The sequence below is a fragment of the Streptomyces sp. NPDC038707 genome (genome assembly GCF_040636485.1).
GTDB lineage: Bacteria > Actinomycetota > Actinomycetes > Streptomycetales > Streptomycetaceae > Streptomyces.
On the sequence record NZ_JBEZUP010000004.1, the window covers coordinates 1 to 55259 of the forward strand.

At 70.3% G+C, this 55259-nt stretch carries 62 protein-coding genes, 1 tRNA gene and 1 pseudogene (1 of these 64 running past the window's edge); 36 read left to right on the forward strand and 28 right to left on the reverse strand.

Annotated elements, in window-relative coordinates; all coding sequences use genetic code 11:
* Positions 1-725: 725 nt before the first annotated feature.
* From AB0E62_RS06900 to AB0E62_RS06915, 4 genes are all read left to right on the forward strand, one after another.
* Positions 726-1109 carry a hypothetical protein gene (locus tag AB0E62_RS06900; RefSeq protein ID WP_362189207.1) on the forward strand — a complete coding sequence of 128 codons (384 nt, stop codon included), beginning with the start codon at positions 726-728 and terminating at the stop codon, positions 1107-1109.
* Positions 1110-1681: 572 nt separating this feature from the next.
* Positions 1682-2428 carry a peptidase inhibitor family I36 protein gene (locus tag AB0E62_RS06905; RefSeq protein WP_362189210.1) on the forward strand — a complete coding sequence of 249 codons (747 nt, stop codon included), beginning with the start codon at positions 1682-1684 and terminating at the stop codon, positions 2426-2428.
* A gap of 91 nt (positions 2429-2519) precedes the next feature.
* Complete coding sequence (locus AB0E62_RS06910) at positions 2520-2954, forward strand: hypothetical protein (RefSeq protein ID WP_362189213.1); 435 nt, start codon at positions 2520-2522, stop codon at positions 2952-2954.
* A 443-nt stretch (positions 2955-3397) separates the two neighbouring features.
* Positions 3398-6865 carry a glycosyltransferase gene (locus tag AB0E62_RS06915; RefSeq protein WP_362189216.1) on the forward strand — a complete coding sequence of 1156 codons (3468 nt, stop codon included), beginning with the start codon at positions 3398-3400 and terminating at the stop codon, positions 6863-6865.
* Between the two features lie 6 nt (positions 6866-6871).
* Here AB0E62_RS06915 and AB0E62_RS06920 read toward each other — a convergent pair whose 3' ends face one another.
* Positions 6872-7576, reverse strand: coding sequence for a hypothetical protein (locus tag AB0E62_RS06920; protein WP_362189219.1), 705 nt, complete (start codon positions 7574-7576; stop codon positions 6872-6874).
* Between the two features lie 118 nt (positions 7577-7694).
* The gene (locus tag AB0E62_RS06925; RefSeq protein WP_362189222.1) at positions 7695-8384 is read right to left on the reverse strand and encodes a hypothetical protein; all 690 of its coding nucleotides are present in this window, start codon (positions 8382-8384) and stop codon (positions 7695-7697) included.
* A 78-nt stretch (positions 8385-8462) separates the two neighbouring features.
* Here AB0E62_RS06925 and AB0E62_RS06930 point away from each other — a divergent pair.
* Both AB0E62_RS06930 and AB0E62_RS06935 read left to right on the forward strand, forming a co-directional pair.
* Positions 8463-8589 (forward strand): annotated as a pseudogene (locus AB0E62_RS06930) (DUF4265 domain-containing protein); the annotation flags it as partial.
* Between the two features lie 220 nt (positions 8590-8809).
* Complete coding sequence (locus AB0E62_RS06935; protein ID WP_362189225.1) at positions 8810-9262, forward strand: nuclear transport factor 2 family protein; 453 nt, start codon at positions 8810-8812, stop codon at positions 9260-9262.
* A gap of 10 nt (positions 9263-9272) precedes the next feature.
* Here AB0E62_RS06935 and AB0E62_RS06940 read toward each other — a convergent pair whose 3' ends face one another.
* The 3 genes from AB0E62_RS06940 to phoU all read right to left on the reverse strand — a co-directional run bounded on the left by AB0E62_RS06940 (position 9273) and on the right by phoU (position 10689).
* On the reverse strand, positions 9273-9521 hold the full coding sequence (locus tag AB0E62_RS06940; protein ID WP_362189228.1) for an SCO4226 family nickel-binding protein: 249 nt from the start codon (positions 9519-9521) through the stop codon (positions 9273-9275).
* 124 nt (positions 9522-9645) lie between these two features.
* Entirely contained in the window at positions 9646-9804 is a 159-nt protein-coding gene (locus AB0E62_RS06945) for a hypothetical protein (protein WP_362189231.1), read from the reverse strand.
* Positions 9805-9999: 195 nt separating this feature from the next.
* Entirely contained in the window at positions 10000-10689 is a 690-nt protein-coding gene (gene phoU, locus AB0E62_RS06950) for a phosphate signaling complex protein PhoU (RefSeq protein WP_362189234.1), read from the reverse strand.
* 238 nt (positions 10690-10927) lie between these two features.
* Between phoU and AB0E62_RS06955 the strand changes: the two genes are divergently transcribed.
* Positions 10928-12223 (forward strand): ATP-binding protein, encoded by a 1296-nt coding sequence (locus tag AB0E62_RS06955; RefSeq protein WP_362189237.1) that lies wholly within the window; start codon positions 10928-10930, stop codon positions 12221-12223.
* The gene (locus AB0E62_RS06960) at positions 12220-12900 is read left to right on the forward strand and encodes a response regulator transcription factor (RefSeq protein WP_030612283.1); all 681 of its coding nucleotides are present in this window, start codon (positions 12220-12222) and stop codon (positions 12898-12900) included. The genes AB0E62_RS06955 and AB0E62_RS06960 overlap by 4 nt, the downstream gene beginning before the upstream one ends.
* A 741-nt stretch (positions 12901-13641) precedes the next feature.
* Here AB0E62_RS06960 and AB0E62_RS06965 read toward each other — a convergent pair.
* Positions 13642-14346: a DUF461 domain-containing protein gene (locus AB0E62_RS06965; protein ID WP_362189240.1), complete on the reverse strand. Its 705-nt coding sequence runs from the start codon at positions 14344-14346 to the stop codon at positions 13642-13644.
* A gap of 615 nt (positions 14347-14961) precedes the next feature.
* On the opposite strand from AB0E62_RS06965, the gene AB0E62_RS06970 reads away from it, so the two are divergent.
* The 7 genes from AB0E62_RS06970 to AB0E62_RS07000 all read left to right on the forward strand — a co-directional run bounded on the left by AB0E62_RS06970 (position 14962) and on the right by AB0E62_RS07000 (position 21758).
* Positions 14962-15444, forward strand: a complete 483-nt coding sequence (locus AB0E62_RS06970; protein WP_003953493.1) for a CarD family transcriptional regulator — start codon at positions 14962-14964, stop codon at positions 15442-15444.
* 279 nt (positions 15445-15723) lie between these two features.
* Positions 15724-16476 carry a 2-C-methyl-D-erythritol 4-phosphate cytidylyltransferase gene (gene ispD, locus AB0E62_RS06975; RefSeq protein ID WP_362189243.1) on the forward strand — a complete coding sequence of 251 codons (753 nt, stop codon included), beginning with the start codon at positions 15724-15726 and terminating at the stop codon, positions 16474-16476.
* Positions 16466-16960 carry a 2-C-methyl-D-erythritol 2,4-cyclodiphosphate synthase gene (gene ispF / locus AB0E62_RS06980; RefSeq protein WP_362189246.1) on the forward strand — a complete coding sequence of 165 codons (495 nt, stop codon included), beginning with the start codon at positions 16466-16468 and terminating at the stop codon, positions 16958-16960. The genes ispD and ispF overlap by 11 nt, the downstream gene beginning before the upstream one ends.
* Positions 16961-17014: 54 nt before the next feature.
* A complete protein-coding gene (locus tag AB0E62_RS06985; protein ID WP_362189249.1) occupies positions 17015-17419 on the forward strand; it encodes a PPOX class F420-dependent oxidoreductase in 405 nt (134 codons plus the stop codon).
* A gap of 58 nt (positions 17420-17477) precedes the next feature.
* A complete protein-coding gene (gene cysS / locus AB0E62_RS06990; protein WP_362189252.1) occupies positions 17478-18878 on the forward strand; it encodes a cysteine--tRNA ligase in 1401 nt (466 codons plus the stop codon).
* A gap of 88 nt (positions 18879-18966) precedes the next feature.
* Positions 18967-19908, forward strand: a complete 942-nt coding sequence (rlmB, locus tag AB0E62_RS06995) for a 23S rRNA (guanosine(2251)-2'-O)-methyltransferase RlmB (RefSeq protein WP_362189255.1) — start codon at positions 18967-18969, stop codon at positions 19906-19908.
* A gap of 149 nt (positions 19909-20057) precedes the next feature.
* Complete coding sequence (locus AB0E62_RS07000) at positions 20058-21758, forward strand: DoxX family protein (RefSeq protein ID WP_362189257.1); 1701 nt, start codon at positions 20058-20060, stop codon at positions 21756-21758.
* Positions 21759-21825: 67 nt separating this feature from the next.
* Here AB0E62_RS07000 and AB0E62_RS07005 read toward each other — a convergent pair whose 3' ends face one another.
* From AB0E62_RS07005 to ugpC, 3 genes are all read right to left on the reverse strand, one after another.
* A complete protein-coding gene (locus AB0E62_RS07005) occupies positions 21826-22557 on the reverse strand; it encodes a nucleotidyltransferase family protein (RefSeq protein ID WP_362189260.1) in 732 nt (243 codons plus the stop codon).
* Positions 22558-22656: 99 nt separating this feature from the next.
* Entirely contained in the window at positions 22657-23118 is a 462-nt protein-coding gene (locus AB0E62_RS07010) for a hypothetical protein (RefSeq protein WP_362189263.1), read from the reverse strand.
* 185 nt (positions 23119-23303) lie between these two features.
* Positions 23304-24440, reverse strand: a complete 1137-nt coding sequence (ugpC, locus tag AB0E62_RS07015; protein ID WP_362189266.1) for a sn-glycerol-3-phosphate ABC transporter ATP-binding protein UgpC — start codon at positions 24438-24440, stop codon at positions 23304-23306.
* A 207-nt stretch (positions 24441-24647) separates the two neighbouring features.
* On the opposite strand from ugpC, the gene AB0E62_RS07020 reads away from it, so the two are divergent.
* A tRNA-Thr gene (locus AB0E62_RS07020) sits at positions 24648-24721 on the forward strand.
* An 81-nt stretch (positions 24722-24802) separates the two neighbouring features.
* Here AB0E62_RS07020 and AB0E62_RS07025 read toward each other — a convergent pair.
* The 10 genes from AB0E62_RS07025 to AB0E62_RS07070 form a co-directional block, all read right to left on the reverse strand.
* The gene (locus AB0E62_RS07025) at positions 24803-25954 is read right to left on the reverse strand and encodes a site-specific integrase (RefSeq protein WP_362189269.1); all 1152 of its coding nucleotides are present in this window, start codon (positions 25952-25954) and stop codon (positions 24803-24805) included.
* Complete coding sequence (locus AB0E62_RS07030; RefSeq protein ID WP_074992639.1) at positions 25954-26136, reverse strand: helix-turn-helix domain-containing protein; 183 nt, start codon at positions 26134-26136, stop codon at positions 25954-25956. The genes AB0E62_RS07025 and AB0E62_RS07030 overlap by 1 nt, the downstream gene beginning before the upstream one ends.
* Positions 26129-27430 carry a replication initiator gene (locus AB0E62_RS07035; protein WP_362190109.1) on the reverse strand — a complete coding sequence of 434 codons (1302 nt, stop codon included), beginning with the start codon at positions 27428-27430 and terminating at the stop codon, positions 26129-26131. The genes AB0E62_RS07030 and AB0E62_RS07035 overlap by 8 nt, the downstream gene beginning before the upstream one ends.
* Before the next feature lie 141 nt (positions 27431-27571).
* Positions 27572-27817, reverse strand: coding sequence for a SpdD protein (locus AB0E62_RS07040; protein ID WP_362189272.1), 246 nt, complete (start codon positions 27815-27817; stop codon positions 27572-27574).
* 25 nt (positions 27818-27842) lie between these two features.
* Positions 27843-28037 (reverse strand): hypothetical protein, encoded by a 195-nt coding sequence (locus AB0E62_RS07045; RefSeq protein WP_362189275.1) that lies wholly within the window; start codon positions 28035-28037, stop codon positions 27843-27845.
* Between the two features lie 16 nt (positions 28038-28053).
* Positions 28054-28245 carry a mobile element transfer protein gene (locus AB0E62_RS07050; RefSeq protein ID WP_362189278.1) on the reverse strand — a complete coding sequence of 64 codons (192 nt, stop codon included), beginning with the start codon at positions 28243-28245 and terminating at the stop codon, positions 28054-28056.
* Positions 28246-28256: 11 nt separating this feature from the next.
* Entirely contained in the window at positions 28257-28868 is a 612-nt protein-coding gene (locus AB0E62_RS07055) for a DUF2637 domain-containing protein (RefSeq protein WP_362189281.1), read from the reverse strand.
* 34 nt (positions 28869-28902) lie between these two features.
* Complete coding sequence (locus AB0E62_RS07060; RefSeq protein WP_362189284.1) at positions 28903-30279, reverse strand: FtsK/SpoIIIE domain-containing protein; 1377 nt, start codon at positions 30277-30279, stop codon at positions 28903-28905.
* Positions 30279-30635 (reverse strand): hypothetical protein, encoded by a 357-nt coding sequence (locus tag AB0E62_RS07065; RefSeq protein WP_362189287.1) that lies wholly within the window; start codon positions 30633-30635, stop codon positions 30279-30281. Before AB0E62_RS07065 ends, AB0E62_RS07060 begins: the two co-directional genes overlap by 1 nt.
* Positions 30636-30802: 167 nt before the next feature.
* Entirely contained in the window at positions 30803-31591 is a 789-nt protein-coding gene (locus AB0E62_RS07070) for a GntR family transcriptional regulator (protein WP_086696535.1), read from the reverse strand.
* A 109-nt stretch (positions 31592-31700) separates the two neighbouring features.
* Here AB0E62_RS07070 and AB0E62_RS07075 point away from each other — a divergent pair, with 109 nt between their 5' ends.
* The 10 genes from AB0E62_RS07075 (at position 31701) to AB0E62_RS07120 (ending at position 42117) form a co-directional block, all read left to right on the forward strand.
* Positions 31701-32108 (forward strand): NUDIX hydrolase, encoded by a 408-nt coding sequence (locus AB0E62_RS07075; protein ID WP_362190111.1) that lies wholly within the window; start codon positions 31701-31703, stop codon positions 32106-32108.
* A gap of 46 nt (positions 32109-32154) precedes the next feature.
* Complete coding sequence (locus AB0E62_RS07080; protein ID WP_362189290.1) at positions 32155-32583, forward strand: ATP-binding protein; 429 nt, start codon at positions 32155-32157, stop codon at positions 32581-32583.
* The gene (locus AB0E62_RS07085; protein WP_362189293.1) at positions 32577-32960 is read left to right on the forward strand and encodes a hypothetical protein; all 384 of its coding nucleotides are present in this window, start codon (positions 32577-32579) and stop codon (positions 32958-32960) included. The genes AB0E62_RS07080 and AB0E62_RS07085 overlap by 7 nt, the downstream gene beginning before the upstream one ends.
* A gap of 449 nt (positions 32961-33409) precedes the next feature.
* Positions 33410-35155 (forward strand): RNA-binding domain-containing protein, encoded by a 1746-nt coding sequence (locus AB0E62_RS07090; RefSeq protein WP_362189296.1) that lies wholly within the window; start codon positions 33410-33412, stop codon positions 35153-35155.
* Positions 35156-36240: 1085 nt separating this feature from the next.
* Positions 36241-36414, forward strand: coding sequence for a CsbD family protein (locus AB0E62_RS07095; protein ID WP_078637455.1), 174 nt, complete (start codon positions 36241-36243; stop codon positions 36412-36414).
* Positions 36415-36680: 266 nt separating this feature from the next.
* Positions 36681-37757, forward strand: coding sequence for an acyl-CoA desaturase (locus AB0E62_RS07100; protein WP_362189299.1), 1077 nt, complete (start codon positions 36681-36683; stop codon positions 37755-37757).
* Between the two features lie 265 nt (positions 37758-38022).
* Positions 38023-39309: an ice-binding family protein gene (locus AB0E62_RS07105; protein ID WP_362189302.1), complete on the forward strand. Its 1287-nt coding sequence runs from the start codon at positions 38023-38025 to the stop codon at positions 39307-39309.
* A 158-nt stretch (positions 39310-39467) separates the two neighbouring features.
* A complete protein-coding gene (locus AB0E62_RS07110) occupies positions 39468-40160 on the forward strand; it encodes a DUF5819 family protein (protein ID WP_362189305.1) in 693 nt (230 codons plus the stop codon).
* Positions 40150-41355 carry an HTTM domain-containing protein gene (locus AB0E62_RS07115; RefSeq protein ID WP_362189308.1) on the forward strand — a complete coding sequence of 402 codons (1206 nt, stop codon included), beginning with the start codon at positions 40150-40152 and terminating at the stop codon, positions 41353-41355. Before AB0E62_RS07110 ends, AB0E62_RS07115 begins: the two co-directional genes overlap by 11 nt.
* Before the next feature lie 78 nt (positions 41356-41433).
* On the forward strand, positions 41434-42117 hold the full coding sequence (locus tag AB0E62_RS07120; RefSeq protein ID WP_362189311.1) for a DUF5994 family protein: 684 nt from the start codon (positions 41434-41436) through the stop codon (positions 42115-42117).
* A gap of 340 nt (positions 42118-42457) precedes the next feature.
* Here AB0E62_RS07120 and AB0E62_RS07125 read toward each other — a convergent pair whose 3' ends face one another.
* Positions 42458-43369, reverse strand: a complete 912-nt coding sequence (locus AB0E62_RS07125) for an aminoglycoside phosphotransferase family protein (RefSeq protein ID WP_362189313.1) — start codon at positions 43367-43369, stop codon at positions 42458-42460.
* Here AB0E62_RS07125 and AB0E62_RS07130 point away from each other — a divergent pair.
* From AB0E62_RS07130 to AB0E62_RS07140, 3 genes are read left to right on the forward strand one after another with little or no spacing between them, the layout of a single operon-like run.
* Positions 43368-44021, forward strand: coding sequence for a rhomboid-like protein (locus AB0E62_RS07130; protein WP_362189316.1), 654 nt, complete (start codon positions 43368-43370; stop codon positions 44019-44021). The genes AB0E62_RS07125 and AB0E62_RS07130 overlap by 2 nt on opposite strands.
* A 10-nt stretch (positions 44022-44031) precedes the next feature.
* Positions 44032-45438 (forward strand): FAD-dependent oxidoreductase, encoded by a 1407-nt coding sequence (locus AB0E62_RS07135; RefSeq protein WP_362189319.1) that lies wholly within the window; start codon positions 44032-44034, stop codon positions 45436-45438.
* Positions 45439-45495: 57 nt separating this feature from the next.
* On the forward strand, positions 45496-46188 hold the full coding sequence (locus tag AB0E62_RS07140) for a pentapeptide repeat-containing protein (RefSeq protein ID WP_362189322.1): 693 nt from the start codon (positions 45496-45498) through the stop codon (positions 46186-46188).
* Between the two features lie 46 nt (positions 46189-46234).
* Here AB0E62_RS07140 and AB0E62_RS07145 read toward each other — a convergent pair whose 3' ends face one another.
* Complete coding sequence (locus tag AB0E62_RS07145) at positions 46235-47629, reverse strand: M1 family metallopeptidase (RefSeq protein WP_362189325.1); 1395 nt, start codon at positions 47627-47629, stop codon at positions 46235-46237.
* A gap of 99 nt (positions 47630-47728) precedes the next feature.
* Between AB0E62_RS07145 and AB0E62_RS07150 the strand changes: the two genes are divergently transcribed.
* Positions 47729-48229: a hypothetical protein gene (locus AB0E62_RS07150; RefSeq protein WP_362189328.1), complete on the forward strand. Its 501-nt coding sequence runs from the start codon at positions 47729-47731 to the stop codon at positions 48227-48229.
* A gap of 71 nt (positions 48230-48300) precedes the next feature.
* The gene (locus AB0E62_RS07155; RefSeq protein ID WP_362189331.1) at positions 48301-49077 is read left to right on the forward strand and encodes an alpha/beta hydrolase; all 777 of its coding nucleotides are present in this window, start codon (positions 48301-48303) and stop codon (positions 49075-49077) included.
* 22 nt (positions 49078-49099) lie between these two features.
* Here the strand turns inward: AB0E62_RS07155 and AB0E62_RS07160 are convergent, their stop codons facing one another.
* The 3 genes from AB0E62_RS07160 to AB0E62_RS07170 form a co-directional block, all read right to left on the reverse strand.
* Positions 49100-49300: a DUF397 domain-containing protein gene (locus AB0E62_RS07160; RefSeq protein ID WP_362189334.1), complete on the reverse strand. Its 201-nt coding sequence runs from the start codon at positions 49298-49300 to the stop codon at positions 49100-49102.
* A gap of 82 nt (positions 49301-49382) precedes the next feature.
* Positions 49383-49583 (reverse strand): DUF397 domain-containing protein, encoded by a 201-nt coding sequence (locus tag AB0E62_RS07165; RefSeq protein ID WP_362189337.1) that lies wholly within the window; start codon positions 49581-49583, stop codon positions 49383-49385.
* Positions 49580-50452, reverse strand: a complete 873-nt coding sequence (locus AB0E62_RS07170) for a helix-turn-helix transcriptional regulator (RefSeq protein WP_362189340.1) — start codon at positions 50450-50452, stop codon at positions 49580-49582. The genes AB0E62_RS07165 and AB0E62_RS07170 overlap by 4 nt, the downstream gene beginning before the upstream one ends.
* 71 nt (positions 50453-50523) lie before the next feature.
* On the opposite strand from AB0E62_RS07170, the gene AB0E62_RS07175 reads away from it, so the two are divergent.
* Genes AB0E62_RS07175 through AB0E62_RS07185 form a run of 3 tightly spaced genes read left to right on the forward strand, consistent with a single transcriptional unit; the run spans position 50524 to position 51452 of the window.
* A complete protein-coding gene (locus AB0E62_RS07175) occupies positions 50524-50847 on the forward strand; it encodes a hypothetical protein (RefSeq protein WP_362189343.1) in 324 nt (107 codons plus the stop codon).
* Positions 50848-50875: 28 nt separating this feature from the next.
* Complete coding sequence (locus AB0E62_RS07180) at positions 50876-51016, forward strand: hypothetical protein (RefSeq protein WP_362189346.1); 141 nt, start codon at positions 50876-50878, stop codon at positions 51014-51016.
* A gap of 52 nt (positions 51017-51068) precedes the next feature.
* Positions 51069-51452, forward strand: coding sequence for a hypothetical protein (locus tag AB0E62_RS07185; protein WP_362189349.1), 384 nt, complete (start codon positions 51069-51071; stop codon positions 51450-51452).
* A 56-nt stretch (positions 51453-51508) separates the two neighbouring features.
* Here the strand turns inward: AB0E62_RS07185 and AB0E62_RS07190 are convergent, their stop codons facing one another.
* From AB0E62_RS07190 to AB0E62_RS07200, 3 genes are all read right to left on the reverse strand, one after another.
* The gene (locus AB0E62_RS07190; RefSeq protein ID WP_362189352.1) at positions 51509-52249 is read right to left on the reverse strand and encodes a methyltransferase domain-containing protein; all 741 of its coding nucleotides are present in this window, start codon (positions 52247-52249) and stop codon (positions 51509-51511) included.
* A 45-nt stretch (positions 52250-52294) separates the two neighbouring features.
* Complete coding sequence (locus tag AB0E62_RS07195; protein ID WP_362189355.1) at positions 52295-52588, reverse strand: DUF1330 domain-containing protein; 294 nt, start codon at positions 52586-52588, stop codon at positions 52295-52297.
* Positions 52589-52690: 102 nt separating this feature from the next.
* On the reverse strand, positions 52691-53266 hold the full coding sequence (locus AB0E62_RS07200) for a TerD family protein (RefSeq protein ID WP_362189358.1): 576 nt from the start codon (positions 53264-53266) through the stop codon (positions 52691-52693).
* 228 nt (positions 53267-53494) lie between these two features.
* On the opposite strand from AB0E62_RS07200, the gene arfB reads away from it, so the two are divergent.
* Positions 53495-53923 carry an alternative ribosome rescue aminoacyl-tRNA hydrolase ArfB gene (arfB, locus tag AB0E62_RS07205; RefSeq protein ID WP_362189361.1) on the forward strand — a complete coding sequence of 143 codons (429 nt, stop codon included), beginning with the start codon at positions 53495-53497 and terminating at the stop codon, positions 53921-53923.
* Positions 53924-54038: 115 nt separating this feature from the next.
* Positions 54039-54878, forward strand: coding sequence for a sigma-70 family RNA polymerase sigma factor (locus AB0E62_RS07210; RefSeq protein ID WP_362189364.1), 840 nt, complete (start codon positions 54039-54041; stop codon positions 54876-54878).
* A 16-nt stretch (positions 54879-54894) separates the two neighbouring features.
* Here the strand turns inward: AB0E62_RS07210 and AB0E62_RS07215 are convergent, their stop codons facing one another.
* A protein-coding gene (locus AB0E62_RS07215) for a GNAT family N-acetyltransferase (protein WP_362189367.1) crosses the window boundary here: on the reverse strand, positions 54895-55259 show its 3' portion. It continues 94 nt past the right edge of the window; the window shows 365 of its 459 coding nt (coding positions 95-459); its start codon lies beyond the right edge, outside the window; the stop codon is at positions 54895-54897.

Genomic DNA, 55259 nt, shown 5'->3' on the forward strand with positions numbered 1-55259 from the left:
CCTGACGACACGACCAGGGCACTCGGCGGCCAACAACATGGGGGGTCAGTTTTCAGAGACTCGCCGGGGGTCAGATTTCAGAGAGCGTTGACAGGAACCGACTTCCGGTGGGATCGTAGGCGCGATCAAGCCTCTTACGAAGCCGGGAACGAGTGTATTCCCGCCTCGGTAACCCCCGCCGGTCATACCGCACTTGACGTTGCCCCGGAACGCTTGGTGCACACCCCGGACCTCATCGGCGACCGCTCGCTCGCAGGTTCCGGCAGTTTCCCCAGGCGGACGGAGACAGCCATGACCACGTACCACTCGCCCCGGCACTCTTGGCCCCACGCGCGCTGGACCCAGTACCTGAACGAGCCGACGCTCCTCCCCGCCGGCCGGGACTGGGACGCCATCCGGATCACGTCCGCCGTGGGCACACGAGCAATGCGTTACCTAGAACTCTGCGACGTCCCTGTGGGGCCAGTCCTGCTCGACCGGGGCAACGACCAGCTGTACTTCCTCACTCCACCCGGCACCGCACGCGCATGGCAACGGGAGCACACACGCGCGCTCGGGCCCGGATCCTGGGTGGTGCTGGCCCCGCCAGGCTGGACCGGCGGCCTCTTGCACTGGCTGGCCGACCCGGCCGACGGCCCCGCGCACACGGCACCAGACCATCTCGCCCGAGCCCTCACCATCGTCACTGCGCAGCCGTCCACGGACGCTCAGCCGGGAAGCCCTCAATGCTGATGAAGCCCCCGCAGAGGGGTTTCTGGTGCGAGTGCTGGACGGCACCCCTGACCGAGCAGGGGCCGCCGGCCCTGGTGGCATCGTTCGACGCCTACTCCGCTCCACAGGCGGACCGCTGGGTAACGGTCGCCCTCCAAACGATCTCCCCGGCACTGGACTCCGACGCCTCCACCGCAGCATGGGAATGGATGTATGACGGCCGCGTCGACACCCGACGAGCCCTACTGCGGGCGGAACCGTGCACGGTGTCATTGACCCACGGCAGCACCCGTATCACCTGGACAATCCGGCCCGTACTCTTCCTGCCCCTCGCCCACCGGCAGAGCGCCGAACTCCCGGCATGCGCACACGACTTCACGCCCCGCCCGGGGGAGTGAGATGCAACTTCCTCTACTGGTTCAAGGCGACTCGCTCCGCTCCCCGCGCGAGGCCCGGCCCCCGGCCGGGCCTATGCTCCTGTCTCCGCCCTGCTCCAGCCAGGCCGACGCCCGCCCCGCGCACAGCAAACAGCCGCCTGATGTCAGAGAAGGGGCACGTCGTGGCTGGGGTGGTCGGCTTCGCGATTTTAGCCAGACCGGTTAGCCAGAGATTTTAGCCAGACGCTTTCGCTCGATGACCGAAAACATCTGTTCGCTATTGCCGATCGTGTGCTACATTCTGCTGCGTTCCGGTCAGTCGTGCTTCGTGCTCAGTCGACGTCAGAGCAAGCGAAGCGGACTGGGTTACTCCGACCAAGTAACTCAGTACTGATCGGACATAAACAGGGGGATAGTGGGTCTGACGGTGAATTCATGGCTCGCCACTCGGCGCGAAGAATGCTGGATTCTGCTGTCACGTCAGCATGCAACGACGCTTATTGTTTGCCGCTCGACCATCGGTCTCCGGCCGGCACTCTGATACGTCGCCCTGACGCCCACTTTTTCACGCACCGGAAGAATAGGGGATCTTCGTGCGTATACGCACCATGCTGACCATTGCGGCTGTCGGGTCGATGGCACTGACCGGCATCGCCGTCGTTCCGTCTCTGGCTGCCGACGAACCGGGCTCGGTGCCTGAAGTTCTGTCGGACGTCCTCACGCCTGAGGAAGAGGCGCAGGTCCACGCGGATGCGGACCCCACCGACAAGGTGGACATGTACTACAACAGCGAGAAGGTCGACCCGGCATCCGACTGGAACGGCGCGGACATCTGCGCCGAAGTGTCGGAGGACGGCACGATGCAGTGCTTCGACAGCAACACCGAGGCCAACAAGTTCCTCGCCGTTCACGCTCCCACAGCGGAGGCCCGGGCCGGAGCGAAGCGGGCACTGGCGGCGAAGCCGGCGGCATCGGCGACACAGGGGGTGACCATGATGTCGACGCAAGAGGTGACCATCCAGAAGTACCAGGACTGCCCCAGCAACTGGGTCTGCCTCTGGCAGGATTCGAACTATTCGGGCCGACGCCTGCAATGGCCGACCTACGACACGGCCAAGACTCGCCATCTCGACCAGTACTCGCCGTCGTTCCGGGACAAGGCCACGTCTGCCTTCATCAATCGACCTCAGCGGGGCGTCGAGTTGTACGACTTCCGTACTGCGATGCCTGACCCCCATCTGTTCCTGGGTGCCGGGTACAGCCTGTACTCGAACTTCAAGAACATCGACTATCCCTACGGGGGCAGCTGGAACGACAGGGCTGACGCCATCAAGTTCTGATTCAGCCATTTGACCAGTACCGGCACGCCTGGCTCGGCGTGCCGGTACTCTGACATATCGCATCTGACACGAGCATGCGATGGAGACACCTGTGAAGCGCACTCCCCACACCACTGCCGTTCTCGCGCTCAGCGCTGTCCTGATCGCCGGAGCTTCCGCGTGCAGCACCGAGAGCTCTGCGAAACCTGACAAGATCGGAGTCGTGGAAAAACTGCCCTCGGACCCGGACGAGGCGAAGTCGAAGGAGAATGCCCAGGAGTTCCGCTCCTGGGTCAATGCGCACGGAACCGACCAGGAGAAGGGCGCGGTCGGACGTGTGCAGCGCATCATCGGCGAGTGGAACGAAAAGAGCGGAAACGCTTACATCTCCACTGACATCAATGGCGGGAAGACCCAAGTGGAGGACCCCCAGGCGGCTGCCACCGCGGTCGTCAAGGCTTTCGCCGAATGGAAAGACTCAGATCAGGGGTACGCGTCGGTCTACGACGTCTTCGGCAACGCGATGATCACAAATTACAAGTTCTGAGGATGCGTTGGCCTCCGGCCGCCCAGAGCGTACGAGGCCTGGTCAGGACAAGGGTCAAGGACCTTGCCAAGCTGAGGGCTCGTCCAGCCCCCTTCGCCAAGCGCTGGTCATCGGCGCTCGCTCTGGCCGACGGCACTGTCGACACGGCTGAGGCCGGCGGCGGAGCGTGGCACCGGCGGGCCCTGATCAGTCGGCACACGGACCGTCGTGACTGACGTCGTTGGCTGAGCCTCACTGCCCGGTCCGCAACCGACAGCGGCAGGGCGGCGGTAACCGTCATCGGCGCGCCCTCGTCGGACTTGTGACCCAACGCTGTCGCGTTCGGGGGCGTTCGGCAGTCGAGGTGCTCTCCGCTGCCGCGCAGCGGCCCGCCCCGAATGCCCGCGGACAAGCCCCCCGCCCCGCCCCCCAGATCGTACGATTGCCCCGAGGTGAGGGGACCCGTGGACATCTCCCAGGTGCGCAATCCGTACGACTACCGGCATCCGGTCCGCGACGCCGCGCTCTTTGCCGGGCGGAGCCAGGAAGCCGCGGTCATCGCGAGTGAGTTGGACCAGGTGGCCGTCGACGAGCCGTCGGTCTGTGTCGTGTTGCACGGCAAGCGGGCGAGCGGGAAGACGAGCCTGCTCTACGCCACCGAGCGGATGGCGGCCGAACGCGGGCTGACGACGGTCCGGGTGGAGCTGATCGAGGGTGACGGGGAACCGGTCGCCTTCTTCCGCAAGGTCTATGACGAGTTGGTGCCGGTGGTGCTGGACGCGGCGGCGCGGAGCGGCAAGGGCGTCGCCTTCGACGCGGCGGCCGTGCGCCGGGTGACGGCGGGGGCCGCCGAGGCGTCGACCGTGGCGCCGCTGCAGTTCCCGGAGGCGCTGGCCCTGACCGGTGCCGAGCCCCGGGTGCCGGAAGCCGCCCTGCGGCATGATCTGTCGTTCTTCGTGCGGCTCCTCGGGCATCCGATCGCGCTGCTCGTCGACGAGGCGCAGTTGATCACCGAGGACGAGCGCGCGCTGTCGATCCTGCGGTTCCTCACCACCCGGGTCGACGGGCTCGTCCTGGTGCTCGCCGGTACCTCGGAGCTGATCCAGCGGATCAAGGACGTGCACTCGCCGATCCTCCGGCAGTTCAGGGAGATCGAGGTCCGGGGTTTCGTCGAGCAAGTGGACGTCGAGGACTGCGTGATGCGTCCGCTGCGCAGTGCCGGGGTCTACGGCCTGGTCTCCGAGTCGCTGGTGTCCGCCCTGAGGCGGATCACCGACGGCAATCCCTACGCGATCCAGCTGTACTGCCACGAGATGTTCGCCCGGGTGAAGAGCGGCCTCGCGGACTACATGCAGCTCAGCCCCGAGGTGCTCGAAGGCATCAGGTCGCGCATGGAGAAGGGGGACCGCAACGTGCTCGACCGGCCGCTGATCCGCGCGGTCCGTGCCATGAGCCGGGACGAGCTGATCGCCTTCAACGTCCTGACGTCGGCGCTCGACCACGCGACGCCGGACGAGGCCTGGTTCGCCTACTGCATGGGCGGACCGCCGGAGATCACGCGGGAGCAGTACGACCGCTGTCGGGAGTCGCTGCTCGCGGAGGGCATCCTCGCCTCGGACGCCCCGGTGCGCCTGGCGCCCGACGCGGAACTCTTCGACGAGGTCTACTGCCGGCTGTGGTCCGCCCGCACGCTCGGGTCCATGCCGCACACCCAGGCCATAAGCCGGACCAGCGTCCGGTCCATGCTGATCAACCGGCTGTTCTGCGTGCTGCACGACATGGCGCGGGAGCCCTTGCGGATCTATCCGACGTGCTGCTACCACATGGATGCCAAGCACGTGGCGGCCAGTCTCGACGCCCTGGAGAAACTTCCCGACGCCGGCCCGGACACCGCTCCGCATGTGGACTACCTGCACTACGCGGTCCTCAGCGCCGGTGAGCCCCGGGCACTCGACATCACCACGGTCACCTGCGCCTACCAGGAGCACGAGGTCGAGCGGTGGCTGTTCGCGGCGGACACGGACGACGTGTCCCTGGCCGACTCCCCCGCCTTCAGGGCGGCCGCGGAGCGCATCGAGGCCCTCGGCGGCCGCCTCACCGCCGAGCGCGTGCGTGTACCGCTGCGGACCTGGCCGGCCGACGACTGGTTCCTGAAGGCCACCGGACGGCTGCGCGACGAGCTGGCCGTCAACCATCGGACGGCCGCGTTCGCCGCGTACGCGGCCGGCGACACGACCCGGGCACGCGCCCGCTTCCAGTCCGCCTTCGACCTGGACCCGGACTGGTCGGCGGCCAACTGCCTCATGTACCTGAACCTGGCCACGGGCCGCGAGGACGACGCGCTCGTGTGGTCCCGGCGCGCGCTGAAGCTCGCCGACAACGCGTACGGCCGCGTGCTGTGCCACTACAACGCTGCCATGGCGCACCTGATCGGCGGTCACCGGGACCGTGCCGCCGAGGAGATCCGGCTGGCCGCGGATGAGCTGGCGTCCATCTCCGTGCAGAACAGCCTGCTGGACTACCTGCTGCTCCCCGACCCCGGTGGCGCGGCGGTCCTGCACGAGGAGACCCAGGTCGACCTGGCCGACGCGGTGAAGCGGGCAAGCGCCGTACTGCGCGTCACGACCGATGGGCCAGCAGGTCCACGGCAGGCCGGGACCGGCACACACCAGGCCAGCGGGTGGGACGAGGAGCCGGAGAAGGAAGCCGCGGGGGAGCGGGCCGGTCGTGGGCCCGTCGTCCTTTCCGTGGCCACCGAATGGTCCTCCTCCCAGGGCGGCCTGAGTACGTTCAACCGGCAGCTGTGCCGAGCCCTGGCCGCCGCCGGGGCCCGGGTCTTCTGTGTCGTCCTGGACGCGAGCACCGCGGAGGCGGAGGCCGCTGGGGAGGCCGGTGTCTCGCTGCTTCCCGCTCCCGTCCGGCCCGGAGCGTCCGAGGACATGCGCCTGACCAGCCGGCCCGGACTGCCCGAGGGAGTGACGCCCGACCTGGTGCTGGGGCACGGCCGGATCACCGGTCCCGCGGCGCAGAAACTGGCCGACGACTTCTATCCCGGAGCCCGTCGCCTGCACATCCTGCACATGGCCCCGGACGAGATCGAGTGGTACAAACCCGACCGGTCCCATGACGCCGGACTGCGAGCCGAGAACCGCACCGGGATCGAGCGGGCCCTGGGCCGGAGCGCTCATCGTGTGGTGGCGGTGGGTCCCCGGCTGCACCAGGAGTTCCTCGGCGACTTCAGGACCGGATCCGGGCTGCCGCCGCTCCGCCTCGATCCCGGGTTCGACAGCACGGTGTCCGAGGCCGACCGTATGCCGCCCGAGGGAGGCCCGGCTCGGGTACTGCTGCTGGGGCGGGTCGAAGACGCGCAGCTCAAGGGGTTGGACCTCGCCGCGGCGGCCTGCGGCAAGGTGGAGAAGCGGCTGCGTGAGGCCGGTATCCGGCGCGGTGTACGGCTCCTGGTGCGCGGCGCGCCGGTGACCGACGTGGACGCGGCACGCGACGAGATCGTCAAGCAGGCCGCGAACCCGCGCCTGGATGTCGTGGTGCGCGTCTACACCGCGGAGCAGGACCGCATCGAGGACGATCTGAACACCGCGTGGCTGGTGATCATGCCGTCCCGCAGGGAGGGGTTCGGCCTGACCGGACTCGAAGCGATCATCCGGGGCATCCCGGTCCTGGTCAGTTCGACGAGCGGACTGGGCGAGCTGCTGCGCGAGAAGCTGGGGGACGAGCGGGCCAGTTCGTTCGTCGTCGAGGTGTCGGGCGACGACGAGGCGGACGCGGAGACCTGGGCCCGTGACATCGAGCGCAAGCTGCGCGACCGGGAGGGCGCGTTCCAGCAGGCCGCGGCGCTCCGCGGGGAACTGGCCCGGCGGGTGCGCTGGGACCAGGCCGCCGCCGCGGTCCTCGGCGAGGTCCCGGGGAGGTGAGCCGGCTCACCGTGTGAACGCGGCGGCGGACACGTCCCGTTCCAGTGCCGCGCGGTGATGCTGGTAGGTGCCGATGTCGGACACCTTGATCAGAACGCAGAACCGGTCGACGGCGGTCAGCCGCTTGGCCACCTGGGCGAACTCGCGCCGCAGGAAGTGGATGGCGGCCAGGTTCGCGGTGGAGGACTGCCCGCAGACGACGAACACCGGCTTGCTCGACTCGGCGGGGGTGAACTTGGCGACGAGTACGTGCTCCTCGTTCCCCCGGTCGAACAGGTACTTCTCACCACCGACTTCGATGGCGACCGAGTCCGGGTTCGTGCTGTCGTAGGGGTGGAGGGTGACGCCGGGGAGATGGGCGGCCAGGTGTCCCCCCGTGCGCAGGTTGGCGCCTCCGAGCGGGCCGCCCACGCAGAATTCGGTACGGTCGCCGTTGCTGCCGCGGAAGGCTCCCGTCTCGACGAGGACGTCACACCCCAACTCGCCCGCGAGCACGGCCAGTTCCATGGCGGCCCGGGCGTCCCGATGGGTCGTGGTCCCGGGCGAGTTGTACTTGCTGCCCAGCACCACGAGGCACGCCTGGCCGGGCCGGACACCGAAGAACTCCGCTCTCCTGTTCACTTCCCGGGTCCGCTTGGCCCGCTCCCACACCCACACGAACGCACCGCCGAGCAGGCTGGTCACCAGGCCGATGACTATGTTCTCCAGCACCGATTGAATCGGGTCCCCCCTCCACGTCGTGTCAGCGCTCCTCCATTGTCGCGGGTGGGCCAGCGGGCGGAAAGGCCGAACCGCTCCGGGGACGAAGCGGCCGCTGCGGTGGGGGCGCTCAGGCCGCGTCCACGTCACCGTTCAGATGGAAGAGGAGCCACTCGAGCCAGTCGGCCGTGACTCCCGTGGCCGAGGCCCAGTCGTGCATGGTGCTGACGTAGGCGGCGTACCGGGTGGGCCAGTGGCGCGTGCCGGCCGCCTGCCAACTGGTCCAGCCGAGCGCGTTCAGCGAGCGGAAGACCCGGTCGTCGAGGATCAGGGCCCGCTCGCTCGGGGCCTCCCGGTCGTCCACGGCGGCGAACCACTTGGTGAAGAACGAGCGTCCCACTCCCTTGAGGACGAACCGCTGGTACGCCCCGCTCAGGTCGCCTTCCCGGACCGCTTCCCGGGTGGCCCGCAGGACGGTGGTCCGGTCCGGGTCGGACAGGGCCGCTCCGGTGTACCGCGGTCCACGCCCGTTGGTGGTGCCCGATCCCCAGATCATGACGGCCACGAACAGGTCGCGCAGGCTGTCGGGATCGTCTCCGTCCACGCGGTCCCGGAGGCGGGCCAGGTCGCCCCGGCCGATGAGCCGGTCACCGCTCGCCCCGCCCGTACACTCCACGCCGGCGTCGAGGACGTGCGTCGCTCCGTACGGCTCCAGCCACCGGCGCCACGTCTCCGGACGGAAGCGCACGGGCTTCTGCTCGCGGTCACCGTAGCGGGCGACGAGCTTTTGGAGCTGCTCCACCATGTTCCCCCTGCCCATGTTCCCCCTGACCATGTGGCGGCGCGCCGAGAGCGTCAGCGTACGGGAGGGGGTGCCAGGGCCGCCCGCCCGTCTCCGATGACGGACGTACCAGGCGGGCCTCCGGCGTCCGTGGAGAGCCTCTGGGCCGTCGACCTGGGGGACGGGCACCGCACGGGTCGACGACACGCCCTGGTTCGTCAGGGGAATCGACTACGGGGACGTCGTGGCCAAGGAGTGGTGGCACATGGAAGAGGGGAGCGTCACCGCCCGGTGCCGGGCAGGGTGCGTCACCGCCCGGTGGCGGGCTGCCTCCGCCGGCTGAGATCGTGCGCGCGCGCCCGTTACCTCCTGGGTAATCGATCCCCCCGCTCCTCCCTGGCAGGGTCGAGTTCGACGACGGGACCCCGCCGGGGACCCGGCCCCGCAGCTCCCAGGAGAACCTCATGTCCGACAAGCCCGGTTCCAGCACGACGAGTTCAGTCGCCGTCGCCGAGGACACCCGAGCCGTGGTGCAGGAGTTCCTCGCCGCCCGGCTGGCCGGGGACACCGAGCGGCTCGTGGAACTCTTCGCCGGGGAAGTGGACTGGATGCTCGCCGAGAACCCGGGCGTTCCCTGGATCCGGCCGCGGCGCACCGGTGCCGAGTGCGCCGCCCAGTTCACGGAGTTGACGGAGCACACCGTGCCGGAGGAGGCGCGTGCCTCCGTGGACGCCTTCCTCGTCGACGGAACGGACGCCGTGCTGATGGGGCACGTGTCGGGGACCGTACGCGCTACGGGCAAGTCCTTCGCGGGGCCGTTCGCGCTGCGGCTCACCGTCGAGGACGGCCGGATCGTCCGGCACCACCTCTACGAGGACAGCCTGTCGATCGCCGAGGCCTGCGCCCCCGGTCAGTGAGACGCCGGGGTCAGACCTCGAAGGGAACCGGGTGCACCTCGTCCGCCCGGTGCCCCGCGCGTTCGTGGACGCGTTGCACCGCCTCTGCCGAGGGGGCCTCGGAGAGGCAGTAGACCGTGCCGGACTCGGGGTCCGCCCAGGCGTGTTCGAAGTGGACCGACTCCTCCTGCTCGACGGCGAGGTCGGCCTGGTGCGCCGCCATCAGCTGGTCGGCCGTGATGCCCCGCATGCCGCGGTGGATGTCCATGAACCTGGCCATGGTCCCCGCCTCCTTACGACCCTGCGCTTCCCGCACCTCCATGCTGCGCCCCGTCGGCGGGGAGGGCACCCGGAGCGGCGGAAGGCCGGTGTGAAGGGTGTTCACACCGGCCCGGCATCGTCGTTCAGCCGCACTGGCAGGGGTTGCCCGCCTGGCACCCGCAGCCGCAGCCGGAGCCGCAGCCGCACGCGGCGACCAGCGGAAGGCTCCTGATCTCGGCGGGCTGCTCGGTCTCGCGCTCCTGCGTGGGGTCGGGCGTGGTGCTGCCAAGGGATTCGGCCATGGGTCCCCTCCTAATACCTCGGGGCAGGGATGCCCTCACCCATTGCATGCCCGTTCGGCCGGGCGCATCAACGGCGCACGGAGGCGTCCGGCGGCCAGAGGCGACCAGGACGGCCGCGCCGAGTCGCCGCCCCCGGCGAGCGACGGCGGAGCACCCGAAGCCCCTGCCCCCTGCTCCCTGTGGGGCCCCGGAGGGCTACGCCCCCTCCACCCCCGTGACCCCCTGGATGTCCGGCTGCAGCTCGTCCGCGTGCTCGCCCGTCACCAGGTACACCACCCGCTTGGCCACGGCCACCGCGTGGTCCGCGTACCGCTCGTAGTAGCGGCCCAGCAGGGTGACGTCGACGGCCGTCTCGATGCCGTGCTTCCAGCGGTCGTCGATCAGGTGCTGGAAGAGGGTGCGGTGCAGCAGGTCCATCTCGTCGTCGTCCTGCTCCAGCTGGAGCGCGAGGTCGACGTCCTTGGTCACGATGACCTCGGCGGCCTTCGCCATCAGGCGCTGCGCGAGCTGGCCCATCTCCAGGATGGTGGCGTGCAGGTCCTGCGGCACCGCCCGCTCCGGGAAGCGCAGGCGGGCCAGCTTCGCCACGTGCTGGGCGAGGTCGCCGGAGCGCTCCAGGTCGGCGGACATCCTGAGCGACGTGACGACTATCCGCAGGTCGGTGGCCACCGGCTGCTGCCGGGCCAGCAGGGCTATCGCCCGGGCCTCCAGGTCGTGCTGGAGCTCGTCCACCTTCTGGTCGGCCTCGATCACGTTCTCGGCCAGCTTCAGGTCCGCGTCGAGCATCGCGGTCGTGGCGCGCCCGATGGCCGACCCGACCAGCCGGGCCATCTCCACCAGTCCGTCGCCGATCGAGTCCAGTTCCTCGTGGTACGCGTCCCGCATTGTGGGTTCCCTCTCGTGCGTGGTCGTCCGGGGATCTCGGGGGCCGTCACATCACGCGTGCGCCCCCTGGCGAAACCGGCGGTACGTGCCCCACGTTCCACGCTGTGCCCCCTACGCGTCCTTTTCCGCCACCCCAAATGAACCAGTGCTGGCTCCAAGGTGAACTCTGGGCGACGAGTGTTCGAGGTCGCACCCGGACGGCTGTGGGCATGTCGTACCCCATGCCTAACCTGGAGCCATGGACGTGAACGCGGCGGTCGCCGCAGCGGCAGCGATCGCCGGGGTGCTCACCGGCGTCATCGCCATGCTGGCGTTCCGCTGGAGCGAACGCGACCAGAAGCGACCGACCAGGACTTCTTTGCATACCGATCCCGTACTCCCGCCCGGAGTGGACACCGTGCTGTCGGTGCTGCGCTCCTCCGCCGTCGTCCTCGACGAGGCCGACGCCGTCGTCAAGGCCAGCTCCGCCGCCTACGCCCTCGGGCTGGTGCGCGGCGGCACGCTCTCCGTGGAGCCCATGCTCCAGATGGCCCGCGACACCCGCAGGGACGGGGAGATACGCCAGGTCGAACTGGATCTCCCCCGGCGCGGCACCGGACGCGGCGAGGCCCTCGCGGTCTCGGCGCGCGTGGCCCCGCTCGGCTCCCGCCTGGTCCTGCTGCTGGTCGAGGATCTGACGGAAGCCCGCAGGATCGAGGCGGTACGACGTGACTTCGTGGCGAACGTCAGCCATGAGCTGAAGACGCCCGTCGGCGCGCTGTCCCTGCTCTCCGAGGCCGTCATGGACGCCTCCGACGACCCCGAGGCCGTGCAGCGCTTCGCCGGCCGGATGCAGATCGAGGCGACCCGCCTGACCAACCTGGTCCAGGAGCTGATCGACCTCTCCCGGGTGCAGAACGACGACCCGCTGGAGGACGCCGAGCCGGTCCGGGTGGACGAGCTGGTCGCCGAGGCCATCGACCGCTGCCGCCACCAGGCGGGCACCAAGCAGATCACCATGGCCTCGAACGTGTGGTCGCCCGACGGGACCGACCAGGGCGGGCGACGCGAGGGCGACGCCGCCGATCTGCACGTGTGGGGCAACCGCGGACAGCTCGCCGCCGCCCTCGGCAACCTGGTCGAGAACGCCGTCAACTACTCCCCGGCCCGCACCCGCGTCGGCATCGCCGCCCGCCGGGTCTCCGCGCCCGGTGGTGACATGATCGAACTGGCCGTCACCGATCAGGGCATCGGCATCTCCGACAAGGACAAGGAGCGCATCTTCGAGCGCTTCTACCGCGTCGACCCGGCCCGCTCCCGCGCCACCGGCGGCACCGGTCTCGGTCTCGCGATCGTCAAGCACGTGGTCGCCTCGCACGGCGGGGAGGTCACGGTCTGGAGCGCCGAGGGCCAGGGCTCCACCTTCACCCTCAGGCTGCCGGAGGCGGGCGCGGCCCGCGACCGCGCACAGCAGCACCCCGGCCTCGACGACGAGGCCGGCCCCCCCGACTCATCCCCGTACGCTTCGCTTCCCGCCCCGGAGGTCCTTCCGTGACCCGTGTGCTCGTCGTCGAGGACGAGGAGTCCTTCTCCGACGCCCTGTCGTACATGCTCCGCAAGGAGGGCTTCGAGGTCGCCGTCGCGGCGACCGGTCCCGACGGTCTGGACGAGTTCGAGCGCAACGGCGCCGATCTGGTCCTCCTCGACCTGATGCTGCCGGGCCTGCCCGGTACCGAGGTCTGCCGCCAGCTGCGCGGCCGCTCCAACGTCCCCGTGATCATGGTGACCGCGAAGGACAGCGAGATCGACAAGGTCGTCGGTCTCGAAATAGGAGCCGACGACTACGTCACCAAGCCGTTCTCCTCCCGGGAGCTGGTCGCCCGCATCCGCGCGGTGCTGCGCCGGCGCGGCGAGCCGGAGGAGGTCGCCCCGGCCGCGCTGGAGGCGGGACCGGTCCGCATGGACGTCGACCGCCATGTGGTCACCGTCGCCGGCTCCAAGGTCGACCTGCCGCTGAAGGAGTTCGACCTGCTGGAGATGCTGCTGCGCAACGCGGGCCGGGTGCTCACCCGCATGCAGCTCATCGACCGCGTCTGGGGCGCCGACTACGTGGGCGACACCAAGACCCTGGACGTCCACGTCAAGCGTCTGCGCGCCAAGATCGAGCCGGACCCGGGCGCGCCGCGCTACCTGGTGACGGTGCGCGGGCTGGGCTACAAGTTCGAGCCGTAGGCCGCGGCAGGCCACGCATACGCCGAAGGGCGGCACCCGGGATACAGGGTGCCGCCCTCCGGCGTCCATGGCCCACGTGAACCGGGCCGGGCCCGACTCGCGTGCCCGGTGCCGGACGGCCATCGGGGGCGGGGCTGGGTGCTTTCGGCGCGCCGGTCGTCCAGGGTGCCCGTGCTCGCCGGCGGTCGGACGGTCACCTGGGCGGGGCTGGGTGCTTCCGGCGCGCCGGTCGTCCAGGGTGTTCGGGCAGTCGGCGGATCAGGCCGGCGGGGCTACCGGGGCGGGGGCCACGGTGACCGGCTCGGCTCGCGTGCGTGTGCCGGGCGGCCATCGGGGGCGGGGCTGGGTGCTTTCGGTGCGCCGGTCGTCCAGGGTGTTCGGGCAGTCGGCGGATCAGGCCGGCGGGGCTACCGGGGCGGGGCCATGGTGACCGGCTTGGCTCGCGTGCGTGTGCCGGGCGGCCATCGGGGGCGGGGCTGGGTGCTTTCGGTGCGCCGGTCGTCCAGGGTGCTCGTGCTCGCCGGCGGCCGGACGGTCACCTGGGCGGGGCCGGGTGCTTTCGGCGCGCCGGTCGTCCAGGGTGCCCGGGCAGACGGCGGATCAGGCCGGCGGGGCCGCCGGGGCGGGGCCCGGTCATGAGGACGGGCCCGTGCCGGTCACGGCCGCAAGCCGGGTCCGCGCGCGACGGCTGGCCGGTCCGAGGGATCCGCGGCCGGCCGGCCGGCGTATGCCTACGACCCGTCAGTGCCCGGCGGCCGACTGGGAGGCGGAGTCGCTCGGGGTGACGGCCTCACCGGAGGCGGAGCCCGACGGGGTCGCCTCGCCGCTCTTCGCCGGCTCGCCGCCCTTTTCGGGCTTGCCGCTGGCGGAGGGGTTCGCGCCCGGGGCGCCGGACTTGGAGGGCGAGGCGGAGGCCGACGCCTTGCCGGAGGGGATCTCCGACGGGCCCCACTGGCCGAAGTAGCTGGTGGCCGGGACCACGAAGGCGCTCAGGCTCACCTTGCCGGTCCTGCTGAAGGTGAAGCTGATCTTCTGGGCGTCGCCGTCCTTGACGGCCTCACGGCCGCTGGGCAGCGTCGCGGTGGCGTTGCCCTTTCCGCCGAGGACCAGCGAGCCGCCCGCGGGGACGGTCACGTCCTTGCCCTTGGCGGGCTTCAGGTCGGCGGACGTGCCGGTGCCCTCCAGGGTGACGGACTCGAGGGTCTCGGCCTTGTCGCCCGAGTTGAACAGGGTCGCGGAGATCACCGCGGGGCCCGTCGCCTTCAGGTCGGGCTGGGTGATGACCAGGGCATTCTGGATCTTGATGGCGCCGACGCTGGTCGCCGCGTTGTCCGGCTTGATCTCCAGGGTCTGCGAGTCATTGCCGGCGCCGCAGGCGGCGAGCGAGGCGATCGAGAAGACGATGGCGGAGGCGGCGAGGGCGCCGCGTCGAAGGCTGCTGCTCACGGCGGCGGCAACTCCTTGAACGCGCGGGCGGCTCCTCTTATAAAGCCGCCCTAAGTGTCTGTCAGCGGCCTTAGGCTACCGAGCCGTTCCCGAGCCGCCGCACCCGACCCTCCCCCAAGCCCCGCCCGTCCCTCCAGGTGGGGGTACCGGACGGAGCACAAGTGACCCGTCGGTCACATTGCGGAGGCACTCGTCCGCCATTCGTATAACCGACGGCGCACGTCTCTCGGCGACCGTCGCGAAATTTCCGTGAAGGAATGCGCCGCGCTCCTCGAAATTGATCACGGCACACCCGTCCGGCGGCGGTCGATCAATTCCGGATTCGGCTCACATCCACCCGCGCGCACCGAACGGAGTAGCGGAAGTCGCACGCGTGGCACCGGACAAAACGGGATGTTCCGCCACTTGGAGCGCCCTCCTGAGGCGTGTAACGTACGCGTTTCACCTCGGTCCAAGAGCCCCTCCCACCTGCGAATACCCGCTTCCGTGAGGCTCCCGCAGCACGTCCCGGTTGCTGTTGTCAAGCCCCGAGATATGCCCTGACCTGCGAAAACGCCATTCAGAAGACGCCGTATCCGTGTTACCCTGGATAGCCACGGAAGGGGTACCTGTCACATGACGTTCAAGGTTGGCGACACCGTGGTCTATCCCCATCACGGGGCCGCGCTGATCGAGGCCATCGAAACTCGCCAGATCAAAGGCGTGGACAAGACCTACTTGGTGCTGAAGGTCGCCCAGGGTGACCTGACGGTACGTGTGCCAGCGGACAATGCGGAGTTCGTCGGCGTGCGTGATGTGGTCGGTCAGGACGGACTGGACCGGGTCTTCGAGGTGCTGCGCGCGCCGTATGCCGAGGAGCCCACGAACTGGTCGCGTCGCTACAAGGCAAACCTGGAGAAGCTCGCCTCCGGCGATGTCATCAAGGTCGCGGAAGTCGTGCGCGACCTGTGGCGCCGCGAGCGTGAGCGCGGACTCTCCGCCGGTGAGAAGCGCATGCTCGCCAAGGCCCGCCAGATCCTGGTGAGCGAGCTGGCGCTCGCGGAGAACACGAACGAGGACAAGGCCGAGGCCCTGCTCGACGAGGTGCTCGCCTCCTGACGCGCAGCGGCAGCGAACCATCGCTTCCGGCACGCCCAGCACAGCAGTGAAATGCCGCGGTGCCCGATGACACTGATCCTGTCGCCGGGCGCTGCGGCATCTTCGTCCCCGCAGGGGCGTGCCTCGGGAAGCCTGTGGACCAACCCCCCGATACTCGGCGTGCCGGGCCCGGGCGGATGGCTCGACCAGGGTCACGGAAGGGTCCGGTCAAGGCGTCGCGCCCGGCACTCCTCCAGGCCATACCCACGTAGGTCGAGCACACAAACCTGACAGGAACCGATGTCTGACGAATCGCGTCCCACGCCCGCGCAGGCCCCCGTCGCCGCCGTGATTCCCGCGGCCGGCCGGGGCGTGCGCCTCGGTCCGGGCGCCCCCAAGGCACTCCGCGCGCTGAGCGGTACGCCCATGCTCATCCACGCGGTCCGCGCCCTCGCCGCGTCCCGCCACGTCTCCCTGGTGATCGTCGTCGCCCCGCCGGACGGCGCCGCCGAGGTCAAGTCCCTGCTCGACGCGCACGCGCTGCCCGAGAGGACGGACTTCCTGGTCGTCCCCGGCGGGGAGTCCCGCCAGGAGTCGGTCCGGCTCGGCCTGGACGCCCTGCCGCCGCAGTACGGCGTCGTGCTGGTGCACGACGCGGCCCGCCCGCTGGTCCCGGTCGAGACGGTCGACGCGGTCGTCGAGGCCGTACGCGACGGCGCCCCCGCCGTGGTGCCCGCGCTGCCGCTGGCCGACACGGTCAAGGAGGTCGAGCCCGCGGCCGTGGCCGGCGACCCCGAACCGGTCGTCGCCACCCCTGAGCGGGCCCGGCTGCGCGCCGTCCAGACCCCGCAGGGCTTCGACCGGGCGACCCTGGTCCGCGCCCACGAGACCGTCACCGGGGACGTCACCGACGACGCGAGCATGGTCGAGCATCTGGGGCACACGGTCGTGGCCGTCCCCGGGCACGAGGAGGCCTTCAAGGTCACCCGCCCGCTGGACCTGGTCCTCGCCGAGGCGGTGCTGGCCCGCAGGAGGCTCACCGATGGCTTCTGAGGCACCGCTGCTTCCCCAGGTCGGCATCGGCACCGACATCCACGCCTTCGAAGAGGGCCGCGAGCTGTGGTGCGCCGGCCTGAAGTGGGAGGGCGAGGGGCCCGGGCTGGCCGGCCACTCCGACGCCGACGTGGTCGCCCACGCGGCCTGCAACGCGCTGTTCTCCGCCGCCGGGCTCGGTGACCTGGGGCAGCACTTCGGCACCGGCCGCCCCGAGTGGTCCGGCGCCTCCGGTGTCACGCTGCTCACCGAGGCCGCCCGGATCGTGCGCGCGGCCGGCTTCGCCATCGGCAACGTCGCCGTCCAGGTGATCGGTCCCCGCCCGAAGATCGGCAAGCGCCGTGACGAGGCCCAGAAGATCCTCTCCGAGGCGGCCGGCGCGCCCGTGTCGGTCTCCGGCGCCACCACCGACGGCCTCGGCTTCCCCGGCCGCGACGAGGGACTGATGGCGGTCGCGACGGCGCTGGTGGTGCGGGTGGGCTGACGGCGTGCGAAGGTACCCTCACAGTGAGTGATCGCACGACTCCGGAGGGTACCCATGTCCGCCGCACTGTCCGACCGTCTGAAGTCCGTGCTCGACGACAAGGTGTTCATCGTCGTCGGCACCGTCCAGCCCGACGGCAGCCCCCAGCTGTCGCCGGTCTGGGTGAAGCGCGACGGCGACGACCTCCTCTTCTCCACCACCGTCGACCGCCGCAAGTACCGGAACCTGGAGCGCGACCCCCGGGTGACGGTCGTCGTCCTGAACCCCGGCTCGCCGTACGAGTACGCCGAGATCCGCGGCACCGCCGCGATGACGACGGACGGCGGCCCGGAACTCATCGACGAACTCAGCCGCAAGTACACGGGCAAGGACTACAGGGACTTCAACCCCGCCTCGGCCGGCGACGCCGAGCGGGTCGTCGTGCGGATCACGCCGCGGAAGGTCATCGGGGCGCTCTGACGGGGAGTTCCGCCGGGGAAGGCGCATGGCATCGCCATGCGCCCACTACTCTGGAGTGGTGACCATTCGCCTGTACGACACCAGCGCCCGGCAGATCCGTGACTTCACCCCGCTCAAGCCGGGCTGTGTCTCGATCTACCTGTGTGGCGCCACCGTGCAGGCGGCCCCCCACATCGGCCACATCCGCTCGGGCCTCAACTTCGACATCATGCGCCGCTGGTTCGCCCACCGCGGCTACGAGGTGACGTTCATCCGCAACGTCACCGACATCGACGACAAGATCATCACCAAGAGCCACGAGCAGCACCGGCCCTGGTGGTCGATCGGGTACGAGAACGAGCGCGCGTTCAACGAGGGCTACACCGCCCTGGGCTGCCTCCCGCCGACCTACGAACCCCGCGCCACCGGCCACATCACCGAGATGGTCGAGATGATGCGGGGCCTCATCGACCGCGGGCACGCCTACGCGGCCGACGGCAACGTCTACTTCGACGTCCGCTCCTTCCCCCGCTACCTGGAGCTGTCCCGGCAGGAGCTGGACAACCTGCTCCAGCCGTCCGGCGAGGGCGAGACCGGCAAGCGGGACCCGCGCGACTTCGCCCTGTGGAAGGCGGTCAAGCCCGGCGAGCCGAGCTGGCCGACGCCGTGGGGCCCGGGCCGCCCCGGCTGGCACCTGGAGTGCTCGGCGATGGCCCACAAGTACCTGGGCAGCGCCTTCGACATCCACGGCGGCGGCCTCGACCTGATCTTCCCGCACCACGAGAACGAGATCGCCCAGGCCAAGGCCTACGGCGACGAGTTCGCGCGGTACTGGGTGCACAACGCCTGGGTCACCATGGCCGGCGACAAGATGTCCAAGTCGCTCGGCAACAGCGTCCTGGTCAGCGAGATGGTCAAGCAGTGGCGCCCGATCGTGCTGCGCTACTACCTGGGCACCCCGCACTACCGCTCGATGATCGAGTACAGCGAGGAGTCCCTGCGCGAGGCCGAGTCCGCGTTCGCGCGGATCGAGGGCTTCGTGCAGCGGGTCACCGAGCTGGCCGGGAAGACCGTCGAGCCGGCCGCCGAGGTCCCGCCCGCCTTCGCCGAGGCGATGGACGACGACCTGGGCGTCCCGCAGGCCCTCGCCGTCGTGCACACCACCGTCCGGCAGGGCAACAGCGCCCTCGCCGCTGACGACAAGGACGCCGCCGTCGCCCGGCTCGCCGAGGTGCGGGCCATGCTCGGCGTCCTCGGGCTCGACCCGCTCGACCCGCACTGGGCCGGCGAGGGCGACCGGGGCGAGGACCTCCAGGGCGTGGTCGACAGCCTCGTCCGCCTGGTCCTCGGCCAGCGCGAGTCCGCCCGCGCCCGCAAGGACTGGGCCACCGCCGACGCCATCCGCGACCAGCTCAAGGACTCCGGGCTGGTCATCGAGGACAGCCCCCAGGGCCCGCGCTGGAGCCTCGGCGCGCGCTGACCGGCGACTGATCGACTGTGCCGCCCGGCCCTCCGGGCGGCACACTGCATAAGACGTACGTACGACGCCTCACGGAGACGGGTAACTCATGGCCGCGAACAACCGCCGCATGTCCGGCAAGAAGGGCGCGCAGGTCGGCAGCGGCGGCAAGCGGCGCCGGGGCCTGGAAGGGAAGGGCCCGACCCCGCCCGCCGAGATGCGCAAGGGACACGCCAAGCAGCGCGCCGCCGCGGCCAAGAGCCGCCGCGCGCAGGGCCGGGCGCCGCAGCGCCGGGGCGGCGGCCGGTCCGCCTCCGAGCTGGTGGTGGGCCGCAACCCGGTGGTGGAGGCGCTGCGCGGGGGCGTGCCCGCCTCCACGCTCTACGTCCAGCAGTTCATCGACAACGACGAGCGCGTCCGCGAGGCCCTCCAGCTCGCCGCCGAGCGCGGTGGCATCAACCTCATGGAGGCCCCGCGCCCCGAGCTGGACCGCATGACCAACGGCCTCAACCACCAGGGCCTGGTCCTCCAGGTCCCGCCGTACGAGTACGCGCACCCCGAGGACCTGCTCGACGCCGCCGCAGAGGAGGGCGAGGACCCGCTGGTCGTCGCCCTGGACGGGGTCACCGACCCGCGCAACCTGGGCGCCGTCGTCCGCTCGGTCTCCGCCTTCGGCGGGCACGGCGTGGTCGTGCCCGAGCGCCGCTCGGCCGGGATGACGGCCGGCGCCTGGAAGACCTCCGCCGGTACGGCGGCCCGTACGCCGGTCGCCCGTGCCACCAACCTCACCCGGGTCCTGGAGGCCTACAAGAAGGCCGGTCTCACGGTGGTCGGCCTGGCGGCGGACGGCGAGGTGGAACTCGGCGAGCTGGAGGCCATCGGGGGCCCGGTGGTCATCGTCGTCGGCAGCGAGGGCAAGGGCCTTTCCCGCCTGGTCGGCGAGACCTGCGACTTCCGGGTGCGCATCCCGATGCCGGGCGGCGCGGAGTCGCTCAACGCGGGCGTGGCGGCCGGGATCGTGCTCTACGAGGCGGCGCGCAGGCGCGGCTGACCGACGGCCCGGGCGGGCTGAACACCCGTCCAGGGCCTCACCCTTGCGGGGTGATTCGGGTGGCCGTACGGCGGTGGGCACGGCTTTGACGGGGTCCGGACACATCCGGCGGGTCAAAGCAGTGTCCTAACACCACGTCACTCGGTTAGATGAGTGTGGACACCAGAACACCCCGCACACCCACGGGGGACCGCTCGTCGGGTTTCGACGACGCTCCCGCGCTGAGCATGGTGAAGGTGCCGAGCGATCCGGCGCAGGTCATCGTCAATCACGCCAGCTTCCGCGTGCAGTTGGGCGCGTCGGCGAAGGGCACCCAGTCCCCGCGGATCACCCGGCATCTGCACGCCACCGGCCAGGAGACCGCCCGCAAGCCGGTCCTGGGCACGGCGGGCCGGGCGGCCGGCGCGGCCGGCCGCCGCCGCCCCGTCGTCTGGAGCGGCCGGTCCGCCCCCGACGACACCGGCGCCCACCGGCTCCTCCAGGCCGTGCGGGGCAGCGTCCGCCACGCCGACGAGCCCGAGGCCGGCGCCACCCAGGTCATCCCGCGCGTCCAGGCCGGCTACGCCGACACGTACGCCGAACTCGACCAGACCGTCGAGACCCCGGTCGTGGGCCACCAGCGCACCGCCCCCGACGCCGCCGACGCCACGCGTCTGCTGCCGCACATGCGCACGGTCACCGGCGCCTACGACCCCCCGTCCGGCATCGAGGACCCGGAGCCGTACGGGACGTACCCGGAGGACCCCGGCCACGACGAGGACACCGACGACCCGCGCCCCGCCCGGCGCCAGGGCGACGACCCGTCCCGGCACGCCTACTACCCCGGCCGCCGGATGAACCTGGGCGTGGTCCTGCTCCCGCTGCGGATCTTCCTGGGCTTCATCTCCATCTACGCCGGCATGGGCAAGCTGTGCGACCCCGTCTACTTCGACGGCGGCGAGCGCGGCTCCATGGTGAAGTGGCTCAACACCCTGCACCCGTGGGACGTGGCCGAGCCGCTGCGCCAGTTCGCCCTCCAGCATCCGATCGGCTCCGGCCTGGTCATCGCCTTCCTCCAGGTCGTCGTCGGCGTCCTGACCATCCTGGGCTGCTGGCAGCGCGTGGCCGCGGTCGTCGGCGCGCTGCTCTCGGCCGCCCTGATCGTCACCGTCAGCTGGAAGACGGTCCCGGCCTACGACGCCCCGGACATCATCTACCTGGCCGCCTGGTCCCCGCTGGTCATCGCCGGCGCCCCCGTGTACTCGGTGGACGGCCGGCTCGCGGGCAGCGCCTGGCGGCGGCTCGGCCCCCGCTCCGACATCTGGGAGCTGCGCCGCTACGTGCTGCGCCGGGGTGCGCTGATCACGGCCGTCACCGTCGGCCTGACCCTGCTGATCGGCTCCCTGCTGGGCGGCGCGGTCCGCGACTCCGGGCGGGTGGTCGTCCCCGGCCCCGGTGAGGCCCCCCGCAACCACCTGCCCGGCTCCCCGCTCCCCAAGGAGCCCGGCAAGCGGCACAAGAAGACCCCGGCGGCCTCCGCCACGCCGACGGACGGCGCCACGGCCGGCGCGAGCCCGTCCGGCGCGGCGACCCCGCCCGGCACCGACCGCGCCACCACCGGCGCGACGACGGCGGCCCCGACCCAGACCACGGGCACCACGGGTGCCACGGGCACCACGGGCCAGGTCCCGCCCCGCCGGTCGGCGCCGACCGGCGGCGTCCCCAGCACCACGGCGGGCCCGACCGGCACGGGCGGTACGGCCGCCACCGGCGGCACCACGTCGACCGGCGGCGGCACCACCGGCAGCACGTCGGACGGCGGCTCCACGGCCACCGGCCAGCCCGGCCTGGTGGGCGGCCTGCTCGGCTGACGCGGAACGCCGAAGGGGCCCTGTACCGACCGCGGTACAGGGCCCCTTCGCCGTACGGATCACGGGTCTACCGGCTCAGCGCCGCCAGTTCCTTGGCCGCCTCGGTCAGGTCCTTGGCCGTGTCGATGGCCCGCCAGTACGCCCCCTGCGGGATGGGGAACCCGGCCAGCTTGTGCTCCCGGGCCAGGCGGGGGAACGTCGTCCGCTCGTGGTCCCCGCGCTCCGGCAGCAGGGCGGCGAACTCCGGGGAGAACACGTACACGCCCGCGTTGATCTCGAACGTGGACGGCGGTGCCTCGATGAAGTCGGTGATGTGCCCGAAGCCGTCGGTCTGCACCGCGCCCCACGGAATGCGCGGCCGGGCCAGCGCGAGGGTGGCGACGGCGTCCCGCTCGGTGTGGAAGTCGGCCATGTCCCGCAGGGAGAACCGGGTCCAGATGTCACCGTTGGTGGCGTACCAGGGCCGGTCGGGGTGGGGCAGGTGCGCGGCGGCGTAACGCAGGCCGCCGCCGCGGCCGAGGGGTTCGCTCTCCACGACGGTGGTGACGGAGAGGGGCAGGTCGGCCGAGTCCAGCCACTTCTGGAGGACGTCGGCGAGGTGGCCGCACGAGACGACCACGTCCGTGACACCTTCCTCGGCGAGCCAGGCGAGCTGGTGGCCGATGATCGGCGTGCCCGTGCCGGGGATCTCGACCATCGGCTTGGGCCGGTCGTCGGTGTACGGACGCAGCCGCGAGCCCTGGCCACCGGCCAGGACCACGGCTTGAGTGGGGCGCGACGCGGCGCTCGGATGGGTCATGACGGCACTGTACGTGGCGCCCCACGGGGGTGTGGCGGCGGCAACGGTCCTGGCGGGGCCGCCGCCGGCCGCGTCGGCTGTGGGTGTCGGCTGCGCGCGTCAGCTGTGTGCCGCCAGGACGCCCGAGGCGAAGGACGTGTCGCACACGGGGCGGGCGTAGGACTGGGCGCGCGAGGCGCCGTAGATGCGCACCGCGGCCGTGCCGAGGGCGCGGGCGATGGAGGAGCAGTGCCGGGCGAGCGCGGGGCGTCCGTTGACGGCCCGCTGGAGGTGCGTGAGCACCGCGCCGGGGTCCTGGTCCTGGAGTTCGCTCATCAGCCGCTCGCGGAGCACGTCCTCGGGGGCGCGGGCGGCCGTCCGGGCGGCGACCGTCGCCGACGTCACGTCGGAGGCGGCCAGCACCGAATCGGCGGGGCTGCCCGTCCAGTTGACCCGGGTGACCGCGAGGGTCCCGGAGAGCACCATGAAGACGGGCAGGACGAGGGCGAGGGTGCGGCCGATCCGGCGGGCGGGGCCGCCCCGGTGGCTGCGTCGCGTCTGTGGGGTGGTGGAGTGCTTCACGCGTGTGAGGGTAGCGCCCGGTAATGACAGGGGGACAATGCGTCACCCCTTCGGGGGATGAGGAAGCACGGATTTCCGGGTAACGGGTTGACGCATCACCCGTCGGAGACCGTTCCGTGGGAGACCGTACGACACGAAGGGCCCCGCACGCCGAGCGCGCGGGGCCCTTCCGGTGCCGTGGGCCGTCAGTCGGACAGCCGCTCGCCGGTGGACGTGGAGAACACGTGGATCTCGCCCGGCCGCGGCACGACGTGCAGCGTGGAGCCCTTGTCCGGGATCTGCCGGCCGTTGACGCGGACGACCAGGTCCTTGACCTCGCCGCCGACCTCCGCGGAGCCGTACACGTAACCGTCGGCGCCCAGCTCCTCGACGACGTTGACCGAGACGGCGAGGCCGGCCGGGGCGTCGGCGCTGTCCTTGGACAGGGACGCGGCGGCGCCGCCGTTCAGCTCGACCACGTCGAAGTGCTCGGGACGGACGCCGACGGTGACCGTGCGGTCGCCCCGGTCGGCGGCGGTCTTCAGGGCCTCCCGGTTGACCGGGACGACGCTGTTGCCGAACTTCACGCCGCCGTCCGTGATCGGGACCTCGACCAGGTTCATGGCGGGGGAGCCGATGAAGCCGGCGACGAAGAGGTTCGCGGGCTTGTCGTACATGTTCCGCGGCGAGTCGACCTGCTGGAGCAGACCGTCCTTGAGGACCGCCACCCGGTCGCCCATCGTCATGGCCTCGACCTGGTCGTGGGTGACGTAGACGGTGGTGATACCGAGCCGGCGCTGGAGCGAGGCGATCTGCGTACGGGTGGAGACGCGGAGCTTGGCGTCCAGGTTGGACAGCGGCTCGTCCATGAGGAAGACCTGGGGCTCGCGCACGATCGCGCGGCCCATGGCGACACGCTGGCGCTGACCGCCGGAGAGCGCCTTCGGCTTGCGGTCCAGGTACTGGGACAGGTCGAGGATCTTCGCGGCCTCCTCGACCTTCTGCCGGATCTCCGCCTTCGGCACGCCGGCGATCTTGAGCGCGAAGCCCATGTTGTCGGCGACCGTCATGTGCGGGTAGAGGGCGTAGTTCTGGAACACCATGGCGATGTCCCGGTCCTTGGGCGGCAGGTGTGTGACGTCGCGGTCACCGATGCGGATGGCGCCGCCGTTGACGTCCTCCAGGCCCGCGAGCATCCGCAGGGAGGTGGACTTGCCGCAACCGGACGGGCCGACCAGGACGAGGAACTCGCCGTCCTCGATCGCGATGTCGAGCGCGTCGACGGCGGGCTTGTCGGAACCCGGGTAGATCCGGGTCGCCTTGTCGAACGTGACTGTGGCCATGGTGAATGGGCCCCCTTCTACCGGCAGGAACGTGCCGGACGATCCGTTGTAGGAAGGTGGTGGGTGTAGTCCACCGGGGTGAACTGGACCGAGACGCTACCTGGCGATCACCCGCCGTGTCAGTACTCCGGCCCCGGTGAACTTCACGGAAATTTTCGACAGGGCCGCCCCCGGACCTGGGTACACTGCACGAGCACCCAGGTGCGCGCCTCCTTAGCTCAGCTGGTCAGAGCGCCGCTCTTGTAAAGCGAAGGTCGTCGGTTCGAATCCGACAGGGGGCTCTTGGGTTGAACAGCGCGAACGCCCCGGCCGATGATCGGTCCGGGGCGTTCGACATCCACGGGTGACATCAGCGCGGGCGGTCACTCACGGTCGACACGGCGCCTGAGCAGGCGATCCATGTGGCTGATGGCCTCGCGCTGCGTGTCCGACGTCACGTGCGTGTAGACGTCCATCGTGATGCTGATCTGGCTGTGCCCGAGGATCTCCATCACCACGCGCGGCGCGACACCGGCGGCGGTGAGGAGCGTGGCGCAGCCGTGCCGGGCGTCGTGCAGACGGATGCGCCGAAGGCCGGCGGCGTCGGTGATGCGGAAGAACGACCGGTTGACGTTCTGCGGGTCGATCGGACGGCCGGTGCGGGTGGTGAAGACGTACGAGGACGAGGACAGCTCGACCCCCTTGAGCCGAGCAGCCTCCGCATGCCGCATCCGGTGCCAGCGGAGCGCCGCCAGACAGATGAGGGGGAGGGGCACGGGACGCGCCCGGCCGCTCTTGGTGGTGTCCTCGTACAGCTCCCCGCCGACGCGCTGCACCTGCTTGCTGATCCGCAGGACGCGCTGTTCGAGATCGACGTCCGACCAGCGGAGCCCCAGGATCTCGCCGCGCCGCAGACCCATGGCGACCGCCAGGACGAAGGCGGCGTACAGCGGGTCGCGGCGCGCGTGCTCCAGGAACGTCAGCGTCTCGTCCAGCGTCCACGGAGTCAGCTCGCGGCGGGGCACCTTCGGGGCCTCCACGAGCGAGGCGGCGTTTCGCGTCACCAGCTCCTCGCGGCAGGCCGCGGTGAGGGCGGTCCGTAGGACGCGGTGTGCCTCCTTGGCCGTGGCCGGCGAGGCACGGCGGGAGACCTCGGCGACGAGGGTTCGCACGTGGCGGGGTCCCAGCGCCTCCAGGCTCTTGGAGCCGAGCAGCGGCACGAGGTAGAGGCGCACGTGCATCGCGTACTTGCTGTACGTCGTCCGCTTCCGGTTGGGCTTGATGAAGTGCTCCAGCCAGTACGGCAGCCACTCCGAGAGCTTGGCCGACTTGGTGGGCACGGGCACGCCCTGGTCCACCTTGTCGAGCAGTTCCCGGCGCTTGGCGTCGCACTCCGCCCAGGTCTTGCCGTAGGCGAACTTGCGGGCGCGGGTGCCGTCCGGCTGAAGCACGTAAACCGCGCACTGGAACCGGCCGTCCTTACGCTTGGTGATGGTGCCGGCACCGTTGGGGTTCCGCTTGCGTTGCTGGGCCATCAGGCGGCCGCCTCCAGTTCGGTGGTGATGTACTCGCGGACAGCCCGCGCCGGGATACGGCGGCACCGGCCTATGGTGATCGAGGGAAGACGCCGGGAGCGGATGAGGTCGTAGACCGTGGAGCGGCCGAGCTTGAGACGTGCCATGACGTCCGGGACCGTCAGCAACTCGTCGTCATGCACGGGTGGGTTCTCCTTCCGTTCCGGGAGCGGGTTCGAGGGATGCGGCAAGCCAGGCTTCGGCTTCGGACAGGCCGGTGCCGGCGAAGACCCAGTGGGCGAGGACGTACGTCGTCTCGATCTCCGGGCCGTTGGCTGCTGCGGATTGTGCTCGGCGCCATGCGGCGCGGGCGTCGCGGAGGGCGCCGAGGGTGGTGGAGTAGCGGCGGGACTTGGTGGAGAAGTGGCCGCGGAAGCCGAGCATGTGGGCCCAGGCGCGCAGGCGGAGGTGTTCCAGGTCCTTGCGTGCGCCGAGGGTCCAGGCGGTCCGGATCAGGCGGCGGGCGTGGTCGCTGATGTCGAGCTGGGCCAGCTCGGCGGCGAACTTCAGCGGCCGGTCGAGGGCACCCGTCGCGGTCTCGGCGCCCTTGGTGGCGTACTTGGCGATGTACGCGGCCACGGCCCGCTCGGTCAGCTCCTGGCCGCCGTTGAAGTCGGCGGAACGGATCGTGCGTACGTCGAGCTGACGGCCGAAGGTGAAGGTGTGGGCGCGGCCATCGATGACCGGGCCGTTGACGCGTGCCTTGGCAGCAGCGGCCTCGATGGCGTCGGTCAGCAGGTCGGCGGTGGCCCAGGGCGGGGGTGGGGTGTCGGCGCCGCCGGGGCCGTCGAGGCGGATGACCGCGTGGAAGTGGACGGCGCCGCGCTTCTGGTATTCGGCGACCTTGGCGAAGGACACGCGGGCGTGGTCGCGGAAGCGGCGCTGTGACAGGCCCGCGCGCTTGGCGACCTCCCGGCGGAGGTGGATGGAGAAGCGGCGCCAGAGCTGTCCGGCGTGGGCGTTCCAGAGGACGGCCCCCTCGTAGTCGTAGGTGTCCGGGTCGAGTGGGGTGCCGAGTGTGGTGTCGTCCTGGTCGTGGTGGGTTCCGCAGCGGCAGGGGCGGCCGTCGGTGCGGCGGTTGTGGACCGGGCCGAAGCCGGGGGCGGTGAAGGTGGCGAAGACGCGGGGGTGTGCGGCGACGTGTTCCGGGGCGCCTTTGCCGCCGCGCAGTCCGGCGGTGATCAGGTGGAAGGTGTCTCGGCGGTAAACCTCGGCGCAGGCCGGGCAGCGGGTGGTGCGGCGGTTGTTGCAGCGGACGAGGAGTTGGCCGGCCGGGAGGGTGGTCGAGTCGAGGTGGTGGAGGACGCGGCCGATCTCTCCGGTGGTGGTGTCGATGTCGTACTCGGTGCGGTGGCCGTCGAGGCGGATCGGGTGGGTGCAGCCGCCGAGCCCGGAGAGCTGCCGCAGGATGCCCGGCAGGCCGCCGTTTTCGGCCAGCCTCGCGAGTTCCGGGAGCGGGGGCGGGGTGGTGCGGGTGAAGATGGCGGTCTCCTTCTGACTGGATCGGTCAGGGGTGATGGGCCCGGGGCGGCCGGATGCTTGGCCGTGTCGCGGCCGTCCCGGGTGCGGTCGGACGGGTCAGCGCCGGTGCTGCTCGCGGAGCAGGGTGCGCAGGACGACGGTGGCGACGGCCACGGAGATGGCCGTGACGGCGACGGCGGCCAGGAGCGCGGTGAGGACGACGCCGCCGACGAGCAGGGCCACGACCGTCTTCTGATCGACGGGAAGTGACGCGAGGCCGCGTCGGGCGGGGGCCGGGTCGGCCGGTGCGTGGGTGTGGGCGGACGGCGGGGTCGGGTTCTCCGGGTACTTGGGCAGGAACACGGCTTGGCCTCTCTTATCTACTCGTCTAGTCATGTGAGCCGTTTACGACGCCGACGCCGGACCGGGTGCCGGACTCGATGGCGGGGGCGAGGAAGGTGTGCGAGAGCCAGAAACCGAACAGCGCGATGAGGACGACAATCCAGGGACGGACGCCGAGGAACTTGATCGCTCCCCAGGCGAAGAACCCGAGGATGAAGACGAGCGGCAGGCTGACGGTCACGGTGGTCCGGGTCCTTTCAGCGGACGGGGCAGCGGTGGGTGCGGGCGGCCAGTTCGGCGGCGGCGCGGCTGTCGTAGTCGGCGGAGAAGCCGCAGCACGGGGCAGTGCAGGCGGCGGTGTGCTTCTCGCGGCCCCGGTGGTCGTAGGAGGTGCCGACCTGGACGGGGCCGATGCGGGTGACGTTGCGGAAGCTGCGGTTGGCGGACATGCGGTCTCCTCTCAGAGGTGGGTGGCGATGGCTTCGGCCATCGGTGCGGGGACGCCGAGGCGGGCGCGGAGGGTCGGGGTGTCGATGGGGGCGCCGGTGCGGGCGTGGTGCTCGGCGGCGACCTTGCGGGCGTGGTCGATCAGGGCGGACGGGACGGGGATTGGTACCGGTCGCGTCGGTGTCTCGATGGAGGGTTGTTCGGGGGCGGTTTCGGGCTCGTCCACCTGGTCGTCGATGACTTCCGTCTCGGGGCCCGGCTTGGGTGCGGAGTGGGCGAGGAGCGTCCCGCCGAGGAAGGCGATGGCGGGCCAGCCCGCGACGAGGATGCGCAGCCAGGCGGGAACGTTGCCGAGGTCGAGGAGGCCGGCGGTGGCGACGTTGGCGCCGAGGGAGGCGGCGAGGGCGATGACGAACCAGCACCAGGCCGCGGCCTTGCCGTTGCCGGAGCGCAGTCGACGCCAGGCGGCCACGAGCAGCAGATCGACGGAGACGGGATAGGCCCACGCTTTCCATCCGTCCTGTCCGGCCGCCACGGCGACATCGTGGAGGTGGGCGAAGGACAGCGCGGCGGCGATGAGCGCCTGGACGAGTACCGCGTCGACGCGGGCCAGGTGGGCGCGCATGATGCGGCTCCTTCCGGAGTCGGGCAGGGGTAGGTCAGTCGGTGACCGGGTGGGGCAGGACGACCGGCGCCGTGTGCTCGACCGGACGTTCCGGTACGTCGGGGCGGAAGGGCTCCAGTGCGGGCAGGTCGGGCACCAGTCCGGCGGACGTGCGGCAGGTCTCGGCCGCGTCGGTGAGGGAGAGGTACGGCGTGCGGATGCGGGACCAGCCGCCGGAGGTGTCGCCCGCCACGGCCAGGCCGGGCCGTTCCGGTGCGATGGAGCAGGCAGCCACGACCGCTTCGGGGGCGATGTCGCCGAGGGCCATCTTCGCGGAGGCTTCGTCGTTGACGCGGTGGCAGACACGGCCGGTCAGCTGGGCGCGGAGCATGGTGGCGCCCTTGCCGAGTTCAGAGCCGAAGCGCTGCCCGCACACCTCCAGGTAGATGCCGGCGGCGCGGCCGAGCTGGGCGAGCCGGATGAGCTGGGTGACCATCTCGTCCCGGCGTTCCTCGTCCTTCTTCGTGGCGACGAGGAAGAGTTCGGCCACCTCGTCCACGAACAGCACGACGGGTACGGGGCGCTCGTGCTCGGGCAGGCCCCAGATGTCGGAGGTGATCTCCTCGTCCGGGGTGCCAGGGGCGATGCCCTGCCGGGCCTTGATCAGGTCGTATCGGTCCTCCATCTCCTTGACCAGTACGGGCAGCAGTTCGGCCGCCTGTTCCGGGTCGGTGGCCAGCGCGGAGAGCCGGGGTGCGAAGGGAGCCAGTTCGACGCCCCGCTTACAGTCGATGCCGACCAGGGCGACGGGCTGAGGAGCGAGGCCGGCGATGAGATGGCGCAGGTACATGGACTTGCCGGACAGGGTGGCGCCGAGGGTGAGCTGGTGGGGGATGGTGCGGTAGTCGCGTACGAACGGCGTGGCGTCTTCGCGCAGGGCGACCGGCACTTTGAGGAAGCCGTCCGCGATCTTGCGCGGCATGCGGACCCGTCGTAAGACGTCGTAGCCGACGAGCCGCAGCTCGATGACACCCGGCTTGACCGGGGTGACGTAGACGGCGTGGACGCCCCAGGCGTGCCGCAAGCGTTCGGCCGAGGCGGCGAAGTCGGCGGGTTCCTGGCCCGGGGCCAGGCGGAGGCGTATCCGCAGGCCGGTCGTGGTGGGCCGGAGCAGGCCCCGGCGAGGTGGTACGGGCCGCACCTCGCGCCGGGTCATGGCCTTGGCGGCGAGCACCCGGAGCCGGGACGGCGCCATGGTGAGGCCGCATGCCTCCATCACCGAGCCATAGGCGCTGAGCAGCCGGACCGTGGACAGCGGGAGGCCGACCGTGGACCAGTACGCCGCCGGGTGCTTGGCTCGGGCGTAGGCGGCTCCGCCGCCGAGCGCGGCGACAGGACCACTCACTTCCAGAAGCGTCGTCAGGTCGGACATCAGGCAGCGGCCCCGGTGGCGGCCGGGAAGACGGCGGGGGTGACGGCGGCGGCGCGGTAGGCGATGCCGTGGCGCTGCTGGCCGTTGAAGAAGGACTCCCACGGCCGGGCGACCAGGCCCGGCAGCGAGACCGGCGCCCCCAGAGTCAGCCCCTCGGAGATGCCGCCCTCCGGAACGGTGACCTTGATCAGCGAGGACTCGCCGTCCTCGATGTAGACGACGCCGATGGTCATCAGCGCTTCACCGCTGTTGGCGTCCTTGGCGATCTCGCCGGTCTGCCGGTCGCGGACCTTCGGTTCGGGGGCCTCGGTGAGGAGGATCGTGGCACCGGAGGTCTCCACGCGGATGGTGCGCAAGGCACACTCCTATCTACTCGTCTATACAAGATGGGTTCTGTGAGTCCCTTGATCGGGATCACGGAATCACCTTGCCACACAACTCGCCCACTCGTCTATACGAGTAAGCGTGTTGGGGTGTACGAGTTCGGGAGAACGCCCCCGCGCACCACCGCAAATCGTGACGATCAGGTCGCCGGAAGCTGGTACGAGAGGACGTACGCGTCCGCCGCCATCACCGTGTCGCAGACCTCCACGGCCCGCCCCTCGGTGTCGAAGGCGGTCCGGATGAGATGGATGACCGGGACGCCGGCGGCCAGCCGCAGCGTCTTCACCTCGGCGGGCGAGGGCATCCGGGCGCGGATCTCCTCATCGAAGTGGTCGAGGCGGTGGCCCAGCTCTTCCAGGCGGGCGTAGATGCCACCGGGGCCGGGGTTGGGTTCGGCGATGGGGGTTCCGCGGGCGATGTCGAGCGGGAGGTAAGAGGTGGCGAACTCGACCGGCCGCCCGTCGAGCAGGTACCGGCGCCGACGGGCCAGCACGCGCCGCACGGATCCGAGCCGGGTGGAGATGTCCTGGCTGGCCTTCTCCTCCTTGACCTCCAGGCTGTCGACCTGGGGGTGGCCGCCGGCCGCGTCGGCCTCCACGATGAACGCGGACTTGCCTTGTTCCCGGTGACGGCGGGCGAAGCGGTCGGAGGCGAGTCGCCTGACGGGCGGGCGTGGCCGTACGAAGACTCCCCTGCCGTGCTCGGCGTGGACCAGGCCCTCGCCCTGGAGGATGGAGAAGGCGTTGCGGACCGTCATCCGGGACACCCCGAAGTGGTCCACGAGGTCGGCTTCGGAGGGCAGCTTCTCGCCTTCGCGGAATCGCCCACGGTCGATGGCCTCGCGCAGCTGGTCGGCGATCTGCCGGAAGACCGCACGATCGCTCGTGGGGTCGAGATCACCGAGGAGGCCCGAAGATAGAGGGCTCACGTGAGTACTCCTTTAGGTATCTAGACGAGTGGGCGAGTGCTGTTGCTACGGTGGAGAGCCTAGCCAGCCGAGAGGGCCGAGGAACGTGAGCACTGAACGCCCGCACTCCGTGAGCGTCGCCGGGGTCGTCGTGGACGACCAGGGCCGGGCCCTCCTGATCCAGCGCCGGGACAACGGTCACTGGGAGCCGCCGGGCGGTGTCCTCGAACGCGAGGAGACCATCCCGGAAGCCCTCCAGCGGGAAGTCCTCGAAGAGACCGGCATCAAGATCGCGCTTCCCGCGACCCTGACCGGCGTCTACAAGAACATGAAGGACCTGATCGTCTCGCTGGTCTTCCGCTGCGAAGCCGCCGACGGTGTGCCCACCACCGGTGACGAGACCCGCGCACTGCGCTGGGCCACCCGCGAAGAGGTCACCGAGCTGGCCGACGAGGCGTACGCGATACGCGTCCTTGACGCACTCGACGCTACGACCCCGCCGGCCATTCGCGCCCACGACGGCGTGAAACTCGTCTAGCCCGAACCCGCTGCACATGGCGGCCTACCAGCATGAAGGAACTTGTATGCACGAGTATACGAGTAAGACCCGGGTGTGGGGGCTGAGTTGCCCAGGATTCCCGGAAGAAGTGAGCCGGGCCCGCCGCTGGACCCGCGACATCCTGCGCGGCTCCCCTCTGGCCGACGACGCCGAGCTGATCGTGAGCGAGCTGAGCACGAACGCGATCCGCCACACGGCCAGCGGCTGGGAGCCCGGCAGCTTCCACCTGGCCGTCGCCGTCTCGGCACAGGTGATCGCGGTCTCGGTCACGGACGACGGCGGAGCGGCCACGGCCCCGAAGGTCGAGCACCAGGACCACGAGGCCGAGCACGGTCGGGGACTGGGCATGGTCAGCGCCCTCGCCCACCGGGTCGTCGTCCACGACACCGACCAGGGCCACACGGTCACCGCCGAGCTGTACGCCGACGCACGGCTGGGAGGCCGACGATGCTGATGAAGCTGCCCCGGTGGGGGTTCTGGTGCGAGTGCTGGACGGAGAGCCTGACCGAGCAGGGTCCGCCGGCACTGGTGGCATCGTTCGACGCCTACTCCGCTCCGCAGGCGGACCGTTGGGTAGCGGTCGCCCTCGAAACGATCTCCCCGGCACTGGACGCGGACGCCTCCAGTGCAGCGTGGGAGTGGATGTATGACGGCCGGATCGACACCCGACGAGCCCTACTGCGGGCCGAGCCCTGCACGGTGTCCCTGACCCACGTCAGCACACGCATCACCTGGACGATCCGACCGGTGTTCTTCCTGCCCCTCGCACACCGCCAGGGAACCGAACTACCGACATGCGCCCACGACTTCACGTCACACTCGACAGGCTGAGTTACAACTTTCTCTACTGGTTCAAGGCCCGCGCACGGCGCGGGCGCGCGCCGCCTCTGCGGCGCGGCCTGCCTCCTGTCTTCGCCCCGGCTGGCCGCGCCCGGCGGCGCGCTCGGCGGCTGCGGGCATGAAGTGGGGAGACACCCTCTGTGGCTGGGGCGGTCGGCTCCACGGCTTTAGGCAGCCACTTTGGCGCGAGCCTCGAAGATCATGGCCCCAACGTCGTGCTTTACCGGGCAGGTCCACAGACTGCCCGACGCGCCGGAAGCTTACGGGGCCATGATCACTCGCGCCAAAGCAGCTCCAGCCCAAAGCCGCTCCACCGACCTTGCAACCCACGCGCGCCACTAGGGAGCGGCGTGCAGGCCCTTTGGGGCGCCTTTGGGGATACTCTGACTGCAAGACTGTCCCCAAAGGAGCCTCAAACGATGCCACCGTCGGTCCTCCCAGTGCTGGAGAAGGTGCTCGCTGGCACAACGGCTGCCAAGTGCGAGACAGAGACGTTGGACTTCAAGCAGGCCAAACCCAACCAAAAGGATGCCTTCGCGGATCTGGCCGAGGCTGCAGTCTGCTTCGCCAACGCAAGCGGCGGGACGATCGTCGTTGGCGTCGTTGACGCACGCGGCGGCGAGCAGGCGTTTATCGGCTGCGACTTGGACGCACCCACCCTGCGAGGCAGGATTCACGCACTGACTACCCCATCCCTACTGGTGGAAGTCGATGAGATCACGTTCGCCGGTAAGAGGCTCTTGGTCATCTCAGTCCCCGAGGGCCTTGAGGTGTACTCCACAGCGAAGGGTTACACATACCAGCGAATCAATACTGACTGCATTCCGATGCGGCCGGCGGATGTAACTCGCCTGGCAGAGGAGCGTCGAGGGTTCGACTGGTCGGCTACGCCCAGCGGCCGCCCCCTTGAAGACATTGACCCTCTGGCCTTTCGGTACTGCCGACGACTTCTAACCAGTTCAATTGATGTCACACGGCAGAGGCATGGGAAACTCAACGATCGCGACCTACTCCATGCAATGAAGGCCGTGGCGGATGATGGAACCCTCACCCGGGCTGGCGAATTGATGCTGTGCCAGGACGCGACGTCATCTCCAGCCGAGGCCATCGTTTATCAGCACCGCCGCACACAGGCCGGTGAAACTGATGCGGTCCTGCGGCTTGGTACGCCACTCGTTCTAGCTTTTGAGGAAGTCCTCCAAGCTACCCGAGCGCGCCAGGGAATTACCCCAGTAACCCTGCCTGATGGCCGACAGTTGCAGATCGAGGACTACCCATCCGCAGCCGTTCGCGAAGCGATCGTAAATGCACTCATTCATGGCGACTGGCGCCTTCGCATTCCTGTGCGTATCGAACACTCCCCCCAGTACCTAAAGATCGACTCCCCTGGCCCACTCGTGTCGGGTGTGACCACGAGCAACATCCTTACCCGGGGATCGCGAGCACGTTACCCCTCGCTTGCTGCCGCCTTCCGGCTTCTTGGCCTGGCCGAGGAAGTCGGTCAAGGCGTCGACCGCATGTATCGCGAGATGATTCGCTCAGGACGAGATGTGCCCGTCATTACAGAGGACTCGGAACAGGTATCTGTCCTATTCCGCGGGGCGCCGCCTAATACGCGTATCGCCAAATTCCTGGCCTCCCTCCCGGAAGATGAGCAGGACGACACCGACGCCCTGCTCATCATTCGCATCCTTTGTAACAAGCGCACAGTCAAAGCATCCGAAATCGCAAGTGTTATTCAACGCACGGAAGAGGAGGCGCAGGCGGCACTCTTGAGGCTGTCTGTGGAGCCCCTAAATATTTTGGAGCCAACTCGCGGAACGATGCGCAATAGACTTCCCTCTTACCGCCTGCGTGGGGAAGTCGTAGCCCGTCTAGGCAGCGCCGTCACATATCATAGCCGAGCAATCGACGATATCGACAAGAAGATCATCGAGCACATTATCGACTACGGTGAAGTAAACAACAGGACGATTCAGCGCCTGTTCGATGTGGACGTCTATCAGGCTCGCGACATTCTGCGCGACCTGGTCGGCCGCGAAGTAATCACCCGTACGTCAGAACAAAAACGCGGAACTGCGGTGCGGTATGGTCCTGGGCCTGCATTTCCGAAGACCAAGAAAACCCGCTCCCGCAAAAAGATCACTCCCGAGGCCGGGAATGGGAGCGATGAGACAATCTTCTGATTTCTACCTCCAGCTAGGCTAGCAGCGGATGTCTAGCTCAAGTGTGTGTCTCACTGCGTGACAACGCCGAGGAACAGCAGCGGACACCCACAGACGCTCGCGCACGAACGCAACAGGACAGAGACTCTTTGACCCGCGGTCTGCCGCACACACCCAACTTGCTTCGGGGTGAAGCGGTCACCCCCATTAGGGTGCTCCGCATTACCGACGAAGCCCCCGACTGTCCTGAGTGCAGCCGGCTCTGCAAGCGGGAGGGTGATGGCCGGCGGACCTGTCGGGCGCTGTGGCGGTGTGCTGGTCGGCATGTCTGGTGGGGCTGGGCCGACCGGCCGGATGAGCCGCTGGAGGTCTGCCCCTTTCCGAAGCTGGGCTGCTGACATCCACGAGTGACATCAACGGCGGCGGACGGCGGCGGCAACCAGCGGTCGTGTGCGGTACCGGTGCACGAGGCGTGCCACGCCGGACCAGGGCGAGAACGAACTTGTAAAGCGAAGGTCGTCGGTTCGAATCCGACAGGGGGCTCTTCGAACGCCGTGCCGACCTGTGGTTTCTTCCCAGGGAGGCGCTTTGCTCGGCCTCGGACTCCGCGTCCGGGGCCGTTCGCGTGAGCGGTGCGTGCGCGACCGCGTCACCAGGACCCGGCCGGCCTGGACGACGGCGGTGGCGAGCCGGGCCCGGTGGACCGTACCCGGTGGCACGAACGCCCGCCACTGATGTGTACGACGAAGTCCCCGCTGCTCCAGTCCGCACGCTGTCCGGCCGGCGTCCGGGAGCCGGCGGCCGCGTCCGTCCTGCCGCGACTCGGGCACGCGCGTGGAAGACTCCGCACCCGCACCCTGCGTCTCGGTCCCCGTGGCCTTGTGGACGGCGTGGTTCTACTGTGGGAGCAGGCAGATCCTCGCGAAACGGTCTCCACCAGGAGGGGCCGCGAGGTCTTCGTTCCTACGCGAGTTTCCCGCGCGGAGAACGCGGAGGCGCGGGGGGACCCACCCAACGGTGATCTACCTCCGGCCCCGGACGGCGGTCGTCGAGCAGACCGCACGCGTGATCACACCCCACGGGACAAATCGCCCAAGGCGGCCACGATGAGTATCGGGAAGAAAATCGCACACAGAGCCGAAGCGATGAAGGGCGGCGCCAAGAAGACAACCGGCCGTGCCACCGGCAGTCGGCGCCTACAGGCGGAGGGCCGTGGAGACCAGGTCAAGGGCAACCTCAAACAAGCCGGACAAAAGATCAAGGACGCATTCAAACACTGACCACCCCGTAAACCCTCCAGGACGACACCGAGGGGCGTTGAGGAACTGGCCAGGAAAGAAGAAGGATGCATCCCGGGGCGGCCACCTCGGCGGCCACCGCCTGCCCGCAGGTGATCGTCCCGATGATGAGAAGAAACGTCGCGAGAACGGTCGCGGTCGTCTCCTGTGCCTCCTCCGACGCTGGCGCTGACTCTTTCCGGGCCCCTTTCGCTCGCAAACGTGTCCGGACAAGTCCCGGAATTCGTTTCGGAGAGAGTTTCACGATCATGACCAGACACACCACGGTCCGCCCACCTCTCTCGGAGACGTCCGGCAGCGACTTCGCCCGGTTGTCGAGAAAGATCGCCGAGGCCGGCCTGCTGGAACGCCGTCCCGGCTACTACGCGGCGCGGATCACAGTGGTGGCCGTGTTCTACGTCGGCGGGTGGGCCGCCGTCGCGCTCACAGGCGGCAGTTGGTGGACGCTTGCGGTCGCCGCCTTCCTTGCCCTTGTCTTCGGCCAGGTAGCCCTACTCGCTCATGACGCAGCCCACCGCCAGGTGTTCCGCCGACGCAGGGGCAGCGAGGTATGCGGACGGATCGCCGGTGCCGGTATCGGGATGGGCTACGGGTGGTGGCAGGACAAGCACACCCGCCATCACGCCAACCCCAATCACGAGGAACTCGACCCCGATCTCGACCCCGACCTGCTGGTCTGGTCCCAGGACCAGGCACGGGCCGCCAAGGGGCTCCCTCGTCTGATCGGCCGCTGGCAGGCGTTCCTGTTCTTTCCGCTCCTCACGCTGGAGGCTTTCAACCTGCACGTGTCGAGCGTGAAGGCGCTGGCCAACCGCTCGCTCAAACACCGGGCGCTCGACGGCGCCCTGCTGTTCGCGCACTTCGCGGTCTACGTGACCGTCCTGCTCTGGCTGCTGCCGCCCGGTATGGCGATCGCCTTCCTCGTAGTCCACCAGGGCCTGTTCGGCGTCTATCTCGGCTCCGTCTTCGCCCCCAACCACAAGGGCATGCCGATCCTGACGGGCGAAGACCGCCCGGACTTCCTGCGCCGCCAGGTGCTCACCTCACGCAACGTGCGCGGCGGCTGGTTCACCGACATCGCGCTGGGCGGGCTGAACCATCAGATCGAGCACCACCTGTTCCCCGGCATGCCCAGCCCCAACCTGCGCAAGGCCCGGACCATCGTCCGGCGCTACTGCGAGAACCTGGGCGTGGACTACGTGGAAACCGGGCTGATCACCTCGTACCGGCTGGCCCTCACCAGCCTCCATCAGGCCGGAGCGCCACTCCGGCAGGCCCGTGTTCCCACCCGGGGACGCGGCGGGGCCGGAGGAAATGACCGGTAGCCATGAGGCGTGCGCAGTGCGTCGAGGCCGATGAGGGGCCGGAGGCGCTGACCTCCGCGCATCCAGGTGAATGTGTCGGATAATCGGAATTATGCATTCCCCGATTATTGCCCTGCATTCGGGGGCTCAATGCCTGGAAATTTCAAATCCCCCTCGCTTGCAATGGCCTCTGGGAGATTCCTCCGTAATATGCGCCACCAGATCGGTCTCTCCGGGCGTTTGGTTGTGGCCCGGTACGCCATGACCCTCACAGAATGGCCTCTTGATGAAGCTGAAGATCCCTGAAATGGGCCGCCGCCGTACCTTGCCGGGTTTGCTCGCCTCGGCCCTCGCCGCAACGGTCGCCGCCACGATGGTCGTCCTGTCGCCCGCTCAAGCAGTCGCCATTGCCACCCCCGTACCGCTGGCCACCGCGGCGAGCTTCTCCGTTCTGGCGGGCGCGGGAGTCACCAACACCGGCCCCACGGTGATCAGCCACGACCTCGGGACGCACCCGAACCCGGCCATCACCGGGTTCCCCCCCGGTGAGGTGCTCGGTGCGGTGCACGCCGCTGACGCCGTGGCGCTTCAAGCCAAGTCCGACCTGGTCACCGCGTACAACAACGCTGCGGGCCAGGCCACGGACTTCGCGCTCGCGGCGGGAATCGGCAACGGGACCACCCTGCTCCCGGGCGTCTACACCGCTTCCTCCGGTGTCGGGCTCACCGGTGATCTGATCCTTGACGCCGGGGGAAACCCGAATTCCGTCTGGGTGTTCCAGATTCCGGAGGCCCTGACGACGGCGTCCTCCAGCCGGGTACTCCTGACGAACGGCGCTTCGCCCTGCAACGTGTACTGGCAGATCGGGAGTTCGGCCACCCTAGGCACCAATTCCACCTTCGTCGGCACCATCATGGCCCTGACGGACATCCACGTGACCACGGGAACGAACATCGAGGGCCGGGCGCTGGCCCGCAATGGTGCCGTGACGCTCGACACGAACCGGATCTTCCTCGGTTCCTGCTCGACCGGTACCACCGGCGGAACCACGACCGGAACGACGTCCGGCACCACGACCGGCACGACCACCGGCACCACGACCGGCACGACCACCGGCACGACCACCGGCACCACGACCGGCACCACCGGTGGGACCAGCACGGGTGGACTGACAAGCGGCACCATCCTCGGCGCGACCGGTGGGGGCCTCCTGGGCGGCCCCCTCGTCACCGGGGGCACCCTCACCTCGGGCAGCACCGCCGGAAACACCGCCGGAAACACCGCCGGTAACACCACGGGCAACACCGCTGGCAACAACGTCACCACCGGGAACACCGCGGGCAACACCGCCGGTGGCGGGCACGGCGGCGCACCGGGCGCACCGGGCGGACCGGGCCATGGTGGCGGCTCCCACCAGGGCAAGCCGGGTCACGGCCATGGCGAGAAGCCGGACGTGCACAACGGCTACGGCTACGGCAGCAAGCCGAAGATCGAGGACTACATGGACTACGGAGACTCCAAGGGCCACGAGGGCACCGACGGGTCCGAGGGCTCCAAGAGCCACGAGGACTAGGCAACAGACCGCGCGAGGTTCCTTCCTCGGATGACGGTGCGCGGCGGGACCCCGATTCCGTCGCGCACCGCCGGCGCGAGTCACGCGATCCCAGGCGCCGGACAGCGACAGATCAGAAGGCAGGGTGGACGTTGTCGAGCGGAATTGGATCAGCGGGAGTGAGGAAACGTGAGCAGTCCGGCTCCGGACCGCTCTCGGGGGAGGGCCATGAGGACGCGGACCCGCCCGCCACCATGCCCATCGGCCCCCGCGTGCTGAGAACCGGGCTGCACAGTGCCGTGGGCCTGTGTCTGGTGGTGGCTTTGATCCATGTCGCCGTCGTCTTCCTCGCCGTGGCTCCCTCCAATTCCCTCTCACGGCGGTACAGCGAGCAGATCAACGCATGGGTGTATCCCCTCTTCGAACAGAACTGGCGGCTCTTCGCCCCCAATCCCGACTCCGTCAACCGGCAGATCCTGGCGAGAACCGCGCGCACCGCCTCGGACGGGTCGATGCGGGTGAGCCCATGGCTCGACCTGACCGCCGTGGACCGGGCCGCGGTCAAGCACCACGTGTTTCCGAGCCACACGGCTCAGAACCTCCTGCGCCGTGCCTGGTCCTCCTACGTCGACACACACGGCGCGGACGACACGGCACGCTCGGAACGGGCCGCGATGATGCAGACGTATCTGAGCAACATCGCCGCCGACCGTGTCGCCGGCCACGACAAGGGCCGCAGGTTCGACTTCATTCAGCTCCGGGTCGTCACGCGGCCCGTCGCCGCGCCCGGGGCGAGGGTCGGCAACCGGCCGCCGACGCCGGTCGAGAACCGGCTGCTGCCCTGGTGGAAGGTGACCGTCCATGGGAAATGAGCAGGCCCGCGAACTCCCTGCCACGACGGGCGCACCGAGCGGATGCGTGGGCGGGGCACGGCCCCCCGGTCCAGTCCGCCGTCCGCTCCGCGCACGGGCCGATGCCTTCTGGAACGTTCTCACCGGCCGCCCGGTGTCCTTGTACGCCACGTCGGTCCTGCGTATCGGTTACGGGTCGCTCTACCTGGTCTTTCTCCTGCGTGAGTTCCCGCACCGGCACGAGATCTGGGGTTCCGGCTCCCCGTGGACACCCACGCTGGCGGCACAGATCTTCGACCAGACGGGCTGGTACAGCGTCCTGATCCTGTCGGACAGCCGTGCCTACTTCGAACTGTGCTACGCGCTGGCTGTCCTGACGTCCGCGTTGTTCATGCTGGGCTGGCGGACCCGTGCCATGTCCGTCCTGTTCGCCGTCGTGGTGACGTCGTTCCATGCGAGAGCGATCTTCATGACGGACGGGGGCGACAATCTGATCCTGCTGATGGCCTTGTACCTCGTGCTCACCGCGTGCGGTCGGCGCTGGTCCCTGGACGCGCGCAGAGAGCGGATCAGGACGACGCGTGCGGACGGCGTGCCAGTGCGGGCGCGGAGCGTTGTCGCGCAGGAACTGCGTGCGGGCCGCCGGACGGTGGTCACTGTGGTGCACAACTGCGGCGTCTTCGTGATCGCGGCACAGGTCTGCTTCCTGTACGGATCGGCCGGTCTGTACAAGGTCCAGGGCTCGTTCTGGGGTGACGGCACCGCGCTTCACTACGTGCTGAACCTTGAACTCTTCCAGCCCTGGCCCGCGCTGTCCCACACCCTGGACCAGTACCCGATCGTGATCGCGGCCGTCGGCTACCTGACCGTTCTCACTCAGGTCGCCTTCCCCTTCGTACTGTTCGGCAGGCTCAAGTACCCCGTTCTCGTCATGCTGCTGAGCATGCACGTCGGCATCGCGGTGCTCCTGGGCCTGCCCCTCTTCTCGGGCGCGATGATCATCGCGGACGCCGTGTTCCTTCCCGACCGCTTCTACGCGTTTCTGCCCCACCTCCTTCGGCGCGGTACCGGGCGACGCAGCGTGCGGACGCCGAGGCAGGGAACGGGGCTCGGATGCGTCCCCGCGCAGGGCGGTCACCCGGACGGTCTGGAGGAGCACAGGCCGGTGTCCCGCCCGGCAAGCGGTCGTGGTGGGCAGGAACCGTCCAGCCCGTGAACGTGCCGGTGCCCCACATCCATGCGACTCCACATCCATGCGGGCACTACTCCGCGCCGCGGCGGAGCGCGGAGTAGTGTGGACAGTACCGAGGGCATTCCGCACACCGGCTGTCACGCCGGGTCGTTCTCGGCGAAAGATGAAACCCGGGCCGCCGTAGAAGCGGCCCGGAGACGGGTCCGCATCATGTCGGCGACCTTGCTTCCACGCCTGCCGCACCGCGAGCCCGTAGCGGTCCCGGCCGCGCGTCTCGCGCTGAAGACCGACGGTATCTCCCGGGGACTCCTGGACGGAGCCTGGTGGCCCCGGTCCCGGGATCTGCTGAGCGAACTGCCGACGCTCACCGATGCGTTGGACTCCTTGTGGGGCCGTATCACCCGCATCGCCGTCAACCCGGAGCACTGGCCGGTCATCCCCCGCGAGGTTCCCGTGAGCGGCCACATCGTCAAGGTCGGCTGGTTCACCCCGGAGATCGACCCGCACAAGCTACTGCTGCTCTCCTACGGCACCGGCCGCTGGGATCTCCTGGTCGTCCCGCCCGGGACCGGGGCGGAGCCGGCGGCCCGGCTGATGGCTGCGGCGTCCGACTACGACGGCCCGGCGCTGACGGCGAGCGCGCTCATCGCCGCGGAAGAGGCCCGGCACGGCGCCCTGGCGGCCGACCGGCCACCGAACCCGGACGGGCTGCGGGAGCAGGAAGGCGGTTCCAGGGCGTCCGCAGCCGTTTCCCGCCGGGCCAGCCGACTGATCATCGGCATGTGAGGTGGCCGCCGTGGACACCTTTCCGGCAGCCGCTGCCTTGACGGTCCTCGTCGCAGCGGCGGCGGGTCTGATCCACCGGTTCGGCATCCGGCACGCCGGCACCATCGCCGTGCACCGGTACAGCGCCGCCCGCCCGCCCGGTCACCGCGGCCGCGGCACGCCACGGTCCCCGGTGGAACCGGACCGGTCCGGGTCGTCGACCACCGATGCGTGAGCGCATGGCGGAGAACCGGCACCCCGATCAAGGATTCGATCCCACCTGTGAAGCGAGGGCCGTCGGTTCGCATCCGACAGTGGGCTCCGGCAAGCCCGGGTGGGATCCGCTTCCACCTGGGCCTTTTCATGCCAGCAGGCGGGCGATCTCCAGTTGGCGGGGCTCGATCGGGTGGCCGTCCTCGATGTCCCACAGGGCGTTCTGCAGCAGCCGGCCGCAGGTCCAGGCGCGGGCCCGGGCGCGGTCCAGGCCGAGGACGTCGGTCAGCGCGTCGAAGCGCCAGCGGACCTCGGCCGCGTCGAACCGGTTGTCCAGGGCGGGCCACAGCTCGAAGCCGGGGTCGCCGGCCAGCGGCTCGGGGTCGATGGCGAGCCAGTCGGCGCGGTCGGCGGCCAGCACGTTCTCGTCGTGCAGGTCCCAGTGCAGCAGCCGGTCGCCGGGCTCGGCGGCGACCTCGCGGACGGCGGCGGCGCAGTCGGCCACGATCCGGCGGACCTCCGGGTCGGGGATGCGGGCCAGCGCCCAGGGGGTGCGCTCCAGCATGGCGGCGGTGATGTCGCCGAGCCGGCGCAGTCCGGGCGGGGCCGGCAGGGACGTCAGGCGGGCCAGCAGCCGGGCGATGACCAGCACCGCCTCGCGGGTGCCGGTGTGGCCGGCCAGCACCCGGGACTCGTCCAGGCGCTCCAGGAGCAGGGTGCCGGTGGCCGGGTCGTGGTCGAGGAGCCGTACGGCCCCGTCGCCGTCCCAGGCGCGCAGCGCGACCGGCTCGCCCGCGCTCTCCTCGTCGAGCAGCTGGAGCTTGAGGACCGCGCGGAGGCCGTCGGCGCGGACCACCGGCAGCACCAGGGCGCTGACGCCGTGCATCGGCGGCCCGTCGGGGCCGAGCCCCCAGCGGTCCAGGAAGTCCGCCGCGAGGTGCGGCAGCGCGGCGATGAACGCCTTGCCCGCCGCGCCGTTGTACCTCTCCTGTGCCTCGGCCAGCTCCGCGGGAATGTCGGTCACCAGCCGGACGATACCGGCGTGCGTCAATCGGCTCATGCGAATTGAGCGGGGCCTGAGCTGGGTGTGGGCGTACGTCCGTGGTGCTCCGGGCACCCATCTGTGGCTGGCGGTCCTCTTCGCCACGACGGTCGCGCTGCACTCCATGCCACCGGAGTTCGGGGAGAACTTCCTGCGGCACCGCTCGACGAACCTGCACGAGCTGTCGCGCAACCCGGTGCGGGTGCTGGTGGCGAGCGCGATGTGGATCGAGAGCGGGCACTGGCTGCCGTACGCCTTCCTGTTCACGGTGTTCCACGCGCCGGCCGAGCGCTGGCTGGGCACCGCCCGCTGGCTGGCGGTGTGCGCGCTCGCCCATGTGCTCGCGTCGCTGGCGAGCGAGGCCCTGCTGCTGGCGGCGATCCGCACGGGCCGGGCCCCGCTCACGGCCGTCGACACCCTGGACATCGGGGTGAGTTACGCGCTGGCCGGGGTGATCGCGGTGCTCGGACACCGGATCGCGGTGCCGTGGCGGTACGGGTATCTGGCGGCGGTGTTCGCCGTGTTCACGCTGCCGCTGGCCGCCGGGCCGACCTTCACGGACGCCGGTCACCTCCTCGCGGCGCTGACCGGTCTGGCCTGCCGTCCGCTGGTCGCGGGGCGCGGAAAAGCACGGAATCCGAAGGAGACACCGGTCGCGCCCAGGGGTTAACGTCCCGGCCATGGACAGCTCGGCAAGCAGTGCCGTCAACGGCGGCGTCTCCTTCTGGTACGCGGACGACGGGTTTCCGCCGGTGCGCGAGCCGCTGACCGGGGACGCGTCCGCGGACGTCGTCATCGTCGGCGGCGGATACACCGGCCTGTGGACGGCGTACTACCTGAAGAAGGCGGCACCCTTCCTGCGGATCACCGTGCTGGAGCGGAAGTTCTGCGGTTACGGCGCCTCGGGCCGCAACGGCGGCTGGCTGTACAACGGCATCGCGGGCCGGGACCGGTACGCCCGGCTGCACGGGCACGAGGCCGCCGTGCGGCTGCAGAAGGCGATGAACGACACCGTCGCCGAGGTCGTCGCGGTCGCCCGCGCGGAGGGCATCGACGCCGGCATCCACCAGGGCGGTGTCCTCGAAGTGGCCACCGGTCCCGCGCAGTTGGCCCGGCTGAAGGCGTTCCACGCGCAGGAGCTGGCGTACGGCGAGACGGACCGGGAGCTGTACGGCGCCCGGGAGACCGCCGAGCGGATCCGGGTCGCGGACGCGGTCGGCTCCACCTGGACCCCGCACGGCGCCCGGCTGCACCCGGTGAAGCTGGTGAAGGGGCTCGCGGCGGTGGTGGAGGCGCTCGGGGTGACCCTCCACGAGTCGACGCCGGTGACGGAGATCCGCCCGAAGCACGCGGTCACCCCCTACGGCACGGTCCGCGCGCCCTACGTCCTGCGCTGCACCGAGGGCTTCACCGCCGGTCTCAAGGGCCAGCGGCGGACCTGGCTGCCGATGAACTCCTCGATGATCGCGACCGAGCCGCTGACCGAGGAGCAGTGGGCGGAGATCGGCTGGGCGGGCCGCGAGACCCTCGGCGACATGGCGCACGCCTACATGTACGCCCAGCGCACCGCCGACGGCCGGATCGCGCTCGGCGGGCGCGGGGTGCCGTACCGCTTCGGCTCGCGCACGGACAACGACGGCCGTACCCAGGAGGCGGCCGTCGCGGCGCTGCGCGGGATCGTGACCCGCTTCTTCCCGGCCCTGGCGGGCGTGCGGATCGAGCACGCCTGGTCGGGGGTGCTCGGGGTGCCGCGCGACTGGTGCGCCACCGTCACGCTGGACCGCTCCACCGGGCTCGGCTGGGCGGGCGGCTACGTCGGTTCCGGCGTCGCCACCGCCAACCTGGCCGCCCGCACCCTGCGCGACCTGGTCCGGCAGGACTCCGGGCAGGGCGGACGGACCGGGCTGACGGAACTGCCCTGGGTGGGCCACCGGGTCCGCAAGTGGGAACCGGAGCCGTTGCGCTGGCTGGGCGTGCAGGGCATGTACGCCACCTACCGCGCCGCCGACCGGCGCGAACACCGCCACCCGGACACCCGCACCTCCCGCCTGGCCCGCCTGGCGGACCGGGTGGCGGGCCGCCACTGACCAGGGCCTTTACGCGGCTCGGGCGGATTGTCAGTGGCGGGGTGCAGCATGGGGGGCATGGTGAGGCGAGCGACGGAGGGCCGGCCCCGGGGCCGGGCGGCGGTACGGGGCGCGCGGCGGCCGGAGCTCCGGCTGCCGGCCCTGGACCCGTGGGACGGCGGCGCACTGGAGCCGGACGGTGACTACGACGGCCTGGAGTTCCGGGAGCTGGACCTGACCGGGCAGGACGCGCGGGGCGCCCGGTTCATGGACTGCGCGCTGACGGGCTGTGCGCTGGACGAGACGGCGCTGGGCAGAGCCCGGGTGCTGGACTCGGTCCTGACCGGCCTGCGCGGGGTCGGCACCCGGCTCGCGGAGGCCACGCTCCGCGATGTCGAGCTGGTCGACGCGCGGCTGGGCGGCACCCAGCTGCACGGCGCGGTGCTGGAGCGGGTCGTGGTCCGGGGCGGCAAGATCGATTTCCTGAATCTGCGCGAGGCCCGCCTGAAGGACGTCGTGTTCGAGTCCTGCGTGCTGGTCGAGCCGGACTTCGCGGGGGCGCGGCTGGAGCGGGTGGAGTTCGTCGACTGCGCCCTGAGAGGCGCCGACTTCGGCAGCGCGACGCTGGCGGACGTCGATCTGCGCGGGGCCGCGCCGCTGGAGTTCGCCCGGGGCCTGGACCGGCTGTCCGGCGCGGTGATCGGCACGGGCCAACTGCTGGACCTGGCCCCGCTGCTGGCGGCGGAGCTGGGCATACGGGTGATGGACTGAGGCGCGGGGACGGGGCCGGGCGGCAGGACGCCGGTATGGCGGGGCGTCAGGCGTGGCCGGGCTTGCCGTCCCCGTACAGCCAGTCCTTCCAGATCGTGCGGAAGTCCTTGCCCGGGGCCTTCTTCTCCACGTAGCGGACGAAGCCGGCCGTGTCGGCGGTGCCGTGGCGGTGGGCGGCGGCCCAGCCCTGGACGATGTCGTAGAAGGTGTCGTCGCCGACCGTCTGACGGATCTTGTGCAGGACCATCGCGCCGCGCTGGTAGACGGACGCGTCGGAGATGTGCGCGGCGCTCGTCGGCCTGGCCGGCGGGAAGGCCCAGAGGTCGTCGGGGCCGTCCTCGTAATAGCCGGTGAAGGTCTCCTGGGCGGTGGGCCCGTCGTGGTCCTCGTCGTAGAGCCACTCGGCGTAGGTCGCGAAGCCCTCGTTGAGCCACATGTCCCGCCAGGACGCGGGGCCGACCGAGTCGCCGTACCACTGATGGACGAGTTCGTGCACGAGGGTGGAGACGTCGGGGGCGCCGGGGAAGACGGGGCGGGTCTGGGTCTCCAGGGCGTAGCCGGCGTCGCGCGGGCCGCTCACGATCGCGCCGGCGGAGGAGAAGGGGTACGGCCCGAAGTTGTACTCCGCCCAGTCCAGGATCTCCGGGATCCTCGCGAGCACATCGGCGCTCGCCCCGGCCTGGCCGGGGGTGACGGCGGTGACGACGGGCAGGCCGTGCGGGCCGGTGGTGCGGGCGAGGCGGAAGCGGCCGATGGCGACGGTGGCGAGGTAGCTCGCCATGGGCTGGGCCGTCTGCCAGCGGTAGGTGGTCCGCCCGTCCTCGGTGGTCCGGTCCGTCTGCTCGCCGTTCGAGACGGCTTCGAAGGACTGGGGGACGGTGATGGCGATGTCGTAGGTCGCCTTGTCGGAGGGGTGGTGGTTGCCGGGGAACCAGGCCATGGAGCCGACGGGTTCGCCGAGGGCGAGGGCGCCGTCGGCGGTGGGCAGCCAGCCCTCCTTCGAGCCGTCGGGGTCGGTGAGGGTGCGCGGGGTGCCCGAGTAGCGGACGGTGGCGCGGAAGGTCTCGCCCTTGCGGAGGCCGGCGTGCGGGCGGACGGTGAGTTCCTGCCCGGCGCGGCTCCAGCGGGCCTCCTCGCCCTCCACGCGCACGGAGTCGACGCGCAGCCCGGCCAGGTCGAGGTCGAACGCGGACAGGTCGCGGGTGGCCCGGGCGGTGATGTCCGCGGTGCCGGTGAGCCGGCGGGTGGCCGGGGTGTAGTCCAGGGCGAGGCTGTAGTGCGCGACGTCGTAGCCGCCGTTGCCGGCCTTCGGGAAGTACGGATCGCCCACGCCGGAGCCGCCGACCGGGGCGGCCCGCCCCCCGGTGTCGCACGCCGTGCCGGTCAGGGCGAGGGCCAGCAGAGCCGCGACGGCCGGGACACGTCGTACCGATCTGGACATGTCAGTGATCTTAGGCGGGCGGGGCGTGCGGGGGGCGGGCGCACGGAGGGGGGCGTACCGGTGGCGGTCGCGGGCGGGCCGGCGTGACACCATCTCCCCGTGCTCGACATCGGCTATGCCCTCTCCAACCGGTTCCCGGATCCGCCGCAGACCGACTACCGGCGCGCGGACGCGCACGCGCTGCGGCACGACCTGTTCTGCGGGGACGTCTATCTCGCGGACACCGAGACCGACCGGGAGCTGTCCACAGCCTGGGGATGGGTGCCGGTGCTGGACTTCGCGTGGGCGCTGTGCGACATCGTCGAGCTGCTGGACCGCGATCCGATGGGCTCCCGGGCCGCCCGGCCGCAGCGGGCGGAGCTGGACTTCACCGAGTCAACCGACCGGATGCTGTTCGAGCGCCGCTTCGGCTGGGTGGACATCACCTCCGACTGGTCCCCGGCCGAGGAGGCCCCGCTGTCCTTCTCGCACGCCGAACTGCGCCGGGAGGCCCGGGACTTCCTGCACGACCTGCTGGCGGACCTCACCGACCTGCACGAGGACCTGGCGGAGAACCCGGTGATCTGGACCCTCCAGGCCCGCTTCCCCCGGGTGCCGTAGGGGCGGGGCCGGGAGAACGTGCCGGAGGGCCGGTTTACGCTTGCGTCGATCCGAGTGAAGGGAAGCAGACCGTGCGCGACGCCGCCGTGACGCCCGAGGGCAGCCGGATCCGCTGGGTCGAGCTGCCGGGACAGGAGCCGTCCCGCGTCTACGTCCATGGTCTGGGCGCCACGTCGCCGGCCTACTTCGCGGAGGCCGCCGTTCATCCCCTGCTCGCCGGACGGCGCTCGCTGCTGGTCGACTTGCTCGGACACGGCATCAGCGACCGGCCGACGGACTTCGACTACACCCTGGAATCCCACGCCGACGCCCTCGCCTCGGCTCTGACCGCCGCGGGGGTCACGGGCGCCGAGCTGATCGCGCACAGCATGGGGGGCTCGGTGGCCATCGTCCTGGCGGCCCGGCACCCCCGGCTGGTCTCCCGCCTGGTCCTGGTCGACGCCAACCTCGACCCGATCCCGCCCGCACCCGGCGCCGCGGGCAGCAGCGGCATCGCCGCGTACTCCGAGGAGGAGTTCCTGACGGGCGGCTGGGAGGAGATCCGGGACCGGGCCGGTTCCCACTGGTGGTCCACGATGCGCCTGGCCGGCCGGGAAGCCCTGCACCGCAGCGCGGTCCACCTCACCCGCGGCACGGTCCCCACCATGCGTGAGCAGCTGCTGGAACTGAGGATCCCCCGCACCTACCTGCTGCCCGAGGCCGACGGCCCGCTCCCGGGCGCCGAAGCGCTCCTCGAAGCCGGGGTGGACGTGGTCCCGGTCCCGGACTGCGGGCACAACATCATGCTGGACAACCCGGAAGGCTTCGCCCGCGCCACCGCGGCGGCGCTCCCGGACCACGAGCGGTAGCGCGGGCACGCCGGGCGGGGTTTCAGACGTTCTCGCCGGTGGCGTACGCGATGAACGAGGACCAGGTGCGGGTGGTGAAGTGCAGTACGGGGCCGTCGGTGTTCTTGGAGTCGCGGACGGGGACCACGTTGTGGGTGGTGGCGAGGTTGGTGGCGACCTCGATGCACTGGCCGCCGTTGTTGCTGTAGGAGGACGTGAACCAGCGGGGGGCCTCGGACGTCATGGGGTGCCCTTTCATGCCGCTTCGGTGAAGAGTGCGCCTCCTCCCACTACAGCGGAAGGAGGAGGCGGGCACGAGCGGGGTTTCAGACGCTCCGGCCGGCGGCGTACTCGATGAACGAGGACCAGGTGTCGGTGGCGAAGTTCAGTACGGGGCCGTCGGTGTTCTTGGAGTCGCGGACGGGGATCAGGTTGTGGGTGGGGGCGAGGTTGGTGGCGACCTCGATGCACTGGCCGCCGTTGCCGCTGTAGGAGGACTTGAACCAGCGGGGAGATTCGGTCGTCACTGGGAACCCTTTCGAAGCTCTTCAATCAAGGCCACGGATGCCGCTTGGGAGAGCGCTTCGGCCTGCAACTGATGGTAGGCCGTCAGTATGGGTGACACCGAGGAGGTTTCCCGTTCGAGGTGACCCCGCTGTGCTGACTCGGCATAGGACATGATCGAACGATCCGGCATGGTCAGCACGGTTACAGGCAGGCTGAACGGACGCCGCTCCCCCATGCAGAACGGAGCGATCTGCAAGACGGTGGAGGGCAGTTCGGCGAACGTCAGCAAGCGCTCGAACTGGGCCCCCATGGTCGAGGGGGCACCCATCGGCCGACGGACACAGCTCTCGTCCAGCACCGCATGAACGAACGGAGGCGGAGTGCGAGCGAGCGCTGCTTGCCTACGCGTCACCAGTTCCACCCGTTCATTGGCTTGCTCGGTGGTGATGGCTCCGCGTCGCACCGCATCGGCCTCCAGGGTCGCCGCGTACTCCGGCGTCTGGAGCAGTCCGGGGATGACTCCTACTTCGTACAGCCGGATCTCAACGGCTCTGCCCTCGTACTTGACGTACTCGGTGAAACCTTCCAACAGACTGCCATGTTGGATGGCTCGGTATTGGTGCTCGAACGAGTCTGGAGCGCCTGCGGTGCCGAACGCCCTGTCTGCGCTGCGCGAGAAGCGCAAAGTTGGCATCTTGCGGCCAGTTTCGACGGTCGAAATATGCGATGCGGAATATCCCATGCGCTCAGCGAGGTCGGCCTGCTTCCACCCCTTCCGTTCCCGCTGCCTGCGCAGTTCGGCTCCGTAGGCCGCCCAAGCACTGGCCTCTGGGTTCAGTTCCTTGATGTTGGCCACTTCGAACACCAACTTTGCTGTCGCTGCTGCCAAGTTGAAGTGCTATCGACTGTAGGCCACGCTGAATCCGTTGGGTAGTCACAGAACTACGGAGAGGAACGGCCATGCCCGGAGAGCTGAGCGAGCTGGCTCCAGCTGACGGCGAAAAACCCGGCGATGAAGGCTTCCCCAAGCTGGGGATCCGGCAGACACTCGAGGTCGGCGAGATCACCTTCGCCCTGGACGCGGTGCTGGCGAAGGCCGGCATCAGGCTTCCGCAGTTCCACACCCGCCTGGCCCCCGCCGAGAACCGCCGCTGGGTGGTCCGGCTCGGTGACTGCAACGTGGTTCAGGCCCGCGACCTCCTCGACCTCCTCAAGGACGGGCTGACCCTCCGCGAACGGCACCCGGAGGAGGCGATCAATGGAGCATCCGCCAAGGACAGTTAGGGCACGGGCCCACCTGGAGAAGGCCATCATGCAGGCCGGCGCCATCGTGGACGTGCTGATCGACCCCGCGGGCGGCTTCCTGGTCATCCAGTGCATCGGGATCGAGGCGGCCGAGGAACTGGCGCTCACCATCGAGTCCGGTGTGCAGGCGAGGGTGGTCAGGGGATGAGTCGGAAGCCACCGGCCGCCGCGGACCCCGCCGGCCGGAATGAGGTGCTGAAATGACCTCGCGATGCGCCAGCACCTGCGAAGTCAGGGACCACACCCTCCAGTGGGCCCGGCGGCTGCCCTGCGCCGACCACGGTGAAGTCGACTGGGCGTTCCTGGACGACCTCCAGTGTCTGCTGGGCGAAGCAGAGCACGAGTTCCATGCCACGTGGCTGCGGAGTGGCTCGGAGCTGGAGCGGGATGTGTACCTGTGCTGGCTCGACGAACCGGACATGCAGTGGGTCGTCGATGCCGAGGTCTGCCTGAAGACGGAAAGGCCCCTGGGATCGGGCTGCACGATCTACAAAGGCCATCCCGGGACGTGCGAGTGGGAGCACACGGCCCCTGTGACGGGCGAGTCCCCCGACGACGGTCAGGACGGTCCCACCCGCCCGTGAAGAAGACCCCCCAAAGGCGACTTGGGGGGTCCCTTCGCGTCTCGGCGCGGTGGGACTCACGGTTTGTGGGTCACCCAGAGCAGTTCCGCCGGCCAGCGGTGTGCCCAGTCGGGCGGGTCGGTCTCGTTGTAGCCGTTGGGTGTCCCGGGTTCGGGCCGCGGCTCGATGAGGTCGTCGACGACGAGACCCGCGCCGCGCAGGACCCTGATCCAGCCGCCGTAGGTGAGCTGATAGCTGGTCGCGCCGTCGTCCTCGGCGATGGTGTCCAGCCCGAAGTAGTCCTGCCGCAGTGTCGTGGTCACGCGGCCGGCGGCTTCGTCGTAGCACGCCTCGAACCAGGGGCTGGCGACGTTGAACACCAGGCGTCCGCCCCGGCGCAAGACGCGTGCGGCCTGCGGGACGGCCAGGTGCGGGGGCGCCCAGCTCAGCCCGCCGAAGTCGCAGAACACCAGGTCGAAGCTGTCGTCGGCGAAGGGGAGTTGCTCGGCGGCGCCCTGCACCAGCGGGTAGCGGGCCGCTCCCATCGCGCCGGCCGCCGCGGCGAGCTGGGCCTCGGACAGGTCGAGCCCGACCACGGTGGCGCCCTCGGCGGCGAGCGCCCTGGACCACTGGCCGGCGCCGCAGCCGAGTTCGAGGACGCGCTTGCCGGTGACGTCGCCCAGGGCGTTCAGGTGCGCGTCGGGGATGGAGTACATGCCCCACAGCCGGGGCGCGGCGCCGATCTGCGGGTCGTGCTCGTGCTGGTAGGCGCCGCTGATCCGGTTCCAGAACCGCCGGTTGGCGGGGATGCTGTCCACGTGCCGACTCCAGCACTGCCCGCCGGAGAGGTCAATGCGCCCCGGTCAGCCGATGCCCTCGACGATGCGGAAGTCGCGCTCGACGCCGTCGGAGAGGGCGGCCAGCGCCTCCTGGTAGGCCGCGCTCTCGTACGCCGCGACGGCCTGCTCGAAGCTGTCGAACTCGACCAGGACGGTGCGCTCGGCGATTCCGGCGCCGTGCGCCACGGCCCGGCCGCCGCTGACGAGGAGCCGGCCGCCCCCGGCCTGGACGGCCGGACCGGCCAGCTTGTTGTAAGCAGCCAGCTTCTCGGGGTCCGAAATGGTGCGGTAGGCGCTGACCCAGTAGCCCTTGGGCATGGAACCTCCAGTGTGTGAAGAAGACCCCCCAAAGGCGACCTGGGGGGTCTTCGGGTGTGTCAGCAGGTCGAAGTCCTGCCGGCGCAGGTCAGGGACCTGCTGTCACACGTTGACGCCGAAGTCCTGGGCGATGCCCACCAGGCCCGAGGCGTAACCCTGGCCGACCGCGCGGAACTTCCACTCCGCGCCGTTGCGGTACAGCTCGCCGAAGATCATGGCCGTCTCGGTGGCCGCGTCCTCCGACAGGTCGTAGCGCGCGATCTCGGCGCCGCCGGCCTGGTTCACGATGCGGATGTAGGCGTTGCGGACCTGGCCGAAGTTCTGGCTGCGGTTCTCGGCGTCGTAGATGGACACCGGGAAGACGATCTTGTCGACGTCGGCCGGGAGGGCGGCCAGGTCGACGTTGATCGCCTCGTCGTCGCCCGCGCCCTCGCCCGTGCGGTTGTCACCCGTGTGGACGATCGAGTTGTCCGGGGTCTGCTTGTTGTTGAAGAACACGAAGTGGGCGTCGGAGTAGACCTTGCCCTGCGTGTTCACCGCGATGGCGGAGGCGTCCAGGTCGAAGTCCGTGCCGGTGGTGGTGCGGACGTCCCAGCCGAGGCCCACGGTGACGGCGGTCAGGCCCGGAGCCTCCTTGGTGAGCGAGACGTTGCCACCCTTGGACAGGCTTACAGCCATGTTGGGAGTCCCTTCCTTGGATACCCGTGCATATGTGTGCACATCTGTGCCGATGAAGCTATGCCGACGAAGCTACCGTCACCCGGGACAACGACGGAGGGTGTCCCCTCGGTTCCGGATGGCTTTACCTTTTTTACCGAGCCCGGAGCAGGGCGTCCGCACCGGGTCCGCACCGGGGGCCGGAAATCCAGGTGACGTGCGGCGGGCCGGACCGGGAACATGGAGGGCATGTCCGGGCCCTATCTCATCCGTGGTTCGGTCTCGCTGCCCGAGGCCGAGCTGACGTGGCGTTTCTCCAGGTCGTCCGGGCCCGGCGGACAGCACGTCAACACCAGCGACTCCCAGGTGGAGCTGCGCTTCGACCTCGCGCGCACCGAGGCGCTGCCTCCCGTGTGGAAGGAGCGGGCGCTGCACCGGCTGGCCGGCCGCCTCGTGGACGGGGTGGTGACCGTACGGGCCTCCGAGCACCGCTCGCAGTGGCGCAACCGGGAGGCCGCCGCAGTACGCCTCGCCGCGCTCCTTGCGGAGGCCACCGCGCCGCCGCCGAAGCCGCGCAAGGCCACCCGCATCCCGCGCGGCATCAACGAGCGCCGGCTGCGTGAGAAGAAGCAGCGCTCGGACACGAAGCGGGGCCGGTCCGGCCGCGACTGGGGGTAGCGGGCGGACCCGCCGTCCCCGCATGTGACCGCGCCGCCCCGTCACATCCGTGGCCGCTCCGTCGTCAGTGTGGTGACCAGCACCGAGGACGACGACGGAAGAGGCCGGACCCGTGATGACCGACAACGACTTTCTCGCCGAGCGGTTCGAGGCGTACCGGGGGCATCTGCGGGCCGTCGCCTTCCGGATGCTCGGCTCCGCCGCCGAGGCCGAGGACGCCGTGCAGGAGGCGTGGATCCGGCTGAGCCGGTCCGACGCGCGGGAGGTGAGCAACCTCGGCGGCTGGCTGACGACCGTGGTCGGCCGGGTCTGCCTGGACATGCTGCGCTCGCGCCGCACGCGGGGCGAGGAGCCGCTGGAGAGCCGGCCGCCGGAGCCCTCCGGGGAGCCGGACCCCGCGCAGCGCGCCCTGCTCGCCGACTCGGTGGGGCTCGCCCTGCTGGTCGTCCTGGACGCCCTCTCCCCGGCCGAGCGGCTGGCGTTCGTGCTGCACGACATGTTCGGGGTGCCGTTCGAGGAGATCGCGGGCATCCTCGGGCGTACCCCGGCCTCGGCGCGGCAGCTCGCCAGCCGGGCCCGGCGCCGGGTGCGGGGCGTCGAGGCGCCGGAGGCCGACCTGGCCCGGCAGCGGCGGGTGGTGGACGCCTTCCTGGCCGCCGCCCGGGAAGGCGACTTCGACGGGCTGCTCGCGGTGCTCGACCCGGACGTGGTGGCGCGCGCGGAAGACGGCGTGAACAGCGGTGCGGCCCATGTCGCCGCGGGCGCGGTGCGCTTCGCCCACCTGGCGCGGCTCTCGCGCCCGGCCCTGATCGACGGCGCGATCGGCCTGGCCCTGTCCGCCGACGGGCGTCTGGCGCAGGTCCTCGCCTTCACCTTCGTGGCCGACCGCATCTCGGAGATCGACATCATCACCGAGCCGTCCCGGCTGGCGGAGCTGACGGTGGAGGAGCTGTAGCCGGGGCGGGCCCCGCTCACAGCTCCAGCACGCCCACCACCTGGTCCCCGTCGGTCTCGCCGGTCAGGCGGAAGCCCAGGCGGGCGTAGAAGTCCCCGGGGCCGTGCGGGCCGGGGTGCCAGCTCGCGTGGAGGCGGGTGTCGCCGCGGCGGCGGAGTTCGGCGGCCACCGCTTCCACGGCGAACCGGCCGTAGCCCCGGCCCTGTTCGCCCGCCGCGATGTTCAGCCGCCACAGCCCGGAGCGGTACAGGCTGCCGTCGCCGTGCCAGTCGATGTCGAAATACGCCATCACGAAGCCGACCGCCCGGCCGCCGTCGGTGATCAGCCGGGGCCAGGCCACGCCGTCCGGGTGGACGTACGCCTCGGCGAGCGACCGGACCA

Coding starts and splice junctions, on each gene's coding strand:
- AB0E62_RS07200 (WP_362189358.1), bottom strand. CDS start 53,266: ATGGCTGTAAGCCTGTCCAAGGGTGGCAACGTCTCGCTCACCAAGGAG.
- AB0E62_RS07005 (WP_362189260.1), bottom strand. CDS start 22,557: ATGACCCATCCGAGCGCCGCGTCGCGCCCCACTCAAGCCGTGGTCCTG.
- ugpC (WP_362189266.1), bottom strand. CDS start 24,440: ATGGCCACAGTCACGTTCGACAAGGCGACCCGGATCTACCCGGGTTCC.
- AB0E62_RS07195 (WP_362189355.1), bottom strand. CDS start 52,588: ATGCCCAAGGGCTACTGGGTCAGCGCCTACCGCACCATTTCGGACCCC.
- AB0E62_RS07185 (WP_362189349.1), top strand. CDS start 51,069: ATGACCTCGCGATGCGCCAGCACCTGCGAAGTCAGGGACCACACCCTC.
- phoU (WP_362189234.1), bottom strand. CDS start 10,689: ATGCGGGACGCGTACCACGAGGAACTGGACTCGATCGGCGACGGACTG.
- AB0E62_RS06925 (WP_362189222.1), bottom strand. CDS start 8,384: ATGGGCAGGGGGAACATGGTGGAGCAGCTCCAAAAGCTCGTCGCCCGC.
- AB0E62_RS07175 (WP_362189343.1), top strand. CDS start 50,524: ATGCCCGGAGAGCTGAGCGAGCTGGCTCCAGCTGACGGCGAAAAACCC.
- AB0E62_RS06945 (WP_362189231.1), bottom strand. CDS start 9,804: ATGGCCGAATCCCTTGGCAGCACCACGCCCGACCCCACGCAGGAGCGC.
- AB0E62_RS07000 (WP_362189257.1), top strand. CDS start 20,058: ATGAGTGTGGACACCAGAACACCCCGCACACCCACGGGGGACCGCTCG.
- AB0E62_RS06900 (WP_362189207.1), top strand. CDS start 726: ATGCTGATGAAGCCCCCGCAGAGGGGTTTCTGGTGCGAGTGCTGGACG.
- AB0E62_RS06985 (WP_362189249.1), top strand. CDS start 17,015: ATGTCCGCCGCACTGTCCGACCGTCTGAAGTCCGTGCTCGACGACAAG.
- AB0E62_RS07055 (WP_362189281.1), bottom strand. CDS start 28,868: ATGCGCGCCCACCTGGCCCGCGTCGACGCGGTACTCGTCCAGGCGCTC.
- rlmB (WP_362189255.1), top strand. CDS start 18,967: ATGGCCGCGAACAACCGCCGCATGTCCGGCAAGAAGGGCGCGCAGGTC.
- AB0E62_RS07080 (WP_362189290.1), top strand. CDS start 32,155: ATGCACGAGTATACGAGTAAGACCCGGGTGTGGGGGCTGAGTTGCCCA.
- arfB (WP_362189361.1), top strand. CDS start 53,495: ATGTCCGGGCCCTATCTCATCCGTGGTTCGGTCTCGCTGCCCGAGGCC.
- AB0E62_RS07160 (WP_362189334.1), bottom strand. CDS start 49,300: ATGACGTCCGAGGCCCCCCGCTGGTTCACGTCCTCCTACAGCAACAAC.
- AB0E62_RS07180 (WP_362189346.1), top strand. CDS start 50,876: ATGCAGGCCGGCGCCATCGTGGACGTGCTGATCGACCCCGCGGGCGGC.
- AB0E62_RS06970 (WP_003953493.1), top strand. CDS start 14,962: ATGACGTTCAAGGTTGGCGACACCGTGGTCTATCCCCATCACGGGGCC.
- AB0E62_RS07085 (WP_362189293.1), top strand. CDS start 32,577: ATGCTGATGAAGCTGCCCCGGTGGGGGTTCTGGTGCGAGTGCTGGACG.
- AB0E62_RS07060 (WP_362189284.1), bottom strand. CDS start 30,279: ATGTCCGACCTGACGACGCTTCTGGAAGTGAGTGGTCCTGTCGCCGCG.
- AB0E62_RS07210 (WP_362189364.1), top strand. CDS start 54,039: ATGACCGACAACGACTTTCTCGCCGAGCGGTTCGAGGCGTACCGGGGG.
- AB0E62_RS06955 (WP_362189237.1), top strand. CDS start 10,928: ATGGACGTGAACGCGGCGGTCGCCGCAGCGGCAGCGATCGCCGGGGTG.
- AB0E62_RS07115 (WP_362189308.1), top strand. CDS start 40,150: ATGGGAAATGAGCAGGCCCGCGAACTCCCTGCCACGACGGGCGCACCG.
- AB0E62_RS07140 (WP_362189322.1), top strand. CDS start 45,496: ATGGTGAGGCGAGCGACGGAGGGCCGGCCCCGGGGCCGGGCGGCGGTA.
- AB0E62_RS06940 (WP_362189228.1), bottom strand. CDS start 9,521: ATGGCCAGGTTCATGGACATCCACCGCGGCATGCGGGGCATCACGGCC.
- AB0E62_RS07025 (WP_362189269.1), bottom strand. CDS start 25,954: ATGGCCCAGCAACGCAAGCGGAACCCCAACGGTGCCGGCACCATCACC.
- AB0E62_RS07105 (WP_362189302.1), top strand. CDS start 38,023: ATGAAGCTGAAGATCCCTGAAATGGGCCGCCGCCGTACCTTGCCGGGT.
- AB0E62_RS07145 (WP_362189325.1), bottom strand. CDS start 47,629: ATGTCCAGATCGGTACGACGTGTCCCGGCCGTCGCGGCTCTGCTGGCC.
- AB0E62_RS07130 (WP_362189316.1), top strand. CDS start 43,368: ATGCGAATTGAGCGGGGCCTGAGCTGGGTGTGGGCGTACGTCCGTGGT.
- AB0E62_RS07125 (WP_362189313.1), bottom strand. CDS start 43,369: ATGAGCCGATTGACGCACGCCGGTATCGTCCGGCTGGTGACCGACATT.
- AB0E62_RS07095 (WP_078637455.1), top strand. CDS start 36,241: ATGAGTATCGGGAAGAAAATCGCACACAGAGCCGAAGCGATGAAGGGC.
- ispD (WP_362189243.1), top strand. CDS start 15,724: ATGTCTGACGAATCGCGTCCCACGCCCGCGCAGGCCCCCGTCGCCGCC.
- AB0E62_RS07050 (WP_362189278.1), bottom strand. CDS start 28,245: ATGTCCGCCAACCGCAGCTTCCGCAACGTCACCCGCATCGGCCCCGTC.
- AB0E62_RS06935 (WP_362189225.1), top strand. CDS start 8,810: ATGTCCGACAAGCCCGGTTCCAGCACGACGAGTTCAGTCGCCGTCGCC.
- ispF (WP_362189246.1), top strand. CDS start 16,466: ATGGCTTCTGAGGCACCGCTGCTTCCCCAGGTCGGCATCGGCACCGAC.
- AB0E62_RS07100 (WP_362189299.1), top strand. CDS start 36,681: ATGACCAGACACACCACGGTCCGCCCACCTCTCTCGGAGACGTCCGGC.
- AB0E62_RS07135 (WP_362189319.1), top strand. CDS start 44,032: ATGGACAGCTCGGCAAGCAGTGCCGTCAACGGCGGCGTCTCCTTCTGG.